Raw genomic sequence first — 55,024 nt, forward strand, 5'->3', positions numbered from 1 at the left:
CGCGCGTCAGATGAGGGCGGTGGCCTCTTCCAAGGAGAGGCCGCCCCCCTCGGCGTACGCGCGGGCATACCCCGCGTCGCCCAGCAGCGTCCGCGCCGTGGCCTCGGTGCGGGCCCGGTCCACGCGCACGCTCCTCGTCTGGACGTGCGAACGCGCCCGCAGGGCGTCGTACGCACCCAGCAGCCGGGCCGCGTCCGCCCCTCCACGCTCGCCCCGCGCGGCCATCAACACGCGTGCCGCGGTGAGGAGTTGGATCACCGGGAGCTCCGGCGCGACGATCTTCGTCAGCGAGTCCTGCACCAGTTCCATGGCCGACCGGAACTCCGGCAGCAGCGCCTCGCCGGTCCGCCCGTCGTCGATGTCCAGCGAGAGCAACGCGGCTTCCAGGATCCCGACGAACAGGTCGGGGGCCTTCGGGCCCAGCAGCTCGCGCACCGCGCGCAGTTCACCGCGCGCCTCCGCGGTACGCCCCGACATCCCCAGCCGCATGGCGAGCGTCATCCGCGCGAAGGGGACGGTGTCGCGTCCGCTGTGCCGGCCCTCGGCCAGCTCCAGTACCTCGCGCAGCATCCGCTCGCCGACCTCTTCCTGGCCTTCCTCGATCAGCACGGCGCCCAGCCGGGTGCGCAGCAGCAGGGTCTGGCCGTGCGCCCCCAGCTCCTCGGCGTGGACCATCGCGGCGCGGTAGTCCTGCGCGGCGAGCGCGTACTCGCCCCGCCTCTCACGGGCCTCGCCACGGCCCGAGAGCGCCTCGGCCGCGCCCCACGCGTCACCGATCCGCAGGAAGATCCGCAGGGCCTCGTCGGCGTCCGCGGTCGCCGTCTCCAGTCCGCCGGGGTGGTCGTTGAGGACCTTGGAGCGCAGTTGCAGGACGAAGGCGAGCTCCCAGTCGTAGCCGAGGTCGCGGCAGGCGTCCACGGTGGTGTCGACCAGATGCGTCAGCTGGTCGTACTGCCCGTTGATCAGCACCGCGTAGTGCCACATGACGCCCGGCACCTTGCAGGTCTGCGGCATCCCGCCGCGGTAGGTGGCGAGGATGCCCGCCAGCTCCTCCTTCATCCTGGGCTCCCGCAGCCTCTCGATATCGCTGTCGGAGCTGGCGAGGACGACCAACCGGACCTCGCGGCGGGCTTCCTGGAGGTGTTCGGGGTCCATCGGCGGCGGCTTGTCGATCGGCCGCTCGGGCAGATCGGGAGCGGGGGCGGCGGGCGCCGCGAACGGGTTGGGGCCCAGCGCGGCGACCGCCGTCGCCCAGGCGTATGCGTCGCTGCGATGGTCGCGCAGGAACCAGAACCACTGCAGGGACAGCACCAGGCACAGCGCCTCCTGCTCGTCGCCGGCGGCGACGGCACGGCGCAGCGCCGTCCGCAGGTTGTCGTGCTCCAGCTCCAGCCGCTCCATGCAGGGACCCTGGCGGGGGCCGCGCAGCAACGGGTCCGTGGTGCGGGCCAGTTCGCGGTAGGCGATGAGGTGACGCCGTTCGGCGCCGGCCCGCTCCCCCGCCTCGTCCAGCCGCTCGCCTGCGTACTCCCCGACGGTCTCCAGCAGCCGGTAGCGCATCTGCCCCCCTTGCGCGGGCGTCGCCACCACCAGCGACTTGTCGATCAGCGAGCCGAGCAGCGACGCCACATCGCGGGCGTCGACGCCGCCACCCGCGCAGACCTCCTCCGCGGCGGCCAGGTCGCAGCCACCGGCGAAGACGGACAGCCGGCGCAGCACGGCGCGCTCGGACTCGTCGGTCAGGTCCCAGGACCAGTCCACCACCGCGCGCAGCGTCTGCTGCCGGGGCAGCAGGGTGCGGCTGCCGCTCGTCAGCAGCCGGAAACGGTCGTCCAGCCGGTCGGCCAGCTGCCGCGGGGAGAGCATCCTCAGGCGCGCCGCGGCGAGTTCGACGGCGAGCGGCAGGCCGTCCAGCCGTCGGCAGATCTCGGCGCAGGCCGCCGGGTCGTCGTCGACGCGGAAGCCGGGGCGGGCGGCGGCCCCGCGGTCGGCGAGCAGGCGCAGCGCGACCGGGTCGGGCAGCGGTTCGACGGGCCGCAGCACCTCGCCCGGTACGGCCAGCGGCTCGCGGCTCGTCGCCAGCACCGTCACGCCGGGGCATTCGGCGAGCAGCCGCTCGGCGAGGGCCGCGGCGGCCCCGATCACGTGCTCGCAGTTGTCGAGCACCAGCAGCATCCGGCGGCCGGCGCAGTGCTCGGCGAGCCGGGCGAGCGGATCCAGGGCGGTCGGGTCGGTGGCGGCCCGCAGGCCCTCGGCAGTGGTGCCGCGGACGACGGTCTCCCGGGCACCGAGGGCGGTGAGCACCGCTTCCGCCACGGTCTGCGGATCGTCCACCGGCGCGAGCTCGGCGAGCCATACGCCGTGCGGCCAGGCGTCCGGGGCGACGGCCGCGGCGGCTTCCGCGCCCTCCTGCGACAGCCGGGTCTTCCCCGCCCCGCCGGGACCCAGCAGGGTCACCAGCCGGTGTGCGGCGAGGTCGGCGCGGATCGCGGCGAGGTCGGCTTCCCGGCCGACGAAGGAGGTCGGCCGGGCCCGGAGGTTGCCGGGGCGGAAGGGGGCGCGGGGGCTGATGGGGCGAGTCGGGCGGGGCGCGCCGGCGGCGGCCGGGTCCGGGCCTGCCGGATCCGCGACCGGGTCGTACGCGGTGGCGTTGTGCGCGGTGGCGTTGTGCGCGGCCGGGTCGTATGCGGCGGGGTCGTACGCGGACAGGTGGGCGGGGGTGCCCGTCCGGCCCGGTGCGTCCGCGCCCGCCCCGGCGCCGTTCCCCGGGGCGCCTGTCACGGCCTGCCTCGGAGCGTTCCGACGGCCCGGCGGCGGTCCCAGCAGCTCGGCGTGCAGGGCGCGCAGCTCCGGGCCGGGGTCGGCGCCCAGGCGGCCGGCGAGGTCGCTGCGTATGTCCTCGTAGGCGGCCAGCGCCTCGGCGGTGCGGCCCGCGTCACGCAAGGCGCGCAGCCGCAGGGCCTGGAGCGGCTCGTCCAGTGGATGGTCCTGGCACAGGGCGGCGAGGGTGGGCAGGGCGTGGCCGGCCCGGCCGAGGGCCAGGTCGGCGGCGAGCCGGGTGCGCCGGGCGTCGAGCCGGCGGCTCTCGGCGCGAGACGCCTCGACGCTCGCGTCGGGGAGGTCGGCGAGGGCCGGGCCGCGCCAGAGCGCGAGCGCCTCGTCGAGGAGGGCGGCGGCACGGGCCGGGTCGGCGGCCAGGGCCCGGCCGCCCTCCGCCGCGAGCCGTTCGAAACGGTGCAGGTCCACGGCCTCAGGCTCGGCGCACAGGCGGTAGCCGCCGTCGACCGAGACGACCGCGGCGTGACCGAGGACACGGCGGAGCCTGCCGATCAGGGCCTGCAACGCGCCGGCCGCGTCGGCGGGCGGGTCCATGCCCCAGACGTCGGCGATCAGGACGCTCGTGGTCAGCGCCCGCCCCGGCCGCAGCGCGAGGGCGGCGAGCAGGGCGCGCAGGCGTGCGCCGCCGAGGGCGACGGGGGTGCCGTCGGCCCGGCCGGCCTGGGTGGTGCCGAGAATTCCGTAGCGCACCGAGCCATTGTCGTTCACCGCCGCGCCGCTCACGCTGCGCTCACACCCTTTACGTCCCTGAGAAACCCCGTACATGGCCACCGCCCCCGGAAATCGGCCTGAGGTCCACCTTGCCCGGAACTCGGCAGGTACCGCGCTTCGTTTTCCACGGGAGTTGGCCGAAGAGGAACGATGCGCCGGTCGCCACCGCGCGGATACGGTCATGGCTGTCCACCCCGAGAACCCCAGGAGCTTTTGCCCCATGACCACTGCAATCGAGCGCGCCGACCGCCGCGTCAGCCCGGTCTTCCTGTCGCTCGTCGCCGTGATGGCGGTGTCGGGATGGGCCGTCTGGAGCCAGCAGCTCGCGGCGAGCACCGGCTTCGCCGTCTTCCTGTTCGTGGTGTCCGGCTGGGTGGTGTCGCTCTGCCTGCACGAATACGCGCACGCCCGCACCGCGCTGCACAGCGGCGACATCTCGGTGGGCGCCAAGGGCTATCTGACGCTGAACCCCTTGAAGTACACCCACGCGCTGCTGAGCATCGTGCTGCCGGTGATCTTCGTGATCATGGGCGGGATCGGCCTGCCGGGCGGTGCGGTGTTCATCGAGCACGGCCGGATCCGGGGGCGCTGGCGACACAGCCTGATCTCGGCGGCCGGCCCCCTGACGAACATCCTTTTCGCGGCCGCGGTCTCCGCCCCGTTCTGGCTGAATCAGCTCGACGGCGTCCCGGACCCCTTCCGCTACGCACTCGCGTTCCTGGCCCTGCTCCAGGTAACCGCGGCGATCTTGAACTTCGTGCCGGTCCCGGGCCTGGACGGCTACGGCGTGATCGAGCCCTGGCTCTCCCACAAGCTGCGGCGCCAGGTGGAGCCGTTCGCGCCGTTCGGGCTTCTCGCGGTCTTCGGGCTCCTGTGGGTACCGGAGATCAACAACGTGTTCTTCGACCTGGTCCACGCCGTCCTGCGCGCCCTGGGCGTGACCGACTGGGACAGCTACTGGGGCCTGGAATTCTTCCGCTTCTGGCAGGGCGAGCCGGAGATCCCCCCGGTCAGCGGCCTCGGCTGAGCGCAGGGGCGCGCGGCGCCCCCGCCCGCGTCTCAGGCGGAGGTTGCGGGCTGTTCCGCGCGGGCCGCGCGCTCCAGCTTGGCCCTGCGGAAGTAGAACCACGCCATGTTGCTGGAGATGCCGGCCATCAGGATCCAGACGACCCCGAGCCAGCTGCCCTGGACGAAGGAGACGACGGCCGCGGCGACGGCGAGGACGCACAGGACGACGGCCCAGAGGGCGAGTCGCGGGACCGGGCGGGTCGAGGGCGCGGAGGGCATGGGGGTCGGCTCCTGTCGGGAGTGGTGCGGTCCTCCCCAGTGTCCCCCATGCCCGTGCGTGCCCCGCGCGGGGCCGGACGGCGGTGGCCGCCGCGGGGCTTTTCCCGGAGCGCTCCCGGCTCAGACGTCCGTGACGCGCAGGCCCGCGTGCGCCTTGTAGCGGCGGTTGACCGAGATCAGGTTGGCGACCAGCGACTCGACCTGGTGGGCGTTGCGCAGCCGGCCCGCGAAGACGCCGCGCATCCCGGGGATACGGGCGGCCAGCGCCTGCACGACGTCGGTGTCCGCGCGGGCCTCGCCCAGCACCATCACATCGGTGTCGATCTCCGCGATCTCCGGGTCCTGGAGCAGCACCGCGGACAGGTGGTGGAAGGCGGCGGTCACCCGCGACTCCGGGAGCAGGGCCGCGGCCTGCTCGGCTGCGCTGCCCTCCTCGGGCTTGATCGCGAAGGCGCCCTTCCTGTCGAAGCCGAGCGGGTTGACGCAGTCGACGACGAGCTTGCCGGTCAGCTCCTCGCGGAGGGACTCCAGGGTCTTGGCGTGACCGTCCCAGGGCACCGCCACGATCACGACATCGCTGCGCCGGGCGCATTCGGCGTTGTCCGCGCCCTCGACACCCAGGCTGCTCAGCTGGGGGTCCGCCGCCGCGGCCTGCGCGCGCTCGGCGGCCCGGGAGCCGATGATCACCTTCTGGCCGGCCTTGGCGAACCGGTATGCCAGGCCGCGGCCCTGGTCACCGGTGCCGCCGAGGACGCCGACCACGAGGCCGGAGACGTCCGGGAGGTCCCAGGGGTCGCGCTTGAGGGCGGCCTTCGCGCGGGTGGCGGCGTTCGGGGACTGGGCATCGTCTGGAGTAGTCATGACAGCGATCCTGTCACGCCTTCACACCGCCGTCGGTGAGCCCCGTACGCCAGTAGCGCTGGAGCACCGTCATCAGCACCATCAGCGGCACCACGGACAGGAACGCGCCGCCCACCGTGTACTGGTAGAGCACCGGTTGGCGGTCGGCGTAGCCGGTCCACGACGTCAGGCCCAGCTGGATCGGGTAGAGGTCGGAGTCGGAGAGCATCACCAGCGGCAGGAAGAAGTTGTTCCAGATGTGCACGAACTGGAACAGGAAGACGGTGACCAGCGCCGGCGTCATCAGCCGCAGCCCGAGACCGGCGAAGATCCGTGCCTCGCCCGCGCCGTCGAGCCTGGCCGCTTCCAGGAGCGCGTCGGGCACCGCCGCGGTGGCGTAGATCCGGCACAGGTAGACGCCGAACGGGCTGACCACGCTCGGGATCAGCACCGCCCAGTAGGTGTTGGACAGGCCCATGCCGCTGAACAGGAAGTAGAGCGGCAGGGCGAGCGCGGTGCCGGGGATGAGGACGCCGGCGAGCACCACGTTGAAGATCGCTTCCCGGCCGGGGAAGGGGAATTTGGCCAGCGCGTAGCCGGCCGCGGCGGACAGCAGGGTCGCGCAGACCGCGCCGATCCCGGCGTACAGCAGGGAGTTGGCGAACCAGCGGGTGTAGATGCCGTCGTCGTAGGTCAGCACGTCGAGGAGGTGGTCGACGGGGTGCGGGTCGGCGAACCAGAAGCCGAAGGTGCCGAAGAGGTCGGCGCTGCTCTTGGTGGCCGAGACGATCAGCCAGTAGACCGGCATCAGGAAGTAGAGCGCCGCGACGGTCAGCAGCGAGGTGGTGAGGATGCGGTAGCGCAGCGGGGTGCGCGTCATCGCCGCTCCTTGGCGCGCCCGCCGGCCAGCCGCAGGAAGCCGAAGGACAGTGCGCACGCCACGAGCGCGAGCAGCACCGCCTCGGCCGCCGCCACATGCTGGTTGTTGCCGACGAACGCCTCGCTGTAGGCGTGCAGGTTGGGCGTGAAGCCGGAGTCGATGGCGGAGGCGAGGGGCCGCAGCACCATCGGTTCGGCGAACAGCTGGAGGGTGCCGATGATGCTGAAGACACCGGTCAGGACGAGCGCGGGCCGGATCAGCGGGATCTTGATGTGCCGGGCGACCTGCCAGGCGTTGGCGCCGTCGATCCGCGCGGCCTCGTACAGCTCCGTGGGCACGGCCTTGAGCTGGGCGATCAGGACCAGCATGTTGTAGCCGGTGAACTGCCAGGTGACGATGTTGGCGATGGACCACAGGACGGTGCCGGAGGAGAGGAAGTCGACGTCCCAGCCGGCGGATCGGGCGATCTCGACCAGCGGGCTGATGCCGGGCACGTAGAGGAAGCCCCACAGGATCGAGGCGATCACTCCGGGCACGCCGTACGGCAGGAAGAACGCGCTGCGGAAGAAGGTGACGCCGCGGGCGCCGGCGCTCTCCAGGAGCAGGGCCAGCACGGTGGCGAGGACGATCATCAACGGGATCTGCACGGCGCCGAAGAGCAGCACCCGGCCGAAGCCGGCGAGGAAACGGTCGTCGGCCAGGGCGTGGGCGTAGTGATCGAGGCCGGTGAACACCTCGCGTTCCCGGCCCAGGCCGAGCGGCCCGGTCCGCTCGGTGCGGTACAGGCTCTGGTGGACGGCGTAGACGATGGGCGCGACGAAGCAGAGGGCGAAGAGGGCCAGGAAGGGCAGCACGAACCCGGCGGCCACACGGGCGTTGCGGGCCTCGGTGCGGCGGCGCGGGCGCCGGCGGGCGGGCCGGTGGGGAGGGCGGGCGCCCGCCTCGCGCGGGGCCGGCGGGCCGGTGTCCGCCCGGCTCAGGGTGTCCCGGTCGGACCCGCTCATCCGCCGCTCTCCACCTTCAGGCCCTTGCCCTTGAGGTCGGAGACGGTCTGGCCCTGGACCTTCTTCAGTACGGCGCGGAAGGAGCCCCCTTCGGCGAGCGCGTCGGTGAAGGCGTCGCCGAGCCGCTGGTAGAGGGTGTCCACGCCGGGCCCCCACCGCCAGCTGGTGTCGACGTGTGCGCCCGCGTCCGCGAAGACCTTGCTGTAGTTCTGGCCGCCGAAGAACTCCTTGTGGACGTCGAGATCGGCGGTGGTGTAGCCCTTCTTGGCGCTGGGGAAGCCGTAGCCGCCGTCGATCAGCAGCGCGATGGACTCGGGGGCGGTGTTGAGCCAGACGGCGAAGTCGAGGGCGTCCTTGGGGTACCGCGACTTCGCGAAGACGGCGGTCGTGGAGCCGCCCCAGTTGGCGTGCGTGTCGTCACCGGCCCGCCACTGCGGGAGCGGCGCGGCCCGCCAGGCGCCCTTGGTGCCCGGCGCGTTGCCGGCCAGCAGCGCGTCGCCCCAACTCGCGCCGATCCACGCGGGGATGGCTCCGGTCTGCACGTCCTTGTACCAGGCGTTCTGCCGGTCCGGGATGGTCTTGACGAGCTTTCGCCGGACCAGCGCCTCCCAGTAGTCGGCGACCTTCCGGGTGGGTTCGTCGTCGAGGTGCACGATCCAGGTGTCGCCGTCGGTGGCGTACCACTTGGCGCCCGCCTGCCAGGCCAGGCCGGCGAAGCGGTTGCCGTTGGTGGGGGCGAACGTCTCGATCCAGGCGCCCTTCCTGCGGATGGCCCCGGCCGCCGTCTCGTAGTCGTCCCAGGTCTTCGGGACCGGCACGTCCCACTTGTCGAACAGGTCCTGGCGGACGAACAGGCCCATCGGCCCGGATGCCTGGGGGATGGCGTAGACGCCCTTGCCGAAGACGGACTGCTGCCACTGCCAGCCGGAGAACCGGCTCTTGTGGCGGGCTACGCCGAGCGGGCCGAGGTCCAGCAGCCCGTCGTCGAGCAGAAAGCTGGGGACGACGGGGTATTCGATCTGCCCCAGGTCCGGCGGGTTGCCCGCCTTGATGGCGGCGTGCATCTTCGCGTACTGCTGGCCGTTGACCGCGGACACCTTCTCCACCGCGACCTGGACCTCGGGGTTCTCGCGGTTCCACAGGTCCACGGGCTTGTCGATGCCCGGGACCCAGGACCAGAAGGTCAGGGTGATCTTCTGGCCCTTCTTGCGCTCCCGGGGCGCGTCGCCGTCGCCGCCCCCGCTGTCGCCGCAGCCGGCGAGCGCGAACCCGGCGGCGGCAGCGGCAGCCCCGCCCAGGACCGTTCTGCGGTGCATGTCGTTGCTGGTCATGCAGGCTCCTCCACGGGAATGCGGCGGAAGGTGATCGTCGAGTAGGCGCTGAAGTCGCCGGTCTCGTGGAGCAGCCCGACGGTCGTGTGGTCGAGAGGGACGAGGTCGCAGTACGCGGCGGGGAGACCGGAGACGGTGTGCGCGGTCCGCCAGGTCAGGCCGCGGTCCCGGCTGGCGCGGACGGTCATCAGGGCGCGGGCGTCCGGCTCGGCGGGCCCGCAGTAGAGCAGTTCGTCGCGCTCGGCGAGGTACAGCACGCTGCCGTGGACGACCGGCCCGGTGAGACCCGCCTGCGGCCGGAACGGCGTACGGAGGTGTTCGCCGCCGTCGGCGGACACGGCATCGGCGCGGCGCCAGGCCGCGCCGGACTGGTTGCGGGTGTTCAGATAGAGGCTGCCGTCGGGGAGTTCGGCCGCGGTGGTCTCGTTGGGGGCGACGGAGGGGTGGCTGTCACTGTCGGTGTAGCCGATCCTCCAGGTGGCGCCGTCGTCGTCGCTGAGCAGCGCGTGGCCGCCGTTGTAGCGGGGTTCGGTACCGGTGTGGGCGGGGTCCAGGGGCGGGTTGGAGTGATTGGCGGGAACCACCAACCGGCCGGCGTACGGGCCCCGGCGCAGCCGCACCGCATGGCCGGGCCCGGTGGCGTACCACCGCCATTCCGGCCGCTTGGCCATGTCGGTGAGGTCACGGGGCGCGCTCCAGCTCATGCCGTCGTCGTCGCTGTGCTGGAGCCACACACGGCGACCGTCGGCCGCGGGGACCTGCCCGCGGCGGATGCGGTCCTCGGTGGCATCGGCGGCGTTGCGGACCTGGAGCAGCAGCACCCGCCCACCGGCCAGGACCAGGGGCGCCGGATTGCCCGCGGTGCCGCCGCCGTTGCGGGCGACGACCTGGAGCGGGCCCCAGGTGCGGCCGCCGTCGGCGGAGCGTTTGAGGACGATGTCGATGTCGCCGGAGTCGGCGGCCGAGGAGACCCGCCCCTCCGCGAAGGCGAGGACGGCCCCGGAGCGGGCCCGCACGGCGGCCGGGATGCGGAAGCTCGCATACCCCTCGGTCCCGGCCCGGTACGGCACTGAACTCTCGTACGCCACGGGTCACCCCCAACGGCCGGACGTAGGACGTCCCTTGTCCTGTTTCGTGACCATAGAGAGCGCCCAACTGGCCGTCAAGACACCCGACATGGCCCGCTTTCGGGCCGGTGAACGGCGGCTCTCATCGGGATGAAGACCCGGTGTCCGAGGGGCTTGCGCGAGGAGCGCGCCGTACGCATGGAGCGGTGCCGGGCCGCCCGACCCGAGGATGTGGCGCCGAACGGGTGACGTGCCCCCGGACCGGTGACGTACCGCCGCCGAAGCGGTGCACCGTTGACCGGCGGACCGCGCCCGCGTCTAATGTGGCGTCGACACCGGACATCCCATGTCCCACGTCTCGCGGTGGCTTCCCGCCCGGCCGCCGCACGGCCGCTGGAGCGCCCATGCCACTGCCCGCACCGCTGCACGGCGTCATCCCGCCGGTCTGCACCCCGCTCGACGCCCGGGGCGAGGTGGACACCGCCTCCCTGACCCGTCTGGTGCATCACCTCCTGGACGGCGGGGTGCACGGGCTGTTCGCCCTCGGCTCCACCAGCGAGGTCGCCTACCTCACCGATGCCCGGCGCGCCCTCGCGCTGGAGACCGTGGTGAAGGCCGCCGCCGGCCGGGTGCCGGTGCTCGCCGGGGCCATCGACACCACCACGTCGCGGGCCGTGGCCCAGGCCGGCACCGCCGCGGCCCTGGGCGCCGACGCCCTGGTGGTCACCGCGCCGTTCTACACCCGCACCCACCCACGGGAGATCGCCGCGCACTTCCGCCACATCCGCGCGACGGTGGACCTGCCGCTGTTCGCCTACGACATTCCCGTCGCGGTGCACAGCAAGCTGTCCACCGAGCTGGTGCGCGAACTCGCCGCGGACGGCACGCTCGCCGGGGTCAAGGACAGCAGCGGGGACGAGGGCGCGCTGCGCCGCCTGATCGTCGCCCTCGGTGGCCGCACCGGCCGCCGCACCGGCCCGGCGCCCGGCTTCGCTGTCCTCACCGGTTCCGAACTGACCGTGGACGCGGCGCTGTTGGCGGGCGCCGACGGCGTCGTCCCGGGCATCGGCAATGTCGACCCGGCGGGCTACGTGCGGCTCTACGACGCCGCGCGGGCCGGCGACTGGGAGCGGGCCGCCACCGAACAGGAGCGACTGGTCGCCCTGTTCGCCATGGTCGAGGCCGCTCCGGAGTCGGAGATGGGCCGCAGTTCCTCGGCGCTGGGTGCCTTCAAGGCGGCACTTCGGCTCCTCGGCGTGATCGAGCGGGGGGACACCGCCTTCCCGCAGCTCCCGCTGAGCGAGCGGTCCGTCGCCGAGGTCGCGCGCAGGCTCACCGCCGCCGGTCTGCCACCGGTGCGGTGACGCGGGCGGGCACGCGGGTGTCTCAGGCCGCCCGCGTCGCGGGGCCCGCACCGCCCCCGCTTCGCGCTCCGGCGCGTGCCGCACGGTTGCCCCGGTCACCGCTCAGGTGCCGCCGGCCAAGTCCCGTACGGGTGACAACGCTGGAAACTCCCCCTGTGGGGCAGCCGGTTGGGGCAGGATGCCGGGCCATGGATGCCGTACGCGTCGCCCTGCTGCGCGAGGTCCTCGCCGGAACCGAGTGGGTCCAGGCCACCCGCCACTTCGCGGGGTCGCTGCGCGCCTCCGTCGCGCCGCACGGCGGCGGATTGCTGCTGGTCGGCAGCGCCGCGTACGAGCCCTGGCACCTGGCCGCCCATCTGGACGACGAGGCCGCCTGGTCGGGCCTGCCGGAGCTGTCACCGACGCTCGTCAGGCACCGCGTCACCGGCGGACAGCCGGCCCACCTGTCGGTGGGGCTGGGCCGGCTGGAGGCGGCGGGACGCGGCGAGACACTGCTGGTGGTCACCCCGGAGCAGCCGGGGGCCGAACTGCTGGAGCGGGTGCACGACGCCCGGCGCAACGGCGCGACGGTGCTCGCCCTGGACTCCGGCGACCGCGATCTGCACGCCCTCGCCCATGACGCCCTCGCCGCACCCCCGGCCGCGACCGGTGACGGCACGGACGCCGAGGGGACGCAGGACCTCGACCTCGACACCCTCCAGCATCTGGTGAGCGCGGCCGCCGGGGAGAACGGGGTGCCCGCGCCACGCCGGCACCGCCGCTTCCGCGACCGGCTCACCCGGCTCGCCGAGGAGCTGACCTCGCCCCCGCCACCACGCTGGTGAGCGCCCGGGGCCGACGCCCCGGCCCGCACGTCCGCCCGCCGCAAAATCCTTTGCGCCGCCCGGCACCCGCGCGGACGATGGTGCGTCGTGACCTCGGCTCCTCCCCCACCGTCCCGCCGCCGCGCGGCCGCCCTGCTGCCCGACCTGGCGCCGTGGCGCTCCTCGCGCGACTTCCGGCTGATGTGGTGGGCGGGCGCGATCACGGTCTTCGGCAGTTTCCTGACCTTCGTCGCGGTGCCGTTGCAGCTCAAGGAGCTGACCGGCTCCACGCTCGCGGTCGGGGCGCTGGGCGCCGTCGAGATCGTCCCGCTCACCGTCTGCGGACTCTACGGCGGCGCGCTCGCCGACTCCGTGGACCGTCGCCTGCTCATCGTCCGGACCGAGATCGCGCTCGGCGCACTGGCGGTCCTGCTGCTGCTCAACAGCCTGCTGGCGGACCCGATGGTGTGGCCGCTCTACGTGATCACCGCGGCGTCCAGCGCGCTGACCGGACTGCAGCGGCCGGCGCTGGACGCGATCGTGCCCCGCATCGTCGCGCCCGACCAGCTCGCCGCGGCCGCCGCCCTCAACGCGCTCCGCCGGCAGGTCGGCGCCATCGCGGGACCGGCGCTGGCGGGCGGGCTGGTCGCCTACGCCGGGGTGCGCTGGGCATACGGGATCGATGTGGTGACGTACGCGGCGTCGGTGCTGCTCGGACTGAGGCTGCGGCCGTCGCCCGCCTCGCACGACGCCAGGAAACCGTCGCTGCGCGGGATCGCCGAGGGCGCGCGCTACGCCTGGAGCCGCAAGGAACTGCTGGGCACCTACGCCGTCGATCTCACGGCGATGGTGTTCGCCTTCCCGCTCGCGATCTTCCCGTTCCTCGCGGACGACCTGGACGCCCCGTGGGCCCTCGGGCTGATGTACGCGGCGCTGCCCGCGGGGTCCCTCCTGGTGAGCCTGACCAGCGGCTGGACGTCGCGCGTCCAGCGGCAGGGCCGGGCGGTCGCGTTGGCGGCCGCGGGGTGGGGGCTGGCGATCACCGCCGCCGGGCAGATGCACGACGTCCGGCTGGTGCTGCTGTTCCTGGTGCTGGCCGGCTCCTTCGACATGATCAGCGGCATCTTCCGCTCGGCGATGTGGAACCAGACGATCCCCGACGAACTACGGGGCCGGCTGGCGGGCATCGAGCTGCTGTCGTACTCCGTGGGCCCGCAGCTGGGCCAGGTCCGGGTCGGCGGGATGGCGGCCCTGACGACCGTACGGACGTCGGTCTGGGCGGGCGGTGTGCTGTGCTTCGTGGCCGTCGGGCTGCTGGCGCTCGCCCTGCCGACGCTGATGGCGTACGACGCCAGGACCGATGTGCACGCGCGGCGGATGCGTGAGCGCCGGGCGGCCGGGGACGGCGCCCCCGCGCGGGCCGGAGCCCAGGACCCCGATCCGGACCCGGCGCCGTCCTGACACCGGAGGACCGGGGGGCGGGGGCGGGGCAGTACGGGCCAGGGGCCGTGGGGCCGGGCGGGGGCTCGGCGGATGCCGCCGCCCCCTGGGCCCGGGGACCTAGGGGGTCCCGTCCCCCTCGGCGCCCTTGGTCTTGTCATGCCACTTGGGGTCGTTCTCCCACTCCAGGTTGCGTTCCCGCGCCGTCTCCATGGCGTGCGCGGCCTCCTCGCGGCTCTCGTAGGGCCCGAAGCGGTCGGCGGCCCGGCATTCGGGGCCCTCCTCGACCGTTCCGTGCTTGAGGCAGTAGTACCACTCGCCGGTTTTGCCGACCGTACGCCTCTTGAACAGCGCCATTGCCGCCTCCTCTGGGTAACTCCCGTGCCGCCATCCTGCCCGAAGCCCCGCGGATACACTCGTTGTCATGTCTGGCCAGTCGCTTCTTGTCCCGGGGACCATCTCCCCCACCCGCCCCGTGCCCTCCTCGATCCCGCGCCCCGAGTACGTCGGGAAGGCCGCGCCGACCCCTTATAAGGGGCCCGAGGTGCAGGACGCCGAGACGCTCGAGCGGATGCGGATCGCCGGCCGGATCGCCGCGCAGGCGATGGAGGAGGCCGCCAAGCTCATCGAGCCGGGCGTGACCACCGATGAACTGGACCGGGTGGCCCATGAGTTCATGTGCGATCACGGCGCCTACCCCTCGACGCTCGGCTACCGCGGCTTCCCCAAGTCCCTGTGCTCCTCGCTCAACGAGGTCATCTGCCACGGCATCCCGGACTCGACGGTCCTCCAGGACGGCGACATCGTGAACCTGGACGTCACCGCCTACATCAACGGTGTGCACGGCGACAACAACGCCACCTACCTGTGCGGCAACGTGGACGAGGAGTCCAAGCTGCTGGTCGAGCGCACCCGCGAGGCACTCCACCGCGCGATCAAGGCCGTCAAGCCGGGCCGGCAGATCAACATCATCGGCCGGGTCATCGAGTCCTACGCCAAGCGGTTCGACTACGGGGTGGTCCGGGACTTCACCGGCCACGGCATCAACTCGTCGTTCCACTCCGGTCTGATCGTTCCGCACTACGACAGCCCGCACCACACCACCGACATCCAGCCCGGCATGACCTTCACCATCGAGCCGATGCTGACGCTGGGGTCCTACGACTACGACATGTGGGACGACGGCTGGACGGTCGTGACCAAGGACCGCAAGCGCACCGCGCAGTTCGAGCACACCCTGGTGGTGACGGAGTCCGGGGCGGAGATTCTCACGCTTCCCTGATCTCCCGCGGGGGTAGGCTTTTACCGACAGGGCGTCGGGAACAGGGTTGACTTAGGTAAGCCTAAGTAGTTGGCTGGGTCCCAGCGGCGACGATCCGTTCCCGTCCGCCCCCCTCGGTTCCCGGAGGTCCGCCTTGGAAGCCCTCAGCCCGACCCCGCCCGCTCCGTTCTCGACGGTCATCCGCACCGCCTCGCACGAGCAGCACACCGAGGCCGAGAACTCCTCCTTCATGAGCGACCTCCTCGGCGGCAAACTCGGCGTTCACGCCTACCGCCGCTACACCGAACAGCTGTGGTTCGTCTACCGCGCCCTGGAGGACGCCTCCGAGGCGCTCACCGACGACCCCGTCGCCGGCCCCTTCATCCACCCGGAGCTGGCCCGCACCGCCCAGCTGGAGCGCGACCTCGCCCACCTGGGCGGGCCGTCCTGGCGCGCGGGCCTGGAGCCGCTGCAGGCCACCGCCGCGTATGCGGAGCGGGTCTCGCACTGCGCCCGCGACTGGCCCGCGGGCTATGTCGCGCACCACTACACCCGCTACCTCGGCGACCTCTCCGGCGGCCAGATCATCCGCGGCACGGCCGAGAAGACCTGGGGCTTCGCGCGCAAGGGCGACGGCGTGCGGTTCTACGTCTTCGAGGACATCGCCAACCCGGCCGCCTTCAAGCGCCACTACCGCGAGCTGCTGGACGCCCTGCCCGTCGACGACCTGGAGAAGCAGCGCGTGGTCGACGAGTGCAAGCGGGCCTTCGCGCTGAACAGCGCGGTCTTCCGGGAGCTGGGCGAGGAGTTCCCGCTGAGCGCCTGACGGACGCGGGCACGGGCGGGTGCCCGCGCCGGCGCGCTACGGCGTATCGACGCGCACCCGCCCACCGACGTCGATCGTGCCGTCCGGGTACGGGCGGGTGAGGATCTGCGATCCGGCGCCCTGGCGCACGTCCAGCGCGCGTCCCAGCTCATGTGTCAGCAGCAGCGCGGCCGCGCCGGTGGCCTCGTCCTCGACGATGCCGTCGCCACGGCGCGGGAACGCCCGCGCGCGCACCACTCCCGCCGCCTCGTCCTGCCAGGCCCAGGCGTAGAGCCAGCCCTCCCCCGGCGGCGGCGCCGGCAGCGCGTCGACCTCGGCCACCGACGCGTACCGCTCGGTCCTGCGGTCGGGCACCCACTCCGCACGGCCGCGCACCCAGGTCAGCTCCTCGTCGAAGGTCACCGCGACCTCGCCGGCCGGGGGACGCAGCGTGCGAGGCGGTCGGCCAAGGCCGCGCAGCAGCCAGGCCAGCCCGACGAGCGGGTGGCCGGCGAAGGAAAGCCGGACGCTCGGCGTGTGGATGTCGACCGTGCCGCGCGCCGCGTCGTCCAGGAACACGGTTTCGCTGAAGCCGAGTTCGGCGGCCAGCGCGGCGCGCGCCGCACGGTCGGGGACGGCCGAGCCGTCGCGCACCACTCCCAGCGCGTTACCGCCCGTCCCGCCGGGCCCACAGAACACGTGCAACACGTCGAATTCGATCATCCACCCATCCAACAGCACGGCACGGCAAGGGAATCCGGGTGCGGGCACCCGTCGGCGGTTGCGATCATCGGGGGTTATGGACTCCTGCGACGGCCGAGACGCCCGGGCCGGCCGGCATGACGCGGGGGCGGCACCGACCCTGCGGCGACTGACGGCGGACGACTCGGTGCCGGAGATCACCGCGCTGCTGCACCGCGCCTACGCCGACCACGCGGCCGCGGGACGCGTCTTCTTCGCCTCGTACCAGAGCGACCGCGACACCCGCTACCGGCTGGACCGCGGCGAGTCCTGGGTGGCCGTCGAGGACGGCCGCATCGTCGGCACCGTCACCCTCACCGGCAACCACCACTCCCCGCCCGGCTACCCGGTGCCCCACGGACACGGCTCGCTGTGGCAGCTTGCCGTGGAGCCGGACCGCCGCGGCACGGGGCTGGGCGACCGCCTGCTCGCGCATGCCGAGCGCCGGATCGCCGCGCTCGGCGCGTCCCGCGTCGTCTTCGACACCTCCTCCCTGGCCACCGAACTGATCGCCTGGTACGAGCGCAGGGGGTACCGGCCGGCGGGGACCTATGACCGGTCGGTCACCAACTACCGGAGCGTCGTACTCGCCAAAGCCCTCTAAGGGCCCCGCGCACGGACCGCCCCTTACCTTGACCAGCCCTTGAAGGTCCCTTGGCGGGACGCGTGTCGGACCGTGACCGAGTCGTAGCTCATGAGAGCCGAATCACTGGACACGAGGGGAAGTATTCAGGTAAGCCTCGGATAAGTTAGGGCCGCCTTAGTGGGCAGTCCCCCGTTCCCGCACCGACAGACACGCCTGGAGCCCCTTCATGCGAGCCCTCCGCTCCTCCGCCGTTGCCGCCATCGCCGTGGCCACGACCCTCACCGCCGTCGCCGGCTGCGCCGAGAAGAGCGACGCCAAGGCCGGCGGCAAGGGCGTGATCGAGGTGACGGCGACCGACACCGGCTGCGAGGTCTCCGCGAAGGAGTTCCCCGCCGGTCACGTCCGGTTCGCGGTGCAGAACAAGGGCTCCAAGGTCACCGAGGTCTACGTCTACGCCCCCGGCGACCGGATCGTCACCGAGCGGGAGAACATCGGCCCCGGCACCCGGGCGGAGATCACCGCCGAGATCAAGGCCGGTTCCTACCAGATCGCCTGCAAGCCCGGCATGAAGGGCGACGGCATCCGCCAGAAGGTCACGGCCAGCGGCAAGGGCGAGACCGTCAAGCGCGACCCCCGGCTGGACGCCGCGGTCGCCACGTACCGCAAGTACGTCCAGGAGCAGGCCGACGAGACGCTGCCCAAGGCGAAGGAGTTCGCGGACGCCGTGAAGGCGGGCGACATCGACGCCGCGAAGAAGGCGTACGCCGTCTCCCGCATCGGCTGGGAGCGCACCGAGCCGGTCGCCGAGTCCTTCGGCGACATCGACCCCAAGGTCGACGTCCGCGAGGACGGCCTGGAGGACGGCCAGAAGTGGACCGGCTGGCACAAGCTGGAGAAGTCGCTGTGGGAGACCAAGAAGCTCTCCGACGCCGACTCCGAGCTCGCCGACCGGCTGATCAGCGACCTCAAGGACTGGCAGAAGCGGGTCGGCAAGGCCGAGATCACCCCGACCAGCATGGCCAACGGCGCCAAGGAGCTGCTCGACGAGGTCTACACCGGCAAGGTGACCGGTGAGGAGGAGCGCTACAGCCACACCGACCTGGTCGACTTCCAGGCCAACGTGGACGGCGCGCGCAAGGCGTACGAGCTGCTCAAGCCGGTCGCGGCGAAGAACGACGCGGCGCTGGCCAAGGAGCTGGACAAGCAGTTCGCGGCGATCGACAAGCAGTTGGACGCCTACCGCGAGGGTGACGGCTTCGTCTCGTACGACACCGTCGACAAGGGCGAGAAGAAGGAACTGTCCGACGGCGTCAGCGCGCTGGCCGAGCCGCTGTCGAAGCTGGCCGCCGCCGTGGCGACCGCCAAGTAGTCCATCGCGAAGCAGGGAGTCACGATGACGACCGACGGTCAGCAGCCGGAGACGGGCGACGTCCCGGCGACGGGCACAACCGGCACCGACACCGGCACGAAGGACGACCCGACCGGCGCTCCGGGCGGCCGCACGCCGTCCCGGCGCTCGCTGCTGGGCTGGGGCGGCGCGGGGCTGGCGCTCGGCGCGGTCGCGGCCGGCGGCACGGCCGCGGCGCTGCGCACCGGCAGCGACGCCCAGCCGGCCGCGGCGGACGCGACCGCGGGCGCCGCGGTGCCCTTCCACGGCGCGCACCAGGCCGGGATCGCCACCGCCGTCCAGGACCGGCTGCACTTCGCCGCGTTCGATGTCACCACCGACGACCGTGACGAGCTGATCGCGCTGCTCAAGGAGTGGACGAAGGCGGCGGCGCGGATGACCGCGGGGGACGCGGTCGGGGACGGCGCGGTCGGCGGGCTCGCCGAGGCACCGCCGGACGACACCGGTGAGGCGCTCGGCCTGCCGCCGTCCCGGCTCACCCTGACGTTCGGCGTCGGCCCCTCCCTCTTCGAGAAGGACGGCAAGGACCGGTTCGGCCTCTCGGCCCGGCGGCCCGAAGCGCTGATCGAGCTCCCGAAGTTCCCCGGCGACAACCTCGACCGGACCCGCAGCGGCGGTGATCTGTGCGTCCAGGCATGCGCCGACGACCCGCAGGTCGCGGTGCACGCGATCCGCAACCTGGCCCGGATCGGCTTCGGCAAGGTCGCGATCCGCTGGTCGCAGCTGGGCTTCGGCAAGACCTCCTCGACCACGCCGGACGCGCACACGCCGCGCAACATGTTCGGCTTCAAGGACGGCACCCGCAACATCGCGGGCACCGATGACGCGGCCCTCGCCAAGCACGTATGGGTGGGCGAGACGCCCGACGCGGGCGACGCGGGCTGGATGAACGGCGGTTCGTACCTGGTCGCCCGCCGGATCCGGATGCTCATCGAGACCTGGGACCGCACTCCGCTCAAAGAGCAGGAGGACATCTTCGGCCGGGACAAGGGCGAGGGCGCGGCGGTCGGCAAGAAGCACGAGCGGGACGAGCCGCATCTGAAGTCGATGCTGCCGACCGCGCATGTGCGGCTCGCGCACCCGGACTCCAACGGCGGGGCGCGCATCCTGCGGCGCGGCTACTCCTTCACCGACGGCACCGACGGTCTGGGACGGCTGGACGCGGGGCTGTTCTTCCTCGCCTACCAGCGCGACGTCCGTGCCGGCTTCGTGCCGCTGCAACGCAATCTGGCGCGCAACGACGCGCTCAACGAGTACATCCAGCACGTGGGTTCAGCGGTCTTCGCGATGCCGCCGGGCGTCCGAAACGCGGACGACTGGTGGGGCCGGGCACTGTTCGCCTGAGGTTGTCGACACCGTGGACGACCGCATGAAGGAAGGAAAGGGACCGACGTGTTCGGCAACTACCTGATCGGGCTGCGCGAGGGGCTGGAGGCCAGCCTCGTCGTGTGCATCCTCATCGCCTATCTGGTCAAGACCGGCCGGCGCGAGGCGCTGCGGCCGGTCTGGATCGGCATCTCGCTGGCCGTGGTGCTGTCGTTCGCCTTCGGCGCGGCGCTCCAATTCGGCTCGCAGACGCTGACGTTCACCGCGCAGGAGGCGCTCGGCGGCTCCCTGTCGATCATCGCGGTGTGCCTGGTGACGTGGATGGTCTTCTGGATGCGGCGCACCGCGCGGCATCTGAAGAAGGAACTGCACGGCAGGCTGGACGCGGCGCTGTCCGTGGGCACCACGGCGCTGGTGGTCACCGCGTTCTTGTCGGTGGGCCGCGAGGGGCTGGAGACGGCCCTGTTCGTGTGGACCGCCGCGCAGTCCGCGCAGGACGGCGTGCGGCCGCTGATCGGCGCGCTGCTGGGCCTGCTGACGGCCGTCGTGCTGGGCTGGCTGTTCTACCGCGGTGCGGTACGGATCAACCTGGCGAAGTTCTTCACCTGGACCGGCGGGATGCTGGTGGTCGTCGCGGCGGGCGTGCTGGCGTACGGCTTCCACGATCTCCAGGAGGCCGAGTTCCTGCCGGGCCTGCACCAGCGGGCGTTCGACATCAGCGAGCAGTTCCCGGCCGACAGCTGGTACGGCACGCTCCTGAAGGGCATTTTCAATTTCCAGCCGGATCCGACCGTCCTTCAGGTCACGGTGTGGGCTCTGTATCTGATCCCCACGCTCGCCCTCTTCCTCGCCCCCGGTAGGGTTGCGCCGAATCGTGCCACCCCGGCGGCCTCCCCGTCCGCCCCGGTCGCCCCGAAGGAGCCCGAGCCCCATGACACGCAGGTCGCCGTTCCGGGTGCCCGCAACATTGACGTCGGCAGCCGCGGCGCTGGTGATACTGAGCGGGTGCATGACGGTGCACGGCGAAAGGGAGATGCTGCCGGCGGTGACGAAGGCTGAGGGCGCCAAGGCGCTCCAGCAGTTCGCCGACGGCTTCAACAAGGCCAACCGCAAGCTCGATCCCTCGGTGAACGCCTCGTACGAGTCGGGGGCACTGCTGGCCATCGACCAGGCGGGCGTCAAGGCCGCGCGGGGCGTCCGGCCGCAGGGCAACCCGAACTTCACCCCGCTGACGTTCAAGGACGCGCACTTCACGGTGCCCAAGCAGGCGGGCTGGCCGAAGTACTTCGTCGCGGACGCCGTCAGCAACCGCAAGAACAGCCGCTGGTACCTGGTGTTCAGCCGGGACGGCATCGACGCGAAGTGGCGTGCGGTGTATCTGGCGACGTTCGCCGGCAACGCGGCACCGCAGTTCAAGACGGACAAGGACGGCTTCGCCGAGGCGGTGCCGGCCGATGCCGCGTCCGGTCTGACGGTGGCCCCGGGCAAGCTGAGCCGGCGGTACGCCGACTACCTCAACACCGGCAAGGGCGACCTGTTCGCGCCCGGCCGGAACACCGACGGCTGGCGCGCGACCCGCGCCAGGGACGCCGACCAGCTGGGCGCCCGGATCCAGTGGGAGGACCGGCCCGCGGCCTTCCCGCCGGCGGCCCTGCGGCTGAAGGACGGCGGGGCGCTGGTGTTCTTCTCGACCCTCTACCACCAGCAGAAGACGGTCTCCGAGGGTCTGACGATCAAGGTGCCGCCGAGCCTTCAGGGGATCGTGCAGGGCTCCGCGAAGAACACCAACAAGATGACCTTCACCACCGTGTCGGGCCAGGCGGTCGAGGTGCCGGCCAAGGACGCCGGAGGCAAGGTCGTCGTGCTGAACCGCATCGAGGCGAAGACATCGGCGAAGGCGCTGTGACGGGCGTGGCGGACGGTCGCCGCCGGTAGGCGGTCCGCCGTGTCATGGGGTCGCCGGGTGTCCGGCGGCCCCTTCGGCGTCTTCCGCGGGGTCCCTGGGGAGTTGCCGTACGGCCCCGGCAAGGCCGGCGAGGCCCGTAGGTCCAGGGGGCCGTTCAGCGGCCGATCGGCCAGGCCGCCGACTCGTGGTGGGGCACGCGGTCGAGGAACTCGGCGCAGGCGTCGGTGAGCGACTCCAGCAGCGTCAGCGGGTCGGGCAGCGGCAGTTCGGGGCCGCGCAGCCAGCTCACCGCCGGCTGGTCACCGGGCAGGCGGGAGGGCGGCAGCAGCACGTAGCTGCCGCGGCAGTGCCAGCGCAGACCGGGGTGTTCGTCCAGGGTCTCGGGGTGGCAGTCCAGTTCGCAGGGCCACCACTCGTCCTCGTCGTCCGGGGTGCCGCGGGTGGCGGTGAAGAACAGCATCCGGCCGTCGCGGGTTCCGCTGCCGCTGAGGGTGATCGGTCCGACGTCGATGCCGGCCGCGTCCAGCCGGCCCAGCGCGCTGCGGCCCGCTTCGACGGGGACGTCGAGCACGTCGTGGATGATGCCGGTGGCGGTGATGAAGTTGGCGTGCGGGAGGGTGCGCAGCCAGGCGGCGACCTTGTCGCGGTCGGTGGTGGCGACGGTCTGCCAGCCGAAGGAGATCGGGTGCCGGCCGGGGGTGGGACACCCGATGCGTTCACAGGAACAGCCGTAGCCGGAGGGGTGCGCCGCCGGGGCGATGGGGAGACCCGCGTCGGCCGCCGCCAGCAGCAGGTCCTCACGGCCGCGCGCGGCCGTCGATCCCGTGTCCGTATCGCCGCCGTCCGATCCGCTCTTCGGCCGGCGCAGCCACTGGGAGAACCTGCTCTTGCGTTCCATCTATCCCCTCACTTCGAGCGGTGGTCTGGGATCAATGCTGCCACCATCCTGCGCCTCGGGTGACCGGTGTGCGGATCCGGGGTGAACGGAGAACCGACGAATGGGGGCATTCACCCCCATCTTCACCGGGCCGGCCGGAACTTTCAGGGACGCGCCCGCAGACCGCGCAGCGCCAGGTCCACCAGGGTGTCGACGAACTCGTGGGTCAGTTCACCGGTCCGCATCAGCCACCGCTGTGAGAAGGGACTCAGGACCATCTCCGCGGCGATCCGGGGATCGATGTCGGCGGCCACCTCGCCCGCCTCCTGGGCCGCACGGATCCGGTCGACGTAGACACCGATGCCGGGCTCAAGCAGCCGGGAGACGAAGGTGCGGGACAGCTCCTCGTCGTTGGCGCCGGCCGCCGCGAGGGCGCGGTAGGGGGCCTGGAACGCCGGGTTGTTGAACTCGTCCGCCGTGGCCCGTAGTACGGCCTTCAGGTCCGTCGCCAGGTCGCCGGTGTTCGGCATGCCCTCCTCGTAGCCGTCCACGTCGACGGTGAAGGCGTCCAGCAGGACGGCGGCCTTCGAGGGCCACCAGCGGTAGATCGTCTGCTTGCCGACCCCGGCCCGGGAGGCGATGCCTTCGATCGTGAGCTTGTCGTAGCCGACCTCGCCGACGAGCGCGAGGGCGGCGTCGAAGATCGCGCGACGGGAGCGCTCGCTGCGGCGCGAGGCATCGGGGGGTGTCTTGTTGGCCATGGGTGAAGTCTAGCCAAGTGAGGCGAGACGTATCGTCTTGACAAGACGCACCGTCTCGCTCACTCTGAACGGGAAGCGAGACGATGCGTCTCGCTCAGCTCCCCGTCCGTCACGGCCGGCCGGAGCCGACGGTGAAGCCGGTCACCAACGGGACCGTGGGACCGGCCCTGACGAAAGGACCACCTCATGAGCAAGGGAAAAGCGGGCGGCATGCTCGGCGTCGGCGGCACCCGCAACAAGCTCTCCCGCGGCGCGCTGCGCGGCGGCGCGGGCGGCGGCCCGCACGGCGGCGGCCGGCCCGATCCGCAGGCACAGCGCCGCGAACTGCTGCGCAAGCTCCAGGAAGCGCGGACGGAACGGTCCGGGCGGTCTACCGACGGCGACTCGTGAGGACCGAGGTCAAGAACGCGGCCAGTCGTCACCCCAGGAGGCGTCGCGAGCCGCCCGGTAGAGGTCGCCGTGGCGCTTGGTGACCGTGGCGCGCTGCAGCCCCTCCTCCGCGGTGCACAGGTCCAACAGCACCTGTCCCTTGCGGAGTTGGGGCTTGCGGACGATGCGGGAGTGGGCCGGTGAGGCGTCGAGGGCGGTGGCGGCGACGTAGCTGTACTTCTCGTCCTCGTACGGGAGGGAGCCGCCCTTGACCTGGCGGTGGAGGGAGGAGCGGCTGACCCGGGCGGCGAAGTGGCACCAGTCTCCGGCGGCTCCTGCCGGCGGGGGGTTCCCCGCACCGGAGATGATCGGGCAGGTGTCGCTGTGCGGGCAGGGCGCGACGATCCGCAGGCCGGCCTCGATGAGCTGCTCGCGGGCGGCGATGATGCGGCGATAGCCCTCGGGGGTGCCCGGTTCGATCAGTACGACGGTCCGTGCGGTGGCCGCGGCGGCCACCACGGCCCGGCGGGCCTCCGGCCGCAGCTCGCCCAGCACGTAGGACACGGTCACCAGGTCCGTGTCCGCCGGGACCGCCAGCGATTCGTCGATGATCTGCCGCTGCCACCGGACGTCCGGCAGCACGCCGTCCGCCAGCTCACGGCCGAGGTCGAGCGCGGGCTGCGCCCAGTCCAGCACGGTGCTCCGGTGGCCCTTCCAGGTGGCCGCGGCGGCCCAGGTGGCGGCTCCGGTGCCGCCACCGATGTCCACATGGGTGGCCGGCGACCACTGCGGCAGCCGGTCGGCGAAGGCGCCCAGCGCGGCCCGTACCGCCTCGAAGGTCGCCGGCATCCGGTAGGCGGCGTACGCGGCGACATCGGCGCGGTCCCGGAGCACCGGCGCGTCGGTGGGCGTACGGCCCCGGTAGTTGGCGATCAGCCGCTCGACGGCCTGCACGGCCTGCTTGGGCGGCAGGCCGTCGAGCAGGACGGCCAGTGCGGCCCGCAGTTCCTCGTGCATTCGGAAAAGTCTACGGGGCCGGGACGCGCACCTTCCGCGCGGCGGGCAAGGAGGCAGGGGCGGCCGGGAGGGGTGGTGCCGGGCGGTCAGCCGGCGCGGGCGACGGCGCGGGCCAGGCAGTCCGCGGCGGCCGCGCGGGGCGCGCTGCCACCGTTGCGGCGGCACGGGTGGACGGTGTTGGCGAGGAGCACCAGGAAGGTGTCCGTGGCCCGGTCCAGGACCAGGCTGGTACCGGTGAAACCGGTGTGGCCCGCCGCGCCGCGCCCCGCCAACTCGCCCATGAAGTACGGCTGGTCGACGCCGAAGCCGAGTCCTGGCGGGTCGAGCAGGGCGGCGACGGCGTCCGGGCCCAGGATGCGGGCGGTGCCGTACGCGCCGCCGTTGAGCAGCGTCCGGCAGAGCACGGCCAGATCCTGGGCGGTGGAGAAAAGACCCGCGTGCCCGGCGACCCCGCCCAGCGCCCAGGCGTTCTCGTCATGGACCTCACCCCGCACCATGCCGCGGTCCGCCTTGGCCCACGGACGCCGCTGGTCCTCCGTCGCCGCCACGCCCTGCGGCGCCAGTGGCCCGTAGGAGGTGCTGAGCATGCCCAGCGGGGCGGTGATGCCCTCCCGGACGAGGATGTCCAGGCGCCGCCCGGTGAGCTGCTCCAGCACCAGCTGGAGGGCGATGAGGTTGAGATCGGAGTAGAGGTACCGGCCGGCCGGACCGCCGGCGGGGGCCGCCACCTCCCGCCACAGCAGCGCCAGCTGGGCGGCACGCCCCTGATGGTCGTGGAACGGCAGCTCCGGGCGGAGGCCCGAGGTGTGGTCGAGCAGCTGCCGCACGGTGATCCCGGGGGCGAAGGCGGGCAGGTGGCCGCGGACCTCGTCGTCGAGGGCCAGGAAGCCGCGCTCGACCTGCTGGAGCGCGGCGACGGCCGTGAAGAGCTTGCTGAGGGAGGCGAGGTCGAAGACGGTGCCGACCCGCATCGGCTCCCAGCGGTCCCGCGGCAGGTCCACGCCCCGCTGCCGCTCCGGGTCGTAGGCGCGGTAGCGCAGCGCCCAGCCGGCGGCGTCCTCGGCGGCGACGACCGGGCCGCGCCCGGCGAGGACGACGGCTCCCGCACACCAGGCGGGCCGCCCTCCGGGCAACGCCCGCACGCCCTGGACCAGCCGTTCCATCCAGGTCGGGTCGAGGCCGGCCCGGGCCGGAGTGCCGTATCGGAGCCTGGGTGCGTTCAGAGCCTGTTCCCCTCGCCGGCGGTGCTCCCGGTGGTCTCCCCCCTACGCTGCCACGGGCGGCACATCCCCAGGAAGCTCACGAGCGCCAATACGGCGCAGGAAAGCTGTACGACGGCCATCGGCACGGCGGTCCGCTCCCCCGCGATGCCCACCAGCGGGGACGCCACCGAGCCGAGGAGGAAGGTCGAGGTGCCCAGCAGCGCGGAGGCGGAGCCGGCCGCGTGCGGGGTGCGCAGCAGCGCCTGGGTGTTGGTGCTGGGCATGACCAGGCCCATGGACGCCATCAGGACGAAGAGACCGGCCGCCATCGGCACCAGGCCGACGGCGCCGAACACCCCGGAGGACATCAGCAGCAGGCCCGTCGCGGCGACCGCGATCAGCGCCAGGCCGGTGCCGAGCACCATGTCGAGGCTGACCCGGCCCACCAGCACCTTGCCGTTGATCTGGCCGACCAGCACCAGGCCGACGGAGTTGATGCCGAAGAGCAGGCTGAAGGTCTGCGGGGAGGCGCCGTAGATCTCCTGGACGACGAACGGCGAGGCGGAGATGTAGGCGAAGAGGGCGGCGAAGGCGAAGGCGCTGACGAGGAGGTAGCCGGAGAAGGCCCGGTCGGCGAGCAGATCGCGCATGGTGCGCAGGGTCTGCCCGAGGCCGCCGGAGTGCCGGCGTTCGGGCGGCAGGGTCTCCGCCAGCTTGCGCCAGACCAGCAGGGTCAGCAGGACCCCGACGACGGTCAGTACGACGAAGACGCCGCGCCAGTCGGTGACCTGCAGGATCTGGCCGCCGATCAGCGGCGCGACGACCGGCGCGACCCCGGAGATGAGCATCAGGGTGGAGAAGAACCGGGCCATCGCCACACCGTCGTACAGGTCACGCACCACCGCCCGTGCGATGACGATGCCGGCCGCGCCTGCCAGGCCCTGCAACAGGCGGAAGGCGATGAGGAGTTCGGCGTTGGTGGCGACCGCGCACAGGGCGGTGGCCAGGATGTAGATCACCATGCCGGCGAGCAGCGGGCGGCGGCGCCCCCACTTGTCGCTCATCGGGCCGACGATCATCTGGCCGAGGGCCATGCCCGCCAGGCAGGTGGTGAGCGTCAGCTGGACGGTGGCGGCCGGGCTGTGCAGGGAGGCGGTGACCTCCGGCAGGGCCGGGAGGTACATGTCCATGGAGAGCGGCGGGACCGCCGTGAGGCCGCCGAGGACAAGGGTGACGAGGAGGCTGGTGCGGCGGGACGCGGCCGGTGCTGCTGCCGCGCCCCGCTCGGCTATCGGGGGAAGATCCTTGGTCTCGGCCGTGCTGGGGCCGGGCTCCGTCATGAGCGTCTCCATGGTTTGTTGATGGCCGCACCATGGTGTCATGCACGGACCTGCCGCAAGGCCGGTTGCGCCTGGGCCGTTGGACCTAGGCCGGGGCGTAGGTCCAGGCCCCGACCCTCGGGTCCGGAGCCCTGGGAACCGGCGGAATGCGAGCCTCCGCGTACTCCGCCGATCGGGTGAGTGCGGCCCGCGCGCCGGGCGGCCCGGGGGCGCCCCGCCCGGGGTCAGGCCGGCTTCAACCCCGGGTCCCCGGCCTCCGAGACGAAGGACGCCGCGGTGGTGATCGGCGCCCCCTGCGTGGTGACGGCGGACACCGTCCGGTAGTCGCCGCGGGCGGTGTCCTGGTCCAGGGTGACGGTCACGTAGCCGCGCCGGCCGTTGTAGAACTTCATGTGCGGGTTGGCCGCCATGAAGGTGTCCCAGTTGGCGGGCTTGTCGGCGCCGTTCTTGCCGCTGGCGACGGAGGTCGTGACGAACTCCACGCCCGCGGTGCGCGACCCCGGGTCCTTGACGTCCCGCTTGATGTCGAGGGCGTAGTGGACGTGCACATCGCCGGTGAGCACGACGAGGTTGTCCACGCCCGCCGACTCCGCGCCCGCCAGGACCCGCTCGCGAGAGGCCGGGTAGCCGTCCCAGGCGTCCATGCTGACCTGGTAGGCGTCGCCGGTGGCGTCCCGCCGCTCGGAGAAGGTGACCTGCTGCGGCAGTACGTTCCACCGCGCGGTGGACTCGCGCCAGCCGTCGATCAGCCAGCGCTCCTGGGCGGCGCCGGTCAGGGTGCGGCGGGGGTCCGCGGACTCGGGACCCGGCGCGTGCCAGCCGTCGCCGTACGCCTGGTCCGAGCGGTACTGGCGGGTGTCGAGGATGTCGAACTGCGCCAGCTGTCCGTACTGGACGCGGCGGTAGAGGCGGGCGTCGGAGCCCTGCGGCCGCTGCGGGCGGCGCAGCGGCTGGTTCTCCCAGTACGCGCGGTAGGCGGCGGCCCGGCGGACGAGGAACTCGGCGGGCGGGAGGTTGCCCTCGCTGATGTCGGAGGCGTAGTTGTTCTCCACCTCGTGGTCGTCCCACGTCACGATGAAGGGGTGCGCGGCGTGCGCGGCCTGCAGGTCCGGGTCGGACTTGTACAGGGCGTAGCGCAGCCGGTAGTCCTCCAGGGTGACCGTCTCGCGGTTGAACAGCGAGGGCAGGGTCCGGTCGGTGTAGGCGCGGGCGCCGCCCGCCGCCGTCACCGGGTACTCGTACAGGTAGTCGCCGAGGTGGAAGACGACGTCGAGGTCTTCCTGGGCGAGGTGCCGGTAGGCCGTGAAGTAGCCGTCGTGGTAGGCCTGGCAGGAGACCGCACCGAGCTTGAGGTCGTTGATGCGGGCGCTGCGGGCGGGCGCGGTGCGGGTGCGGCCGACGGGGCTTATCCAGTCCCCGGCGCGGAAGCGGTAGTAGTAGACGCGGTCGGGCGCCAGGCCGGTGGGCTCGATGTGCACGGAGTGGTTGAACTCCGGGTGGGCGTCGGCGCGGCCCTGGCCCGCGAGCCTCGTGAAGTGCTCGTCATAGGCGACTTCCCAGCGGACCGGGACCCTGGCGTCCGGCATGCCGTTGCCCGGCTCGTAGGGGCGCGGGGCGAGCCGGGTCCACAGCACCACGGAGCCGGGCAGCGGGTCACCGGAGGCGACACCGAGGGTGAAGGGGTTGTCCTTGATCTTCCGCGCGTCGGCCTCCGCGGCATACGCGGCACCGCCACCCGGCAGATTGGTCGCGAAAGCGAGCGCGGCGGCGGCTCCGGTGACGGTGAGAAAGCGACGGCGGCCGACGTGCGCGGCGGCGGCCCGGATCTCCTGATCGTGCGCGGCGTGCTGGGTCATCTGCCCCTCCCCTGACGGTGGTTGTCACCGGTGATTGGACGGGCGGAGGACGGCGCGACGCTGTCCCGTGTACGACTCATGCATGGCCGCTGGATGAGGACTGGCCCCGCAACGGGCGCTGCCGGACAATCGCGGCACGTTCGCGGCACCTTCGCGGCCGGGTGGCGCTGCCCCCGGAGGCCGAGCCCGGCGCGGCACGGCCCGCCGTGCAGGCCGTACGCCCCCTACGCCGCCGTCGTGACCGCTCCCCTTACGCTGCCGCCATGGCACAGAACACTCGGGTGGCACGGGCAACGCCGACGGCACGCGCAGGACAGGTAGCGGGGACGACGCCGGCGGCCCGGACCGCCCCTTCGGCACCCGGCGTACCGAGCGGGCGGGAAGCGGACACCGCGCCCGCGGCACGGGAAGCGCGGCAGGACGGGGCGGCGGGGCCGCGGAAGGTGGCCGTGGTCACCGGCGCGGGCTCCGGTATCGGCCGGGCGGTCGCCCAGGCGCTGGCCGCCGCCGACTGGACGGTGGTGCTGGCCGGCCGGCGTGCGGCGGCCCTGGAGGAGACGGCCCGGCAGCTGGGCCACCGCGACGCCGACAGCCCCGCGGTCGTGCCGGTACCGACCGACGTCACGCGTCCCAACGAGGTCGACGCCCTGTTCACCGCCGTCCGCGACCGCTTCGGCCGGCTGGACCTGCTCTTCAACAACGCGGGCACCTTCGGCCGGGCCGTGCCCCTGGAGGAGCTGACCCACGACGACTGGCGGTCGGTCGTCGACGTCAACCTCACCGGATCCTTCCTGTGCGCGCAGGCCGCGTTCCGCGCGATGAAGGAGCAGGACCCCCAGGGCGGCCGGATCATCAACAACGGTTCGATCTCCGCCCATGTGCCACGGCCGAATTCCGTCGCGTACACCGCCACCAAGCACGCGATGACCGGCCTGACCAAGTCGCTCTCCCTGGACGGCCGGCCGTACCGGATCGCCTGCGGCCAGATCGACATCGGCAACGCGGCGACCGAGATGACCGGCCGGATGCAGACCGGCATCCTGCAGGCCGACGGCAGCACGGCGGTCGAACCGGTGATGGACGCGGCCGACGTCGCCCGCACGGTCGTCCACATGGCCGCACTGCCACTGGAGGCGAACGTGCAGTTCGCGACGGTGATGGCGACCAACATGCCGTACATCGGGCGGGGGTGAACCGGGCCGCCGGTGCGCGTGCGCTGCCCGGCCGGGCTCGCCCGGGAATAACCGGGCACCACGGCCGGGTTCCCTCGCCATGACACACGACGCCCCCGCACCGGCAGCTCCCCGCACCACCCCCGAAGTGCTGCGCTACACCGCCTTCTCGGACGACCCGCAGGGTGGCAACCCGGCCGGCGTCGTCCTGGACGCGGCGGGCCTGACGGACGCCGAGCAGCTGGCCATCGCCGCCGAACTGGGCTACTCCGAGACGGCGTTCCTCACCCCACCACCCGCGGGCACGGGCGAACCGGGCCGGGCGTTCACCATCCGCTTCTTCAGCCCGCTGGCCGAGGTCGCCTTCTGCGGGCACGCGACGGTCGCCACCGCCATCGCGCTCGCCGAGCGGATCGGCCCCGGCGACCTGCTCTTCGCCACCCAGGCGGGCCCTGTCCCGGTCACCGTCACCCGGCGGGGCGACGCCCTGCACGCCACCTTGAGCAGCGTCGAGCCGCGCATCACCGCCGCCGAGCCGGCCGACCTGGCCGAGGCGCTGGCCGCCCTCGGCTGGGCCGCCGCCGACCTCGACCCGGCGCTGCCGCCCCGTATCGCCTACGCGGGCAACCACCATCTCGTGCTTGCCGCCGCCACCCGCGAGCGGCTGGCGAAGCTCGACTACGACTTCGAGCGGCTGGCCGCCCTGATGCGCCGACTGGACCTGACGACCCTTCAACTGGTCTGGCGGGAGTCCCCCACCGTCTTCCACGTCCGCGACCCCTTCCCGATCGGCGGCGTCGTCGAGGACCCGGCGACCGGTGCCGCGGCAGCCGCCTTCGGTGCCTACGCCCGCACCCTGGGCCTGGTCGCCGCCCCCGTCACCCTCACCCTCCACCAGGGCCACGACCTCGGCCGTCCTGGCCTGCTGACCGTCGAACTCCGCGACGGCGACCCCCGTTCCCACGTCGGCGGCACCGCCACGAACATCGCGGGAGGCGCGGGCACCACGGGCGCGGAGGGCTGAACCGGCCGTCGGGAGCCGTCGAGAGGCGGACGGCCGGCCGGGGCTGAACCGGCGGTGGGGGCGGGGCCTTGCCGTCGGGAACCGGACGGGCCGTCGCGGCCCGAACCGGGGGCCGGGGGCCGGGCGCACGTCCCGTCGCCCAGCCCCCACCGACAAAATTGAGCCGATCTCACGACGGTCGACCCAACTCCCGCTCCCCGTAACGCTCTTAGGGCGCTCCGTCACCGCGCTGCTCACAGGGCGGAGGCGCCCGCCCGCCCCCGCGCGACGGACCGTTCACCCGACGGCCGCACTCCAACCCTGCACGGCAAAGTCACACCCCGCCCCCTGCCCACTCCTCGCTTCCGGTGGCACCCTTCTTCTCGCACACCTCTTCCGTGCGCCACCGACCCGCACCACCACGAAGCCCACCCGCGCCGCACCTCGCACCCTCCACCCGCGCCGCACCTTCCACCGCACCGTTCGCTCATCTGCCGGGCCGCCCCACGCGGCCCCGTCCCGTCGGCCGCACGCCCTGCCGCGCGGCCCCCGCAGAAGGAGTTACGCGTGAGACGAACCGTTCGTGGCCACATAGCTGTCAGCAGCACCCGGACCGACGCCCGCACACCGCAACCCCACACCTCCCGGCCGCGCCGGTCGCGGGCCGCCCTCGGAGTCCTGGCGGCAGCCGGCGCGCTGCTCGCGGTCACCCTCCCCGCCGGCTCGGCAGGCGCCGCCACCCCGGACGGGGCCGCTGACCGCTCCCCCACCGCGCAGTCCTCCCTCTCCGCCTTCTGGACCGCGGACCGGATGCGCTCCGCCACGCCTCTCGATCTCACCTCGGATGCTTCCAAGTCCCGTACGGAGACTCTCCGTTCGGACGCACAGGTCCCCCGCGGCACCCCCCGCAAGGTCCTGCCCACGCTCCCCCAGCTCCCCCAGCTCCCGAAGGTGCCGAAGGTGCCGTCCGCCGCCTCCCTGCTGCCCGGCGTCCTCCCGCAGGCGGGTGGGCCGTGGACCGGCGGCGGCGCGGTCGTCAAGACCACCGGCCGGGTGTTCTTCACCTATCAGGGCCGCTCGGCCTCCTGCTCCGGCGACGCCGTGACCAGCACCAACAAGAGCACGGTGATCACCGCGGGGCACTGCGTGAAGCTGGAGGGCGCCTGGCACACCGACTGGGTCTTCGTGCCCGGCTACCACGACGGCGAGGCCCCGTACGGCAAGTGGGCGGCCACCAAGACGCTCTCCACCCCCCAGTGGACGGCGAGCGAGGACATCAACTACGACGTGGGCGCGGCGGTCGTCGCACCGCTCGACGGCAAGAAGCTCACCGACGTCGTCGGCGGCCAGGGGCTCGCCTTCAACCCCGGCTACAACAAGCAGATGTACGCCTTCGGTTACCCCGCGGCCGCACCGTACGACGGCAGCAAACTCATCTACTGCAGCGGCAACACCTTCAAGGACCCGCTGCTCTCCAACGACCACGGCCTGTCGTGCAACATGACCGGCGGCTCCAGCGGCGGCCCCTGGTTCACCTCGTTCGACGAGTCCACCGGCACCGGCCTGCAATCCTCGGTGAACAGCTTCGGCTACCAGTTCCTGCCGGACACCATGTTCGGCCCGTACTTCGGCGACGACGCCAAGAACCTCTACAACGAGGCCCAGGCGTCCTGACCCCCACGGCCGCCGGACCGGGCCCGCTCCGGGTCCCGGCCCGGCGGCTCACGACCTACGGACTTACGGGCTTACGGGCCATCAGACACGCCTGCGGGGTCGACTCCCCCGTCCCTTCCTCCGGTTCGCGCAGCATCCGGACCCGGACCTCCAGCCCGGCCCGTACCAGCAGTTCGGCGATACGGTCCGGCTGCCGCCGGTGGAAGTCGAGCGACACCGGGCGGCCGAACGGCTCCGCCAGATGCAGCGGTTCGTCGCCGACCTGGAAGGCCACCAGCAGCATGCCGCCGGGCGCCAGCACCCGGTGGAACTCTGCGAACACCTCCGGCAGCAGCTCCTGCGGCGTGTGGATGATGGAGTACCAGGCCACGACACCGGCGAGCGCACCGTCCGGCAGGTCCAAATCCGTCATCGCCGCCACGTCGAACCGCAGCCCCGGATGCGCCCGCCGAGCGAGCGCCACCATCTGCGGCGACAGATCGACCCCGGACACGGACAGCCCCAGCGAGTCCAGATACGCCGTCACCCGTCCGGGCCCGCACCCCACGTCGGCGACCGGCCCGTCACCGCCCGCCCGCACCAGCTCGGCGAACCCGCGCAGCGCCATCATGTGGAGGGGGTGGGCCGTCAGCACGTCACGGAAATGCTCGTCGTAATCGACGGCCACGGCGTCGTAGAAGGTCCGAGTGGTCCGGAGGAAGTCAGGTTCGGTCACGGTCGGGCACGTTACCCGGCACCCACCGGCGACGGGGTGCGTTCACCGGGCCCGCCACCGCCACCACAAAGCCGTGGGCCGTCCCAGCAGCACCGCCGGTCACAGCGCACCATCAGGCTCATTGGCGCCACACAAGACGAGCAGGTTCGAGGCAGGATCGAGCAGGATGCGGCGACAGCGATCCTCAGGCATCTGCCAGTTGCATGAACTCACCGAACCGCAAGTGCGCGAACATGCGGGCAAGGGTGGACGCAATTAACTTACAAGTATGAACACATCTGGCTTCGTCCCCTTCCCAGGGCCCGAGTGGTTCAAGAGTGAGCCGAACAGCCCGATCATCAGCATGATGGCAACGCGCCTGGGCGAAGAGGGATGCACCGAATTCGGTCCGGCCGGCCCTCCCTCGGCCCACGCCCTCAGTGGAAATTACTGGACGACATACCACCGCGACTCCTACGCCAAGTGGCAGCAAAAGCTCGGGTACCGGGGCGCGGACGCGGACGGCTGGCCAGGAGCAACGTCCTGGGCCAAGCTCCGGGTTCCCTACGCGAACTGAGTCACGGGGGGGGACCACCCATCGGCGTGCTGATCCCCCACATGCCGGCGCCGGTATCCGCCCGCCTCTCGGCGTTGAGTTCCCTGGCATCCCCCGCGCTCCCCGGATTCCCCCCAGGCCCACATGTGAGGGTCCGGAGAAGAGGGAGAGCCCAGCTCAGAGAGCTGGGCGGCGGACGAGTCGGCCTGTACGCCGGGTTCTGTCTCCTCCGGTCCTTGCGGGCCGAGGGGAGGCGGCCATCCATCTAGGGCTGCCGTTGCCGACAGCCTCGTGCGGTCTACCCGCGGACTCGGGCGGGCAGCCCTCGATCGTCCGCGCAGGGCCGTCATCCCAGCCGGGATGGCAGCCCCTCTTGACCTTGCTCCGGGTGGGGTTTACCTAGCCCTCCGAGTCACCTCGGAGGCTGGTGGTCTCTTACACCACCGTTTCACCCTTACCGGGACCTCGCGGTCCCGGCGGTTTGCTTTCTGTGGCACTGTCCCGCGGGTCACCCCGGGTGGGCGTTACCCACCACCCTGCCGTGTGGAGCCCGGACGTTCCTCGGGAGGATCTCTCGATCCTCACGCGGCCGCCCGGCCGGCTCGTCCGCCGTGCCGACCATGCTACCCGTAGGGAAGGGACGGCACGGACCGGCGGCTCCCCCCGGGGCCTCCCCCGCGACGGGCCCCGCGGAGGCTTGACCTTGTCGCGACGACAACGTTTCTACTGACGGCATGAGGATCGGAGAACTCGCCGCGCTGGCCGGCGTCAGCACGCGTGCGGTGCGGCATTACCACCAGGTGGGCTTGTTGCCTGAGCCGGTCAGGCGGGCGAACGGCTATCGCGACTACGGGCTGCGCGACGCGGTGGCGCTGGCTCGGGTGCGGCGGCTGACGGAGCTGGGGCTGGCGCTCGAAGAGGTCAGGGATGTGCTGGCCGACGACGCCGGGCGGGAGCTGCGGGACGTGCTCGTCGAGCTGGACGCGGATCTGGCGCGGCAGGAGGAGGCGATCCGGGCCCGCCGTACCCGGCTCGCGGCGCTGTTGCGACGGGCGGAGGAACACGGCGGGCTGCCGGACGAGGGGCCGGTGTCGGAGCAACTCGCCGAGCTGTTCGCGGAGATGGCGCGGGCCTCGGCGGCGATGCCCGGGCCCGAGCCGGTGATGGCCGCGAAGGACCGGGAGATTCTGGCCTTGCTGGAGACCGCCGGCGGCGCCGCCGAGCAACCGGAGGTGCTGTCGGCGTTGCGGGAGACGTTCACCGCTCCGGGCGGGATGGAGCGGGCGTACGAGGTCTACGGGCTGTTCGACGGGCTGGCGGCGGCGGAGCCCGGCGATCCGGAGGTGGCGGAGGCGGCCGTGGCGCTGGCGGACTGTCTGCCGCAGCGGGTGGTGGCGAGAAACGTCCTGGCGGCCGGGTGGCCGGTCGGGCGCGGGGCGGATGCCGGGAGCGACGCGGGCGGGGCGGGCGACGGCGGTGACGGCGCCGGGTTCGCCGAAGCGGTGTTCGCCGATCTCGCCCCCGCGCAGGCGGAAGCGGTGCGGCGCGCGATCCGGCTGCTCGTGGAGCGGGAACAGAACGCAGAGCGGGAGCGCAGCGCGGAGCGGGAACAGAACGCAGGGCGGGAGCTGGGGCGGGGCTTGGGGCGCGAGGGGGAGCGGTGAGCGGCGTGACCGTGTGGGAGCGGGTGCGGCGGGTGGCCGGGCACGAGGGGCGGTGGCTGGTCAGCCTGGGGTGGTGGGTGGCGCGGCGGCGGATCGGGGTGGGGGCGGGCGACCGGCCGTTCGGGTACGGGGCGGCGCAGGCCGCGATCGTCTACGGGCTGACGTTCGTCTGCGCGGTGGAGACCGCCGCGCTCGTGGTGTTGCTGGTCGACCATCCGGTGGCGCACCTGGTGATGCTGGTCATCAATGTCTACACGGTGCTGACGATGCTGGGGCTCCAGGCCGCGGCCGTCACCCGGCCGCACGTCCTGGGAGCGGATTCGTTGCGGCTGCGCGACGGAGCGCGGATGGAGGTGGACATTCCGCTGGAGCGGATCGCCTCGGTCCGCTACGACCTGCGGTTCACCAAGGCGGGGAAGCAGCAGAAGGGTGCGGGGCGGGACGGTCTGCTGGAGCTGGCGGTGGCCGGGCAGACCTCGGTGACGCTCGCCTTGCGGGAACCGGTCATGGCGGTGCGGCTGTTGGGGCGACGGACGGAGGTGCGTACGGTGCGGTTCCACGCGGACGACGCGCGGGGTGCGGTGGCGGCCGTGCGGGCGGCGGTGGCGGCGGTGGCGGCGGCGGCAGCCGCGACCGCGTCGGAGTCCAGTGGGGCGGCCGCGGGAGCCGAGGACCGGGAGGCCGTGGAGGGTGCCGGGCGGTGACGTCACCGAGGGGGCGGCGGTCTCCCTACCCGCCAGGCGCACCCGGGTTGACCTGCCTCAGCAGGCCCGCGTCCGCCCCCGACACTCACGCAGGCTCGAAGCGCACCGGGGCGGTGCCCGGTTCGGCGTCGGTGAGACGGACCCGAAGGGGTTCACCCAGGGGCAGGGAGGCGGTGTCCTTGGTGGCCTCGACCCGGCCGATGACCGCCGGGGCGACGAGGTGGACGGTGCCCTGGGTGGGGTTCTGCTCCTCGATGTCGACGACCACCGCGTCGAAGGTCTCGCCGATGCGGTCGCGCAGCAGGGCCGCCTCGACGAGATCGACGCAGGCGCGCTCGATCTCGTTGGCGCGCCGGGTGCCGGCCTCCATCGTGCCGGGCAGGGCGTCCAGTTCGCGGCGGACCCAGTCGGGCGGTGCGACACCGGCGGAGGCCGCCAGGCACAGCTCGGAGGTGTAGCGGTCGACGAGCCGCCGCAGGGGCGCCGTGGCGTGGGCGTACGGGGCGGCGACGGCGGCGTGCTGGGCGTGCGAGGCGTCCGGCACGGTGCCGTCGAAGGTGGTGTAGCCGGCGCCGCGCAGCAGGGTGGTGCATTCCTGGAGGAACGCCGCGTGATGGGGGCTGCGCGGGTCGAGGGTGCGTACGAGCGCGGCGTAGGACGTGTGGTGGGGCCAGTCGACGCCGAGGGCGCGGGCGGTGCGGCGCAGCCGGGCGACCGAGCCGTCGGGGGCGGTGGGCAGCGTGCGCAGGATGCCGATGCCGGCGGTGAGCATCAAGTCGGCGGCGGCCATGCCGGTGAGCAGGGAGATCTGGGCGTTCCAGCCCTCGGCGGGCAGCGGCGCGCGGTAGGCGAGGCGGTAGCGGCCGCCCTGCTCGACGATCTCCTGCTCGGGGACATGGAGGGAGATCGCGCCCCGCTGGACTTCCTGTTCCTCCCGGAGGAGGCCGATCTCGCGCAGCAGGGCGAGCGGCTCCTCGGCCGTGCCGTCGTCGATGACCCGCTGGACGCCCACGTAGTCGAGCTTGGCGCGGGAGCGCACCAGGGCGCGCCGCACGGAGGCCGCGGTCAGCGCGCCCTGCGGGTCGAGGTCGAGCTGCCACAGGACGGCGGGGCGGTCCTTGTCCGGCAGCAGGCTGGCGGCGCCCTCGCTCAGCACGGGCGGGTGCAGCGGGACCCGTTCGTCGGGGAAGTACAGCGTCGTCACGCGGTGGTGCGCCTCGGCGTCCAGGGCGCCGCCCGGCGTCACGAAGGAGGCGGCGTCGGCGATGGCGTAGTGCACGCGGAAGCCGCCGCCGGCCCGCCGGGACAGGAACATGGCCTGGTCGAGGTCGAGGGAGCCGGGCGGGTCGATGGTGAAGAGGGGGAGATCGGTGGCGTCGGCGAGGGTGTGCTCGGTCACCACGTTGCCGCAGGCGGTGGGGATGCGCGGGGCGAGGGCGGCGCTGTCCGCCTCGGCCTGCGCGGTGGCCGTGAAATGGTCCGGGATCTCCCTCTCCGCGCGCAGCTCGCGCAGCGCTTGGCGCAGCGGGGCCTCGGCGGCCTCGGTCACGTGCATATGGCGACGGGGCATGAAACCGAGCGTATGGCGGGCGGAGCCTCCCGGCGCGGCATGCGGGCCGGTGGGCGGTGCGCGTCGCGGGGCGGGCCGGTGAGCGGGTTCCCGGCTCCCCCGCCGCAGGCCATACGCTTTCCCGGGGCCGCACCCCCGCCCGTACCGCCGTGAAGGAGAACACCGTGCTCGTGCTGTTGCCGCCGTCCGAAGGGAAGTCCGCCGGAGGGGCCGGGGCACCGCTGGAGCCGGCCGCGCTGTCCCTGCCGGGGCTGACCGCCGCGCGGGCGGCCGTGCTGGAGGAGCTCGTCGAGCTGTGCGCGGCGGACGAGACCAAGGCGCAGGAGGTGCTCGGGCTCAGCGAGGGCCTCAAGGGCGAGGTCGGCAAGAACGCGGGGCTGCGCACCGCGGGGACGCGGCCTGCCGGGGAGATCTACACCGGGGTGCTCTACGACGCTCTGGGGCTCGCGTCCCTGGACGCGGCGGCGCGGGAGCGCGCCGAGCGGTCGCTGCTGGTGTTCTCGGGCCTGTGGGGCGCCGTGCGGATCGGTGACCGGATCCCGTCCTACCGCTGCTCGATGGGCGTGAAGCTGCCGGGGCTGGGTGCGCTGGGCGCGTTCTGGCGGGCGCCGATGGCGGAGGTGATGCCGGCGGCGGCCGGGGACGGGCTGGTGCTCGATCTGCGGTCGGCGGCGTACGCGACGGCGTGGAAGCCCAAGGGAGAGATCGCCGGGCGTACGGCGACGGTGCGGGTACTCCAGTCGAAGGTCGTGAACGGGGTCGAGAAGCGGTCGGTGGTCAGCCACTTCAACAAGGCGACCAAGGGCCGGCTGGTGCGGGATCTGCTGACGGCGGGGCTCGATCCGGCCGGCCCCGCGGAGCTGGTGGACGCGCTGCGTGGGCTGGGCCATGCGGTGGAGGCGCAGGCCCCGGCGAAGGCGGGCAAGGCGTGGTCGGTGGATGTGATCGTGACGGAGCTGTGAGCCGCCGCCGTCCCTGACGTTGCCGACACACGGGGATGCGTTGCAACATGTGCAACGCTCGTTGCGTAGAGTGGATCGGTGGCGCACTATAGGCGGCGTGACTAGCGCCGCCTCCTCCGTGCCCGCCGCCCCCTCGGTCCTCGGGCTCGCCCCCGTCGTACCGGTTGTCGTCCTGCACGACGCCGCGGACGCCGTTCCGCTCGCCCGGGCACTCGTCGCGGGCGGACTGCCCGCGATCGAGGTGACCCTGCGCACGCCCGCCGCGCTGGACGCGATCCGCGCCGTCGCCGAGGAGGTCCCGGACGCGGTGATCGGCGCCGGCACCCTGCTCACCCCCGCCGATGTCGACGCGGCCCGCGCGGCCGGCTCCCGCTTCCTGGTCAGCCCCGGCTGGTCGCCGCGGCTGCTGGGCGCGATGCGGGACAGCGGAGTGCCGTTCCTGCCGGGCGTCTCAACCGCCTCGGAGGTGGTGACGCTGCTCGACGAGGGCGTCACCGAGATGAAGTTCTTCCCGGCCGAGGCGGCGGGCGGCACCGCTTACCTCAAGTCGCTGTCCGCGCCGCTGCCCCAGGCCCGCTTCTGCCCGACCGGCGGGATCTCCCTGGCGTCGGCGCCGTCGTACCTCGCGCTGCCCAACGTGGGCTGCGTCGGCGGCACATGGATGCTCCCCGCCGACGCGCTGGCCGCGAAGGACTGGGACCGGGTACGTGAACTCGCCCGCGAGGCCGCGGCGTTGGCCATCTGAGCCACCCCCGAACCGTCCAGCTTTCCCCCGGAGCTGGACATGGCAGGGCCCGGCACACCTCGGTGTGCCGGGCCCTTCCGCTGCTCGCTCCCCCGCTACCGCAGGTGCGACGTGTCGTTCAGCAGCCGCAGCGAGGCATTGCCGTCGGCGTAGTAGGCGACCGCCGACAGGGACGCCGCGGACAGCTCCATACGGAACAGCGACTCCGGCGGCGCGCCCAGCGCGAGCCGGACCAGCGTCTTGATCGGCGTCACATGGGTGACGACCAGGACGGTCTTGCCCGCGTACCGGGCGATGAGCTTGTCGCGGGCCACCGCGACCCGGCGGGCGACCGAGGCGAAGGACTCGCCGCCGGGGGGCGCGGCCTTGGCGGAGGCCAGCCAGGTGTCGAGCTCGTCGGGGAACCGCTCGCGCACCTCGGCGAAGGTCAGCCCCTCCCAGGCGCCGAAGTCCGTCTCGCGCAGCCCCTCGTCGATCCGGACCTCCAGGCCCAGCCGGGCCGCGACCGTCCCGGCCGTCTCCCGGCAGCGCCGCAGCGGTGAGCTGACGACGGCCTGGACGGTGCCGCGGGCGGCCAGTGCGACGGCGGCCGCCTCGGCCTGCCGGCGGCCGGCGGCCGACAGCTCCGGGTCGGTGCCGCCGCTGCCGGAGAACCGCTTCTCGGGCGTCAGGGCGGTCTCGCCGTGCCGCAGCAGGACGAATGTCGCGGGTGCCCCGAGGTCGGCGGGAGCCCAGCCGACCGGCGGGGCGCTCGCGGTGGCCGCATCGGCGGCCTCATCGGCCTCGGCGGCCGCGTCGGCGGCGAGCGCGGCGGCGCTGCGGGCGGGCCCTGCGTCCAGTGCCGCCCGGGAGTTGCCCGGCTCCCACTGCTTGCCGAGCTTGCCGGCGTCCATCGCCTCGTTGGCGAGCCGGTCGGCGTGCTTGTTGTTCGCCCGCGGGATCCACTCGTAAGTGACCTGCGACGGCGGGAGGATGCGCTGAGCCTCGGCGGCGAGCGGCTTCATGTCCGGGTGCTTGATCTTCCAGCGGCCCGACATCTGCTCGACGACGAGCTTGGAGTCCATCCGCACCCGCACCTGCGCCTGCGGGTCGAGGGCGTGGGCGGCCCGGAGGCCGGCCAGCAGCCCTTTGTACTCGGCGACGTTGTTGGTCGCGGTGCCGATGAACTCGGCGGCCTCGGCCAGCGTCTCGCCCGTCGCCGGGTCGATGACGACCGCGCCGTAGCCGGCGGGCCCCGGGTTACCCCGGGACCCGCCGTCCGCTTCGACGATGAAGCTGCGCGGCATGGCCTACAGGCCCGAGTCCGGCGTGCGGACCAGGATGCGGTGGCAGTTCTCGCACCGCAGGACCTCGTCGGCGGGGGCCGCCCGCACGTCGTTGACCTCGGTGATGTTCAGCTCCAGCCGGCAGCCCTCGCAGCGGCGCTGGAAGAGGCGGGCCGCACCGACGCCGCCCTCCTTCGCGCGGATCTTGTCGTACAGCTTGAGGAGGTCGGCCGGGATGTCGGCGACGGTCAGCTCGCGCTCCTTGGTGACCGTGCCGCGCTCGGCGTCGATCTCGGCGTACGCGGCGTCCCGGCGCGTGCCGGCGTCGTCGGCCTTGGCCTGGATGGACGCGACCCGGTCGGTGAGCTCGGCGGCCCGCTCCTGGGCGGCCTCGCGGCGCTCCATGACCTCAAGGACGACGTCCTCCAGGTCACCCTGGCGCTTGGCGAGGGAGACCAGTTCGCGCTGGAGGTTCTCCAGGTCCTTCGGGGAGGTCACGGCGCCGGAGTCCAGGCGCTTCTGGTCGCGGGCGGCGCGCTGGCGCACCTGGTCCACGTCCTGCTCCGCCTTGGTCTGCTCGCGGGCGGTGTCGCTCTCCTCGGTCTGGGCGGCGACGAGCAGGTCGCGCTGCTGGACGAGGTCGGCCTCCAGGGCCTGCAGCTCGGCGAGCTCGGGCAGGTTCTTGCGCTTGTGCGCGAGCTGGGACAGACGGACGTCCAGGGCCTGTACCTCGAGGAGGCGGATCTGGTCGGCGGGCGCGGCGTTCAGCGTGGGGCTCCTGTTGTGTTCGTCGGGGCGGTAATGGGGGCGGACGCCGCGTGGGCGGTCCAGGGGTCGGTGACCGTACGGGAGACATGCGTGCGCAGGCCCCAGCCGTGCCGGTCGGAGACCGCGTCGAGCTGGGCCGCGGCCTGCTCGCACCACGGCCATTCGGTGGCCCAGTGGGCGGCGTCGAGCAGCGCCGGCGGGGTGCTCCCGGTGGTCTGGGTGGCCTCGGAGGCCGGGTGGTGGCGCAGGTCGGCGGTGAGGAACGCGTCCACGCCCGCCGCCCGTACCGCGCCGAAGAGGCTGTCGCCGGAGCCGCCGGAGACGGCGACGGTCCGGATCTCGCGGTCCGGGTCGCCGGCCGCCCGGATGCCCTGGGCGGTGGCCGGCAGCCGCGCCGCGGCGTACGCCGTGAAGTCGGCCAGCGTCAGCGGGTGCGCCAGTTCGCAGACCCGGCCCAGGCCACGGTGACCCGCCGGGTCGCTCGGGTCCGGCACCAGCGGGCCGAGGACGCGCAGGTCCAGGGCGCCGGCCAGCGCGTCGGAGACACCGGGGTCGGCGGTGTCGGCGTTGGTGTGCGCGACATGCAGCGCGATGTCGTGCTTGATCAGGGTGTGGACGACCTTGCCCTTGAAGGTCGACGCGGCGACCGTGGTCGTGCCGCGCAGGTAGAGCGGGTGGTGGGTGACGAGGAGGTCGGCGCCGAGCTGCACGGCCTCGTCGGCGATCTCCTGGAGCGGGTCGACGGCGAAGAGCACACGTCGGACCTCGGAGTCGGGGTCTCCGCAGACCGTGCCGACGGCGTCCCACTCCTCGGCCCGCTCCGGGGGCCAGAGGGCATCGAGCGCGGTGAGGACTTCAGACAGTGCGGGCACGGGGGAAGGTTACCTCCCACCCGTGCCCCGACGACGAGTCGCGGTCACCACCGGCCGCACCGCCGGTCCGGTCCCCTCCCCGGGCCCTGCGGGCGGCCTCGCTCCGTCCTCGCTCCCCGCTCGTTGAAAGGCGAAGCACAACCGCCCCGCCCGACACGGGAGAACGGGACAATCGCCACCCTTATGCGTGAAGTGCGGCAACTCGCGTTGATCGGCCGTAACTGTAAAAACTAGCTTCGGTTCCTGACTGGAGGTGACCACTCGATGACGATCTGTGCAACTGAGGGTGCGTGGACGCGCGAAAGCCCGTATCGCGCGGCACTGACGATCGCCGCCGACGGCTCGTACGGCGCCCGGCTCGCCCGTCACGACGATGCCGCCGGGAGCTGGTTTCCGGAGCGCTGGACGATCAACGGCCCCGAGCCGTACGCCGTTCCGCTCCCGGGTCGCCAGCCGGAGGAGCCGGACAGCGAACTGCTGCCGCTCGCGGACGGCAGGGTGCTGATCCTGCGCCGGGTCGCCGCGTACTTCGCCCTCTCGCTGCTCTACCCGACGGGGCCGGGGACCGGTGAACTCCCGCTCGGCACCATCGAGGCGCCGGAGCTGACCCTGCTGCCACCGGCCCCGGGCGGCGTGCTCGCCTACGCCCTGGCGCCCGGCACGCACAGCACCACGCTGTGGCTGGTGCACGGCGGCGGCCGCGGCCCGGAGCCGATCACCGAACTGCCGGGCCGCTGCACGGGCGGCGCCTGGCTGGACCGGGGCGGCCGGCTGCTGGCCCTTGACCGGGAGTGGGACGGCCGGACGAAGACCATCGTGGTCGATCCGGTTCAGGGCGGTGAGGCCGGCCTGCTGCTGCAGATCACCGAGGACAGCAACGACCGGCTGCTGCTTGCCGATCCGGACAGCGGCCTGCTGATCGTGCGGTCGGACGCTCCGGGCCACGACCGGCTGGGCTGGGGCGTGCTCGGCAGCAGCCTGCCGGTGCGCTTCCCGGAGTGCCTGCGGCCCGCCGACACGGCGGTGCGGCCGTTCGCGGTCCAGCCGGGGCAGCAGCTGACGCCGGAGAGCTGCGCGGTGGCGTTCCGGCTCGATGCGGCGAGCGGCACCCGGCTGGGCGTGTGGCGGCCCGACGGCCGGCAGCTGCGGCAGTTCCCGGCGCCGGAGGGGTGGCTGGCGGGGACCGGCCTGTGGACGACGGGCGGCGAACTGCTGCTGCCGTACGCGACGGACGCGGTGCCGTGCGGCGTGGCGCGGATGGCCATACCGCTTGAGCCCACTCCGGAACCGGTCCCGCGGCGGAGCGCGCGGGCGGCCGTCGCGGTGACCTCGACGCCGGTCGACGGGTGCGACCCCCGGGTGAGCGCGGGGATTGTCCCGGATGCTGTGGATCCTGACAACGGCTCCACATCATCCGCACATCCCGACGCCACCGGACGGGAACCGTACGACGACCCCGCGCATCCCCATATGTGCAGGCCAGTGCCCTTGCAACAGGCACCACTGGCGACCCGGGAGGCCCCATGAAGCACCGTCACCCACCCCGTTAGAATTTTTGACGGGGGCTACGCAGCCGGTTGACCGGCCACCGACGGTGCTGCCCGGGAGGAGAGCCCGCCTCTCCTCTTGGCCCGGCAGTAGCTGGGGGAGGTCCCGACGCGTACAGCTGTAAGCGATCCGACGGAGTCTTTTCATGTCCGAAGCCCGAACCGATACGACCGAGGCGCGCCCGCAGGAGGCGTCCGCCCAGGCCGCCGCGGCGGCGAACTCCGGCAGGCACCGTGGCCCGGCCGCCACGGAAGAGGCCAGGGACGCCGCCAACGGACGGCACCGCAGGGTCAAGCAGACCCAGGACGCGTAGGGCCCGTCCGGCGGGGTTTTGCCGGCGCCCGACGCGCACGGCCGTGGCCGCCGCACCGCTCACCCGCGGTGCGGCGGCCACGGCCGTTTGTGTGGCGACGCCCGGCCCGCACGCCGGGCCGGGGCATCAGCCGTGCCGCAGCCCCAGCACCTCCGCCGCCGCGAAGGTCTCGCCGGGTGGGCGCTCGGCGTAGTAGGGCGTGAGCAGGTCGTCGAGCTCCTGGTAACTGAAGGTGTCCTTCGCGGTGTCGAACTTCGCGGCGATCCGCGGCCGTTCGGCGACCGCGACCATTCCGCCGTGCACCACCAGCAACTGCCCGTTGACCTCGGCCGCGGCAGGCGAGGCCAGGTAGCCGACGAGCGGCGAGACATGCTCGGGCGCGAGGGGGTCCGGCTTTGCCCCCGCGGCGGTCTCGCCCGCCCCGTGTGCGGGGATGCCGGCGAAGACGTCCTCGGTCATCCGGGTGCGGGCGCGCGGGCAGATGACGTTGGCGGTGACACCGTATTTGGCCAGTGCCAGGGCCGTGGAGGTGGTGAGGCCGACGATGCCGCCCTTGGCCGCGGCGTAGTTGGGCTGGCCGGCCGAGCCCGCGAGGAACGCCTCGGAGGAGGTGTTGACGATCCGGCCGTAGACCGGGCCGCCGGCCGCCTTGGAGCGCGCGCGCCAGTGCGCGGCCGCGAAGTGGGTGGTATTGAAGTGGCCCTTGAGGTGGACACGGATCACCGAGTCCCACTCGTCCTCGGTCATGGAGAAGATCATCCGGTCCCGCAGGATGCCCGCGTTGTTCACCAGGATGTCGAGCTGCCCGTAGGTGTCGACGGCCAGTTGCACCAGGGCGCCGGCCTGCTCGAAGTCGGCGACGTCGCCGAGGTGGGCGACGGCCCGGCCGCCCGCCGCGCGGATTTCCTCGGCGGTCTCCTCGGCGGGGGCCGCGGACGCCTCACCGGAGCCGTCTCGGCCCGGCTGCCCGAAGTCGTTCACGACGACATCGGCGCCCAGGCGGGCGAGTTCCAGCGCCTCGGCGCGGCCCAGGCCCCGCCCGGCACCGGTGACGATCGCGGTCAGGCCGTCAAGTGGCTGTGCCATTGCTGTCCCCTCGGCTCTCGATACGGCAGGCGTGCGTGCGGATCGGCTCTCGGCGCGGCGCCTGTCCGTGCGGGTCGTACCGGTCGGTTCTCGACTCGTACGGTCAGATTTCGATGCAGGTGCGCAGCGAGGTGCCGGTGCGCATCTGGTCGAGGGCGTCGTTGATCTCGGCGAGCCGGACGCGGTGAGTGATCAGCCCTTCCAGATCGATCCGGCCGGCCCGCCACAGGGCGATGGCGCGCTCGTAGGAGCGCAGCACGTCCCCGCCGCCGTAGAGCGACGGCAGGATCCGCTTCTCGTCGAAGAACAGCTCGAACATATTGACCTGGAAGGTGTCGTCCATGGCTCCCGCGCCCACCACGCACAGGGTGCCGCCGCGGCGCGTCGTCTCGTAGGCGGTACGGGCGGTGGCGGACTTGCCGACGACCTCGAAGACGTAGTCGAAGCCCTCCCCGGCGGTGATCCGGGCCTTGGCGTCGGCGAGTTCCTCCGGGGTGACGGCCTCGGTGGCGCCGAAGCGCAGGGCCGCCTCGCGGCGGGCGGCCACCGGGTCGACGGCGATGATCTGGGCGGCGCCGCAGGCGCGGGCGCCCTGGATGGTGGAGATGCCGACGCCGCCGCAGCCGATGACGGCGACGGAGGAACCGGCCGTCACCTTGGCGGTGTTGATCGCCGCCCCGAGGCCCGTGGTGACGCCGCAGCCGATCAGCGCGGCGATGTCGTAGGGCACATCGTCGGGGATGGGGACCGCGCAGTTCGCCCCGACGACGACCTCCTCCGCGAAGGTGCCGGTCCCCGCGAATCCGAAGACGTCGGTGGAACTGCCGTTTGCGCGACGGAAGTTGGGGGTCCCCGCGTTCATGAAACCGGCCAGACAGAGGTGGGTCTGGCCGCGCTTGCAGGACGGACAGCTGCCGCAGGCCGGCAGCCAGCACATCAGCACCCGGTCGCCCTGCTGGAGGCCGGTGACGCCGTCGCCCACATCGAGGATCTCGCCGGCGCCCTCGTGTCCGGGGACGAAGGGTGCGGGCTGCGGCAGTACGCCGTTCATCGCGGAGAGGTCCGAATGGCACAGGCCGGTCGCCCGTATCCGTATCTTGACCTTGCCGGGACCGAACCCCACCGCCTCGATGTCGTCGAGGACTTCGAGCTTGTCCTGTCCTGTCTCATGCTGTACGGCTGCGCGCACGGCGCGGCTCCTCTCGTACGTACGGACGGTGCGGTGGCCGGTGACGCCGGTGACGCCGGTGCGGGCGGTGCGCCGGTCGGTCGATGTGTCGGTGCGGGTCAGTTGTGGGCGATGACGGTGTCGGCGAGGACGGGGGCGTCGTCGCGGTCGACGGCGGTGACCGACACCTGGATGCGGCCCGGCCCGGGAGCGTCGCGCCACATGCGGATCCGCAGGGTCTCGCCCGGGAAGACGACGCCGGCGAAGCGCGTGCTGTACGAGCCGACGCGGGAGACGTCGCCGCCCAGCGCCGTGTCGACCACGGCCTTGAGCGTGACGCCGTAGGAGCACAGACCGTGCAGGATCGGCCGGTCGAAGCCGGCGAGTTTCGCGAACTCCGGATCGGCGTGCAGCGGATTCCAGTCACCGGAGAGGCGGTAGAGCAGCGCCTGGTCCTCGCGGATGAGCCGCTCGGTGGTGAGGTCGGGGGCGCGGTCGGGGAGTTCGAGGCGGGCGGAGGGGCCGCGGTCGCCACCGAATCCGCCCTCACCGCGCACGAAGATCTGGGTGTCGCAGGTCCACAGCGGTCCATCCGCGTCGGCCACTTCGGAGCGCAGCACGATGACGGCTGCCTTGGTCTTGTCGTGGACGGCCGGGACGGTGGAGGTCTGAGTGGCGCTGCCGCGCACCGGTAGCGCGCGGTGCACGGTGACGGTCTGGCCACCGTGGAGCACGGCGGCGAGGTCGACCTCGATGCCGGGCGCGGAGAGGCCGCCGGCGAGCGCCATACCTCCCCCCGCGACGGTCGCGAAACTGGGCAGCACGTGCAGTGCGCTCTCCAGGGTGTAGCGCAGCTCGTCGGGGTCGGTGGCCGGGTGCGGCTTCTCCGGTGTGGGCGCGCCGGCTCCGATACCGAGGTGGTAGAGCTGGACGTCCTTGTGGTCCCAGGCGAGTTCGGTGGTCCGCGGCTCGGCGGAGGTGGCCTTGGCGGCGTCGATGGGCATGGGGCTGTTGCTCCTTCACCACGGTGTGAAGACCCCGGCCCGGCCGTCCGCACCGTCGGCCGGGCCGGGGTCGTATCCGGTCGGCCCGGCGGCGCCCTGTCAGCGCGGTTCAGCGCGGTCCGCTCAACCGGCGCAGCCGGCGCGGTCCACACGGTCAGCGCACTTCTAGAACGCGTTCTAGCCGATGGGTCTCATGTATAGCCGATCCGTCCGGCAGCCGAAAGACCCCTGACGCATTGTCAGATACGGTGCCGGGCGCGCCGGGGCGGCCGACCCATGACATTTGTCAGGGGAGATCGCACACATTCGCCTCTGCCGCAGGGTGGATACGCTCCGTAACGTCGTCGACATGATGAAGACGGGCAGAGCGAGCGGGGCGGACGGAAACGGCACGTCCCACGCGGCGGTGAGGTTCTCCGGAGTCACCCGGAGTTACGGCGCGGTCCGGGCCGTGGACGGACTGGATCTGGACATCGCGGCCGGCGAGACGGTGGCGCTGCTGGGCCGCAACGGCGCCGGCAAGTCCACCACCCTCAGCATGCTGCTGGGGCTGCTGCCGCCCGACTCGGGAGCGGTGCGGCTGTTCGGCGGGGAGCCGGAGCAGGCGGTGCGGGCGGGCAGAGTGGGCGCGATGCTGCAGGACGGCAAACCGATACCCCGGGTCACGGTCCGCGAGCTGATCAGCTTCGTGGCGGCCACCTACCCGCGGCCGATGGATGTCACCGAGACCCTGGAGCTGGCCGGGCTCGGCGAGTTCGGCGGGCGCCGGGTGGACAAGCTGTCCGGCGGGCAGGCCCAGCGGGTCCGCTTCGCGGTGGCGCTGGCCGGCAACCCCGAACTGCTGGTGCTGGACGAGCCGACCGCGGCGCTGGACGTCGAGGCGCGCCGGGCCTTCTGGCGCTCCATGCGGGCGTACGCACGGCGCGGAAACACCATCCTGTTCTCCACCCACTACCTGGAGGAGGCCGACGACCACGCCGACCGGATCGTGGTGATCGACCGCGGGCGGGTCGTCGCGGACGGCAGCGGTGAGGCGATCAAGCGGCGGGCCGGCAGATCGCTGGTCGCCTTCGACCTCGCCGGAGCGCCGACCGGGCCACTGCCGGAGCTGCCCGGGGTGACCGCCCTCGAAGTGCGCGGCGACCGCGCGATGCTGCGCACCTCGGACTCGGACGCGACGGTGCTGGCGCTGGCCGGGCTGGGCCTCGTCCGCGGCCTGGAGGTGGCTCCCGCAAGCCTGGAGGACGCGTTCCTGGCACTGACCTCGTCGGCCGGCGCCCCGGCCACCGGCACGGGCGCGGGTACCGGCGGCGGCACCGCCCCGCCGTCCCCCGCATCGGCTTCGTCCGCCCCGTCCGCCCCGTCCGCCCCGTCCGCCCCGTCCGCCAAGGAGCTTGCGTGATGTTCGACTACATCCGGCTCGAAGTCCGGCGCACGCTGCGCGACAAGGGCTTTGTGATCTTCGGTATCGGCATGCCGGTGCTCATGTATCTGCTGTTCACCAACATCGGCACGGGCCCCGGCGGCGCCTCGATGGAGTGGAAGATCTCCGCGATGGTCGGGATGGCCGCGTACGGCGCGCTCGGCGCGGCGATCGGCACCGGCACCGGCGTCGCCGAGGACAAGAGCCTGGGCTGGTTGCGGCAACTGCGGATCACCCCGCTGAGCCCGGCGCGGGTGGTCGTCGGCCGCGGGCTGACGGGTTCGGTGACGGTGCTGCCGGCCATCGCCGTGGTGTTGCTGGTGGGCGCGCTGGTCAACGGCGTCCGGATGCCCGCCTGGCAGTGGGCGGCGCTGGTCCTCGTCCTCTGGGCGGGCACCGCCCCCTTCACCCTGCTCGGCCTCGGCAACGGCTACCGCCTCTCCTCGCAGGCCACCGGACTGATCAACACCGGCTGTCTGCTGCTGCTCTCGATCATCGGCGGACTGTGGTTCCCGGTCGAGGCGTTCCCCGGCTGGCTGCGCTCGCTCTCCGTCTGGACTCCCGCCCACCGCTTCGCCGACCTCGGTGTGAGCATCACGCACGGCAGCGCACCAGGGATCACCACAGTGGCGGTGCTGGCGGCGTGGCTGGCACTCTTCGGCGGATATGCGGTGTACGCGTACCGTCGGGCCGCACGCACGGTGTGATCGGCGGTGGCCATGACGACCGAGGAAGTCACAGTGCAGGAGAGCAGGAAGCCGCAGGACAGCGGCGCCGGCCCGGGTGGCGGGACGCGCGCCTGGTCGTGCAAGCCGAAGAAATCCGGCAAGGACACGGACGACCAGGGGCCGGGGCGGTACGCCTTCCTGCCCTGGCTGCTGATGGGCCTGGGAGCGTTTTCCAACATCATCCAGGGCAAGACGGGCAACCCATGGCTGGCCGGCGCCGGACTCCTCACCTTCAACTCCCTCTACATCGGCGTCGTCTTCGCCTCCTTCGACCCGAGGCGGCGCGACTCCCGCTACCCCCTCTACGCCCTGGCGGCGCTGACGGCGCTCACGTACGCGATCGCGCTCGGCTTCGGCGGCAACTGGTTCCTGTTCTTCCCGCTGCTCTCGCTGGCCTCCGGCACGGTGCGGGCGTTGCGCGGCAAGAAGCTCGCCTTCTGGCTGGTCACGCTCAGCGGCTCGGCCGGGTTCCTGGCGGGGTGGCACGACGACGACCCCTGGGGCTCCTTCGGCATCGGGTACGGCACATTCCTCTCCGGCATGGTGACCGCCACGGTCCTGAGCCTGTTCGACACCATCCAGGAGCTGCGGACCACACGTCAGGAGCTGGCCCGCAGCGCCGTGGAGAAGGAGCGGCTGCGGTTCTCCCGCGATCTGCACGATCTGCTGGGACACACCCTGTCCGTGGTGGTGGTCAAGGCGGAGGCGGTGCGCCGGCTGGCGCCGCGCGATCTGGACGCGGCGCTCGGCCAGGCCGCCGACATCGAGGCGGTCGGACGGCAGGCGCTGACCGAGATCCGTGAGGCGGTCACCGGCTATCGCGAGGGCAGCCTGAGCACGGAGCTGGACAAGGCCCGCTCGGTGCTGGAGGCGGCCGGGATCGAGTCCGTCGTACGGCGCTCCGGGCCGCCGCTGCCACCGCAGACCGGGGCGCTGCTCGGCTGGGTGATCCGCGAGGGCGTCACCAACACCGTCCGGCACAGCCGTGCCACCCACTGCGAGATCGAGGTGCGCGCCGACACCGACCGCGTACGGCTGACGATCACGGACGACGGGCGCGGTCCCGTATGCTCCGGTGCTGCCGAGGATCCGGCCGGGCCTCGCGGCCACGGGCGCGACTCCGGTGACGGCTCCGGCTCCGGCTCCGGCTCCGGCTCCGGCTCCGGGGAGAACGCCCGCGGGGACGGCCCGGTGGGCGGCACCGGCCTGAAGGGGCTGGCGGAGCGGCTGGCTGTGGCGGGCGGCACGCTGCACAGCGGGGCCGACGGCCGGCGCGGCTTCCGGGTCAGCGCCGAACTGCCCCTGGGAGCGGATGAGTTGACGGACGCGGAGGAGTTGACCAGGTGATCAGGGTCCTGCTGGCCGAGGACCAGGGAATGATGCGGGGCGCGCTGGCGCTGCTGCTCGACCTGGAGGCGGACATGGAGGTCGTCGCGCAGGTCGCGGCGGGTGACGCGGTGCTCCCCGCCGCCCTCGACGCCCGTCCCGACATCGCGCTGCTGGACATCGAACTCCCCGGCCGCAGCGGCCTGGACGCCGCCGCCGAGCTGCGCGAGCGGCTGCCGTCCTGCAAGGTGCTGATCGTGACGACCTTCGGCCGGCCCGGCTATCTGCGCCGCGCGATGGAGGCCGGAGCGTCCGGCTTCCTGGTGAAGGACGGCCCGGTCGAGGAGCTGGCGGCGGCGATCCGGCGGGTGCTCGCCGGGGAGCGGGTGATCGACCCGGGGCTGGCCGCAGCGGCGTTGAGCGCCGGGCCGAATCCGCTCACCCAGCGCGAGCGCGATGTGCTGACCGCGGCCGTGGACGGCGCGACCGTCGCCGATATCGCCGGCAAGCTGCATCTGTCCCAGGCCACCGTCCGCAACTACCTCTCGGCTGCCATCGGCAAGACCGGCACCCGCAACCGCATGGAGGCCGTGCGGGCCGCCCGCCGGAATGGCTGGTTGTAGCAGGCGGGGCCCGCGACCGCACGGGCCGACGGGGGACCGTGCCCGGCGCGCGCACCGGGTGAGCCGGGCCTGAGCCTCGTCCCGCTCCCCGCTCCCCGCTCATTGGGGTGCGACGTCCGCCCGCCGCCGGGGCAGGGCGACCACCATCAGCAGGATGGCGGCGACGAGCAGCAGCCCCCCAACGTGGAACGCCAGGCCGTAGCCGCCGGCCAACGCCGACCGGCCGTGGCCGCTCTCCATCCGGGAGGCGGCGACGGTGGACAGCACCGACAGGCCCAGTGCGCCGCCCATCTGGCGCGAGGTGTTGATCAGACCGGAGACCAGGCCCTGGTCGTCCGCGTCGGCGCCGGACGTGGCGATGGAGGCGACGGGGGTCGCGGTCAGGCCCGCGCCGAGCGCCATCAGGATGCCGGGGCCCAGGATGGTGCCGAGGTAGGTCCCGTCGGCGCCCATCGTGCCCTGCCATGCCATGCCGGACGCCGAGACCAGCGCCCCGAGAACGGCCAGCGTCTTGGCGCCCACGCGGCTCATCAGCCGCGGGGCGATCTTCGAGCCCAGCACGATGCTCAGGGAGTGCGGGATGAACGACAGGCCGGCCTGCAGCGGCGTATAGGCGAGCACGTTCTGCATGTAGAGCGACAGGAAGTACCACATGGAGAACATCGCGGCGCCGGTCAGCACCATCGCCGCGTTGGCCGAGGAGACCGAACGCAGCCGGAAGAGCCCCAGCGGCATCAACGGCGCCTTGGCGCGCGCCTCGACGGCGATGAAGGCGGCCACGACGACCAGCCCGGAGATCAGCGGCAGCAGCGTGGGAGCCGAGGTCCAGCCGTCGGACTCGGTGTGCACGATGCCGTAGGCCACCAGCCCCAGGCCGCCGGTCACCAGCAGCGCGCCGGGGATGTCCAACCGCCGGCCGGCGTCCCGCCGGCTCTCGGTGAGCCAGCGGACCGCGCCGGCCAGGACGAGCGCGCCGACCGGCACATTGATCAGCAGCACCCACCGCCAGGACAGGAACTCGGTGAGCAGCCCGCCGACCAGCCCGCCCACCGCGCCGCCGCCCGCGCCGACCGCCGTCCAGGTCGCGATCGCCCGGGTGCGGGCCGGGCCCGCCGGGAACGACGTGGTCAAGATCGTGAGGGTCGCCGGGGAGAGCACCGCGGCGCCGACGCCCTGCACGGTGCGGGCCGCGATCAACTGCCAGGGCTCCCGGGCGAGCCCGCCGCCCAGGCTCGCGAGGGTGAAGAGGGCGAGCCCGAGGACGAAGACCCGCTTGCGTCCGAAGATGTCGGCGACCCGGCCGCCGAGCAGCATGAACCCCGCGAAGGTGATGACGTAGGCGTTGACGACCCACTGCAGGCCCAGTTCGCTCAGGCCCAGACCGGACCGCACGGCGGGCATGGCGACGTTCACCACGGAGACGTCGAGGACGACGAGGAACTGCCCCGCGCAGACCAGCAGCGTCACCAGCCAGGCGGGTGCGGGCGCCCTCCGCGAGGTTTCGGACAGGGTGGTGGAGGTGGCTATCGGGGGCATGCGGGCCATGCTCGCATCCGTCACGTATCCACCGCATCGGCATATCGGTGCACCCGCCACGTGACCGAAGACCTAGGGCTTGAGCCGGGGGCGGAGACGGGATCAGGCACGGACGGTACGGAAGCGGAGCCGGTACTCGGTCGGTGTGGTGTTGAGAGTGCGGCGGAACGCCCGGATCAGGGTGTCGGTCGTTCCGAACCCGCAGAGGGACGCCAGACGTTCGAGGGTGACGTCGGTGGATTCGAGCTCATGGCGCGCCCTCTCGACGCGGGCCGACTCGATGTAGACGGCGGGGGTCATGCCGAGTTCGGCCTTGAAGATGCGGGCGAGTTGCCGTTCGCTGACGTGCGCGTGGGCGGCGAGGTCCGCCGTGGTCAGCCGCTCGCCGAGGTTGCGCATGATGTGGTGGCGCAGGTCTTCGATGCGCCGCGTCGTGGAGACGGGCTCCAGGGGGACGCTGAACTGGCTCTGCCCACCGGACCTCTTGAGGTACATCACGAGCTGGCGGGCCACGCGCAGCGCGACCACCTCACCGAAGTCCTCGGCGACCAGGGCGAGGGACAGATCCAGGCAGGAGCTGATGCCCGCGCCGGTCCACACGTTGCCGTCGCGGATGAAGATCGGTTCGGCGTCGACCTCGACCTCCGGATGGTCGGCGGCGAGCCGGGGTGCCGTCGACCAGTGCGTGGTGGCGCGCTTTCCGTCGAGGAGCCCGGCCGCGGCGAGGAGATGCGCGCCGACACACACGGAGGCGATACGGCGCGAGCGGCCCGCGAGGATCCCCACCCGGCGGACGATGCCGGGGTCGGTGACCGGGTGGATCCGGCGCTCGTCGTCGACTTCCACCGAGCCGGGGATCAGCAGTGTGTCGATGCTCATCGCCGCTGCCTCGCCGAAGGTGATGTCGGGCAGGACGCGCACACCGGCCGATGTGGTGACCGGGAGCATGCTTTCGGCGGCCAGGTGGACGCGGTAGCCGCTGCTGTCGTCGCTCTCGCGCCGCACGAGGGAGAACACCTCCGGCGGCCCGGTGACGTCGAGCAGATCCACGCCGTCGAACACGACGATGACGACGGAGCGTTCCGGGCTGGTCATGGGACCTCCTCGACGGCCATGTCCGGATCTGCATCCTAGATGACATTGCCGACACTCCGCGGGGTCCGTAGCGTTCCAGACGGCCCACCGCACGGGTGGGCCGCCCCCCAACTACCCCTGAAGACGGGACTCTTGTGACCACGACGACCCTGCGCACCCTCAACGGTTTCGACGAGACGCCCGCGAAGCTCTCCGACTCGACACTGATCCTGATCGACTACCAGAACACCTACACCCAGGGCGTGATGGAGCTGGAGGGCTGGCAAAGCGCGCTCGACGCCGCCGCCCTGCTGCTCGGCCGGGCCCGCGGAGCCGGTGCGAAGGTCGTCCACGTCCTCCACGACGGTGGCGAGGGCACCCCCTACGACATCAAGGCCGAGATCGGCCGCATCCACCCGCGCGTGGCCCCCGTCGACGGTGAGACCGTCGTCGTCAAGCAGGCCCCCGACGCCTTCCACGGCACCGACCTCGCCGAGCACATCGAGGCCGCGGGCAGGACGGATGT

52 protein-coding genes and 1 other RNA gene (1 of these 53 only partly in view) are annotated in these 55,024 nt (G+C 72.8%); 27 read left to right on the forward strand and 26 right to left on the reverse strand.

Features of this window, described 5'->3' with window-relative positions; genetic code table 11:
• Positions 1 to 6: 6 nt before the first annotated feature.
• Positions 7 to 3,603 carry an AfsR/SARP family transcriptional regulator gene (locus tag ACH4FH_RS28205; protein ID WP_398558731.1) on the reverse strand — a complete coding sequence of 1,199 codons (3,597 nt, stop codon included), beginning with the start codon at positions 3,601 to 3,603 and terminating at the stop codon, positions 7 to 9.
• 166 nt (positions 3,604 to 3,769) lie between these two features.
• Between ACH4FH_RS28205 and ACH4FH_RS28210 the strand changes: the two genes are divergently transcribed.
• Positions 3,770 to 4,576 carry a site-2 protease family protein gene (locus tag ACH4FH_RS28210; protein WP_398558732.1) on the forward strand — a complete coding sequence of 269 codons (807 nt, stop codon included), beginning with the start codon at positions 3,770 to 3,772 and terminating at the stop codon, positions 4,574 to 4,576.
• A gap of 32 nt (positions 4,577 to 4,608) precedes the next feature.
• On the opposite strand, the gene ACH4FH_RS28215 is transcribed toward ACH4FH_RS28210, so the two are convergent.
• The 6 genes from ACH4FH_RS28215 to ACH4FH_RS28240 all read right to left on the reverse strand — a co-directional run bounded on the left by ACH4FH_RS28215 (position 4,609) and on the right by ACH4FH_RS28240 (position 9,979).
• Positions 4,609 to 4,836 (reverse strand): hypothetical protein, encoded by a 228-nt coding sequence (locus ACH4FH_RS28215; protein ID WP_398558733.1) that lies wholly within the window; start codon positions 4,834 to 4,836, stop codon positions 4,609 to 4,611.
• Between the two features lie 120 nt (positions 4,837 to 4,956).
• Positions 4,957 to 5,697, reverse strand: a complete 741-nt coding sequence (gene npdG, locus ACH4FH_RS28220) for an NADPH-dependent F420 reductase (RefSeq protein ID WP_398558734.1) — start codon at positions 5,695 to 5,697, stop codon at positions 4,957 to 4,959.
• A 13-nt stretch (positions 5,698 to 5,710) separates the two neighbouring features.
• Complete coding sequence (locus ACH4FH_RS28225) at positions 5,711 to 6,556, reverse strand: carbohydrate ABC transporter permease (RefSeq protein ID WP_398558735.1); 846 nt, start codon at positions 6,554 to 6,556, stop codon at positions 5,711 to 5,713.
• Positions 6,553 to 7,560, reverse strand: coding sequence for a carbohydrate ABC transporter permease (locus ACH4FH_RS28230; RefSeq protein ID WP_398558736.1), 1,008 nt, complete (start codon positions 7,558 to 7,560; stop codon positions 6,553 to 6,555). The genes ACH4FH_RS28225 and ACH4FH_RS28230 overlap by 4 nt, the downstream gene beginning before the upstream one ends.
• Positions 7,557 to 8,891, reverse strand: coding sequence for an ABC transporter substrate-binding protein (locus ACH4FH_RS28235; RefSeq protein ID WP_398558737.1), 1,335 nt, complete (start codon positions 8,889 to 8,891; stop codon positions 7,557 to 7,559). The genes ACH4FH_RS28230 and ACH4FH_RS28235 overlap by 4 nt, the downstream gene beginning before the upstream one ends.
• Complete coding sequence (locus ACH4FH_RS28240) at positions 8,888 to 9,979, reverse strand: exo-alpha-sialidase (RefSeq protein ID WP_398558738.1); 1,092 nt, start codon at positions 9,977 to 9,979, stop codon at positions 8,888 to 8,890. Before ACH4FH_RS28240 ends, ACH4FH_RS28235 begins: the two co-directional genes overlap by 4 nt.
• 383 nt (positions 9,980 to 10,362) lie before the next feature.
• Between ACH4FH_RS28240 and ACH4FH_RS28245 the strand changes: the two genes are divergently transcribed.
• The 3 genes from ACH4FH_RS28245 (at position 10,363) to ACH4FH_RS28255 (ending at position 13,586) form a co-directional block, all read left to right on the forward strand.
• Positions 10,363 to 11,322: a dihydrodipicolinate synthase family protein gene (locus ACH4FH_RS28245; RefSeq protein WP_398558739.1), complete on the forward strand. Its 960-nt coding sequence runs from the start codon at positions 10,363 to 10,365 to the stop codon at positions 11,320 to 11,322.
• Between the two features lie 188 nt (positions 11,323 to 11,510).
• Complete coding sequence (locus tag ACH4FH_RS28250; RefSeq protein ID WP_398558740.1) at positions 11,511 to 12,146, forward strand: hypothetical protein; 636 nt, start codon at positions 11,511 to 11,513, stop codon at positions 12,144 to 12,146.
• A 180-nt stretch (positions 12,147 to 12,326) separates the two neighbouring features.
• Entirely contained in the window at positions 12,327 to 13,586 is a 1,260-nt protein-coding gene (locus ACH4FH_RS28255) for an MFS transporter (protein WP_398558803.1), read from the forward strand.
• A gap of 99 nt (positions 13,587 to 13,685) precedes the next feature.
• Here the strand turns inward: ACH4FH_RS28255 and ACH4FH_RS28260 are convergent, their stop codons facing one another.
• A complete protein-coding gene (locus ACH4FH_RS28260) occupies positions 13,686 to 13,922 on the reverse strand; it encodes a hypothetical protein (RefSeq protein ID WP_398558741.1) in 237 nt (78 codons plus the stop codon).
• Between the two features lie 67 nt (positions 13,923 to 13,989).
• Between ACH4FH_RS28260 and map the strand changes: the two genes are divergently transcribed.
• Together map and ACH4FH_RS28270 are read left to right on the forward strand one after the other, a co-directional pair.
• The gene (map, locus tag ACH4FH_RS28265) at positions 13,990 to 14,847 is read left to right on the forward strand and encodes a type I methionyl aminopeptidase (RefSeq protein ID WP_398558742.1); all 858 of its coding nucleotides are present in this window, start codon (positions 13,990 to 13,992) and stop codon (positions 14,845 to 14,847) included.
• Between the two features lie 133 nt (positions 14,848 to 14,980).
• Complete coding sequence (locus ACH4FH_RS28270) at positions 14,981 to 15,652, forward strand: heme oxygenase (biliverdin-producing) (RefSeq protein WP_398558743.1); 672 nt, start codon at positions 14,981 to 14,983, stop codon at positions 15,650 to 15,652.
• Positions 15,653 to 15,688: 36 nt separating this feature from the next.
• Here ACH4FH_RS28270 and ACH4FH_RS28275 read toward each other — a convergent pair whose 3' ends face one another.
• Positions 15,689 to 16,354 (reverse strand): PhzF family phenazine biosynthesis protein, encoded by a 666-nt coding sequence (locus ACH4FH_RS28275; protein ID WP_398558744.1) that lies wholly within the window; start codon positions 16,352 to 16,354, stop codon positions 15,689 to 15,691.
• Between the two features lie 76 nt (positions 16,355 to 16,430).
• Between ACH4FH_RS28275 and ACH4FH_RS28280 the strand changes: the two genes are divergently transcribed.
• The 5 genes from ACH4FH_RS28280 to ACH4FH_RS28300 all read left to right on the forward strand — a co-directional run bounded on the left by ACH4FH_RS28280 (position 16,431) and on the right by ACH4FH_RS28300 (position 21,598).
• Positions 16,431 to 16,976, forward strand: coding sequence for a GNAT family N-acetyltransferase (locus ACH4FH_RS28280; RefSeq protein WP_398558745.1), 546 nt, complete (start codon positions 16,431 to 16,433; stop codon positions 16,974 to 16,976).
• 208 nt (positions 16,977 to 17,184) lie between these two features.
• Entirely contained in the window at positions 17,185 to 18,327 is a 1,143-nt protein-coding gene (gene efeO / locus ACH4FH_RS28285; protein ID WP_398558746.1) for an iron uptake system protein EfeO, read from the forward strand.
• Positions 18,328 to 18,351: 24 nt separating this feature from the next.
• Positions 18,352 to 19,710 carry an iron uptake transporter deferrochelatase/peroxidase subunit gene (gene efeB / locus ACH4FH_RS28290; protein WP_398558747.1) on the forward strand — a complete coding sequence of 453 codons (1,359 nt, stop codon included), beginning with the start codon at positions 18,352 to 18,354 and terminating at the stop codon, positions 19,708 to 19,710.
• 48 nt (positions 19,711 to 19,758) lie between these two features.
• Positions 19,759 to 20,751: an iron uptake transporter permease EfeU gene (gene efeU, locus ACH4FH_RS28295; RefSeq protein WP_398558748.1), complete on the forward strand. Its 993-nt coding sequence runs from the start codon at positions 19,759 to 19,761 to the stop codon at positions 20,749 to 20,751.
• Complete coding sequence (locus ACH4FH_RS28300; protein WP_398558749.1) at positions 20,738 to 21,598, forward strand: hypothetical protein; 861 nt, start codon at positions 20,738 to 20,740, stop codon at positions 21,596 to 21,598. The genes efeU and ACH4FH_RS28300 overlap by 14 nt, the downstream gene beginning before the upstream one ends.
• A 154-nt stretch (positions 21,599 to 21,752) precedes the next feature.
• Here the strand turns inward: ACH4FH_RS28300 and ACH4FH_RS28305 are convergent, their stop codons facing one another.
• Positions 21,753 to 22,496 (reverse strand): bifunctional DNA primase/polymerase, encoded by a 744-nt coding sequence (locus tag ACH4FH_RS28305; protein ID WP_398558750.1) that lies wholly within the window; start codon positions 22,494 to 22,496, stop codon positions 21,753 to 21,755.
• Between the two features lie 143 nt (positions 22,497 to 22,639).
• On the reverse strand, positions 22,640 to 23,236 hold the full coding sequence (locus ACH4FH_RS28310; protein WP_398558751.1) for a TetR/AcrR family transcriptional regulator: 597 nt from the start codon (positions 23,234 to 23,236) through the stop codon (positions 22,640 to 22,642).
• A 186-nt stretch (positions 23,237 to 23,422) separates the two neighbouring features.
• Here ACH4FH_RS28310 and ACH4FH_RS28315 point away from each other — a divergent pair, with 186 nt between their 5' ends.
• Positions 23,423 to 23,626 carry a DUF6243 family protein gene (locus tag ACH4FH_RS28315; RefSeq protein WP_398558752.1) on the forward strand — a complete coding sequence of 68 codons (204 nt, stop codon included), beginning with the start codon at positions 23,423 to 23,425 and terminating at the stop codon, positions 23,624 to 23,626.
• A gap of 9 nt (positions 23,627 to 23,635) precedes the next feature.
• Here ACH4FH_RS28315 and ACH4FH_RS28320 read toward each other — a convergent pair whose 3' ends face one another.
• The 4 genes from ACH4FH_RS28320 to ACH4FH_RS28335 all read right to left on the reverse strand — a co-directional run bounded on the left by ACH4FH_RS28320 (position 23,636) and on the right by ACH4FH_RS28335 (position 29,020).
• A complete protein-coding gene (locus tag ACH4FH_RS28320) occupies positions 23,636 to 24,622 on the reverse strand; it encodes a small ribosomal subunit Rsm22 family protein (protein ID WP_398558753.1) in 987 nt (328 codons plus the stop codon).
• A gap of 86 nt (positions 24,623 to 24,708) precedes the next feature.
• On the reverse strand, positions 24,709 to 25,785 hold the full coding sequence (locus ACH4FH_RS28325) for a serine hydrolase domain-containing protein (protein ID WP_398558754.1): 1,077 nt from the start codon (positions 25,783 to 25,785) through the stop codon (positions 24,709 to 24,711).
• A gap of 56 nt (positions 25,786 to 25,841) precedes the next feature.
• Positions 25,842 to 27,164 (reverse strand): multidrug effflux MFS transporter, encoded by a 1,323-nt coding sequence (locus tag ACH4FH_RS28330; protein ID WP_398558755.1) that lies wholly within the window; start codon positions 27,162 to 27,164, stop codon positions 25,842 to 25,844.
• Between the two features lie 224 nt (positions 27,165 to 27,388).
• Complete coding sequence (locus ACH4FH_RS28335) at positions 27,389 to 29,020, reverse strand: alkaline phosphatase D family protein (protein WP_398558756.1); 1,632 nt, start codon at positions 29,018 to 29,020, stop codon at positions 27,389 to 27,391.
• Positions 29,021 to 29,283: 263 nt separating this feature from the next.
• Between ACH4FH_RS28335 and ACH4FH_RS28340 the strand changes: the two genes are divergently transcribed.
• The 3 genes from ACH4FH_RS28340 (at position 29,284) to ACH4FH_RS28350 (ending at position 32,869) form a co-directional block, all read left to right on the forward strand.
• Complete coding sequence (locus ACH4FH_RS28340; protein WP_398558757.1) at positions 29,284 to 30,213, forward strand: SDR family oxidoreductase; 930 nt, start codon at positions 29,284 to 29,286, stop codon at positions 30,211 to 30,213.
• Positions 30,214 to 30,292: 79 nt separating this feature from the next.
• Entirely contained in the window at positions 30,293 to 31,216 is a 924-nt protein-coding gene (locus tag ACH4FH_RS28345) for a PhzF family phenazine biosynthesis protein (protein ID WP_398558758.1), read from the forward strand.
• A gap of 657 nt (positions 31,217 to 31,873) precedes the next feature.
• On the forward strand, positions 31,874 to 32,869 hold the full coding sequence (locus ACH4FH_RS28350; RefSeq protein ID WP_398558804.1) for a trypsin-like serine peptidase: 996 nt from the start codon (positions 31,874 to 31,876) through the stop codon (positions 32,867 to 32,869).
• A gap of 55 nt (positions 32,870 to 32,924) precedes the next feature.
• Here ACH4FH_RS28350 and ACH4FH_RS28355 read toward each other — a convergent pair whose 3' ends face one another.
• Positions 32,925 to 33,584, reverse strand: coding sequence for a class I SAM-dependent DNA methyltransferase (locus ACH4FH_RS28355; protein WP_398558759.1), 660 nt, complete (start codon positions 33,582 to 33,584; stop codon positions 32,925 to 32,927).
• Between the two features lie 268 nt (positions 33,585 to 33,852).
• On the opposite strand from ACH4FH_RS28355, the gene ACH4FH_RS28360 reads away from it, so the two are divergent.
• Entirely contained in the window at positions 33,853 to 34,140 is a 288-nt protein-coding gene (locus ACH4FH_RS28360; RefSeq protein ID WP_398558760.1) for a peptidoglycan-binding protein, read from the forward strand.
• A gap of 172 nt (positions 34,141 to 34,312) precedes the next feature.
• Here ACH4FH_RS28360 and rnpB read toward each other — a convergent pair.
• Positions 34,313 to 34,724: RNase P RNA component class A (gene rnpB / locus ACH4FH_RS28365), an RNA gene on the reverse strand.
• Between the two features lie 129 nt (positions 34,725 to 34,853).
• Here rnpB and ACH4FH_RS28370 point away from each other — a divergent pair.
• Positions 34,854 to 35,783, forward strand: a complete 930-nt coding sequence (locus ACH4FH_RS28370) for a MerR family transcriptional regulator (RefSeq protein ID WP_398558761.1) — start codon at positions 34,854 to 34,856, stop codon at positions 35,781 to 35,783.
• Positions 35,780 to 36,487 (forward strand): hypothetical protein, encoded by a 708-nt coding sequence (locus ACH4FH_RS28375; protein WP_398558762.1) that lies wholly within the window; start codon positions 35,780 to 35,782, stop codon positions 36,485 to 36,487. Before ACH4FH_RS28370 ends, ACH4FH_RS28375 begins: the two co-directional genes overlap by 4 nt.
• An 85-nt stretch (positions 36,488 to 36,572) precedes the next feature.
• Here ACH4FH_RS28375 and ACH4FH_RS28380 read toward each other — a convergent pair whose 3' ends face one another.
• The gene (locus tag ACH4FH_RS28380) at positions 36,573 to 38,057 is read right to left on the reverse strand and encodes an RNB domain-containing ribonuclease (protein WP_398558763.1); all 1,485 of its coding nucleotides are present in this window, start codon (positions 38,055 to 38,057) and stop codon (positions 36,573 to 36,575) included.
• A 164-nt stretch (positions 38,058 to 38,221) separates the two neighbouring features.
• Between ACH4FH_RS28380 and yaaA the strand changes: the two genes are divergently transcribed.
• Both yaaA and eda read left to right on the forward strand, forming a co-directional pair.
• Positions 38,222 to 39,019 carry a peroxide stress protein YaaA gene (yaaA, locus tag ACH4FH_RS28385; protein ID WP_398558764.1) on the forward strand — a complete coding sequence of 266 codons (798 nt, stop codon included), beginning with the start codon at positions 38,222 to 38,224 and terminating at the stop codon, positions 39,017 to 39,019.
• 88 nt (positions 39,020 to 39,107) lie between these two features.
• Positions 39,108 to 39,764, forward strand: coding sequence for a bifunctional 4-hydroxy-2-oxoglutarate aldolase/2-dehydro-3-deoxy-phosphogluconate aldolase (eda, locus tag ACH4FH_RS28390; RefSeq protein WP_398558805.1), 657 nt, complete (start codon positions 39,108 to 39,110; stop codon positions 39,762 to 39,764).
• Positions 39,765 to 39,859: 95 nt separating this feature from the next.
• Here the strand turns inward: eda and ACH4FH_RS28395 are convergent, their stop codons facing one another.
• The 3 genes from ACH4FH_RS28395 to ACH4FH_RS28405 are packed head-to-tail and all read right to left on the reverse strand — an operon-like array spanning position 39,860 to position 42,669.
• Positions 39,860 to 41,050 (reverse strand): bifunctional RNase H/acid phosphatase, encoded by a 1,191-nt coding sequence (locus ACH4FH_RS28395; RefSeq protein ID WP_398558765.1) that lies wholly within the window; start codon positions 41,048 to 41,050, stop codon positions 39,860 to 39,862.
• A gap of 3 nt (positions 41,051 to 41,053) precedes the next feature.
• Entirely contained in the window at positions 41,054 to 41,797 is a 744-nt protein-coding gene (locus tag ACH4FH_RS28400; RefSeq protein ID WP_398558806.1) for a zinc ribbon domain-containing protein, read from the reverse strand.
• Positions 41,794 to 42,669, reverse strand: a complete 876-nt coding sequence (locus ACH4FH_RS28405; protein WP_398558766.1) for a Nif3-like dinuclear metal center hexameric protein — start codon at positions 42,667 to 42,669, stop codon at positions 41,794 to 41,796. The genes ACH4FH_RS28400 and ACH4FH_RS28405 overlap by 4 nt, the downstream gene beginning before the upstream one ends.
• Positions 42,670 to 42,933: 264 nt before the next feature.
• Between ACH4FH_RS28405 and ACH4FH_RS28410 the strand changes: the two genes are divergently transcribed.
• Both ACH4FH_RS28410 and ACH4FH_RS28415 read left to right on the forward strand, forming a co-directional pair.
• Positions 42,934 to 44,196, forward strand: a complete 1,263-nt coding sequence (locus tag ACH4FH_RS28410) for a hypothetical protein (protein WP_398558767.1) — start codon at positions 42,934 to 42,936, stop codon at positions 44,194 to 44,196.
• Between the two features lie 166 nt (positions 44,197 to 44,362).
• Positions 44,363 to 44,530: a hypothetical protein gene (locus ACH4FH_RS28415; RefSeq protein ID WP_398558768.1), complete on the forward strand. Its 168-nt coding sequence runs from the start codon at positions 44,363 to 44,365 to the stop codon at positions 44,528 to 44,530.
• Positions 44,531 to 44,656: 126 nt separating this feature from the next.
• On the opposite strand, the gene ACH4FH_RS28420 is transcribed toward ACH4FH_RS28415, so the two are convergent.
• From ACH4FH_RS28420 to ACH4FH_RS28430, 3 genes are all read right to left on the reverse strand, one after another.
• Positions 44,657 to 45,616 carry a 3-oxoacyl-ACP reductase gene (locus tag ACH4FH_RS28420; RefSeq protein ID WP_398558769.1) on the reverse strand — a complete coding sequence of 320 codons (960 nt, stop codon included), beginning with the start codon at positions 45,614 to 45,616 and terminating at the stop codon, positions 44,657 to 44,659.
• Positions 45,617 to 45,719: 103 nt separating this feature from the next.
• Complete coding sequence (locus ACH4FH_RS28425) at positions 45,720 to 46,805, reverse strand: Zn-dependent alcohol dehydrogenase (RefSeq protein WP_398558770.1); 1,086 nt, start codon at positions 46,803 to 46,805, stop codon at positions 45,720 to 45,722.
• Between the two features lie 98 nt (positions 46,806 to 46,903).
• A complete protein-coding gene (locus ACH4FH_RS28430; protein WP_398558771.1) occupies positions 46,904 to 47,788 on the reverse strand; it encodes a MaoC/PaaZ C-terminal domain-containing protein in 885 nt (294 codons plus the stop codon).
• 352 nt (positions 47,789 to 48,140) lie between these two features.
• On the opposite strand from ACH4FH_RS28430, the gene ACH4FH_RS28435 reads away from it, so the two are divergent.
• From ACH4FH_RS28435 to ACH4FH_RS28450, 4 genes are all read left to right on the forward strand, one after another.
• A complete protein-coding gene (locus ACH4FH_RS28435) occupies positions 48,141 to 49,190 on the forward strand; it encodes an ABC transporter ATP-binding protein (protein WP_398558807.1) in 1,050 nt (349 codons plus the stop codon).
• Positions 49,190 to 49,918, forward strand: a complete 729-nt coding sequence (locus ACH4FH_RS28440) for an ABC transporter permease (RefSeq protein WP_398558772.1) — start codon at positions 49,190 to 49,192, stop codon at positions 49,916 to 49,918. The genes ACH4FH_RS28435 and ACH4FH_RS28440 overlap by 1 nt, the downstream gene beginning before the upstream one ends.
• Before the next feature lie 174 nt (positions 49,919 to 50,092).
• Positions 50,093 to 51,286 carry a sensor histidine kinase gene (locus ACH4FH_RS28445; RefSeq protein WP_398558808.1) on the forward strand — a complete coding sequence of 398 codons (1,194 nt, stop codon included), beginning with the start codon at positions 50,093 to 50,095 and terminating at the stop codon, positions 51,284 to 51,286.
• The gene (locus tag ACH4FH_RS28450) at positions 51,283 to 51,888 is read left to right on the forward strand and encodes a response regulator (RefSeq protein WP_398558773.1); all 606 of its coding nucleotides are present in this window, start codon (positions 51,283 to 51,285) and stop codon (positions 51,886 to 51,888) included. Before ACH4FH_RS28445 ends, ACH4FH_RS28450 begins: the two co-directional genes overlap by 4 nt.
• A gap of 99 nt (positions 51,889 to 51,987) precedes the next feature.
• Here the strand turns inward: ACH4FH_RS28450 and ACH4FH_RS28455 are convergent, their stop codons facing one another.
• Positions 51,988 to 53,433, reverse strand: a complete 1,446-nt coding sequence (locus ACH4FH_RS28455) for an MFS transporter (protein WP_398558774.1) — start codon at positions 53,431 to 53,433, stop codon at positions 51,988 to 51,990.
• A gap of 93 nt (positions 53,434 to 53,526) precedes the next feature.
• Complete coding sequence (locus ACH4FH_RS28460) at positions 53,527 to 54,519, reverse strand: GlxA family transcriptional regulator (protein WP_398558775.1); 993 nt, start codon at positions 54,517 to 54,519, stop codon at positions 53,527 to 53,529.
• Positions 54,520 to 54,653: 134 nt separating this feature from the next.
• Between ACH4FH_RS28460 and ACH4FH_RS28465 the strand changes: the two genes are divergently transcribed.
• Positions 54,654 to 55,024, forward strand: the 5' portion of a protein-coding gene (locus tag ACH4FH_RS28465) for a cysteine hydrolase family protein (RefSeq protein ID WP_398558776.1). The gene runs 220 nt beyond the window's last position; the window shows 371 of its 591 coding nt (coding positions 1-371); its start codon is at positions 54,654 to 54,656; the stop codon falls past the right edge of the window.

It is taken from the genome of Streptomyces sp. NPDC017993 (assembly GCF_044328065.1).
Classification (GTDB): domain Bacteria; phylum Actinomycetota; class Actinomycetes; order Streptomycetales; family Streptomycetaceae; genus Streptomyces.

Coding starts and splice junctions, on each gene's coding strand:
- ACH4FH_RS28325 (WP_398558754.1), bottom strand. CDS start 25,785: ATGGAACGGCTGGTCCAGGGCGTGCGGGCGTTGCCCGGAGGGCGGCCC.
- ACH4FH_RS28215 (WP_398558733.1), bottom strand. CDS start 4,836: ATGCCCTCCGCGCCCTCGACCCGCCCGGTCCCGCGACTCGCCCTCTGG.
- ACH4FH_RS28370 (WP_398558761.1), top strand. CDS start 34,854: ATGAGGATCGGAGAACTCGCCGCGCTGGCCGGCGTCAGCACGCGTGCG.
- efeO (WP_398558746.1), top strand. CDS start 17,185: ATGCGAGCCCTCCGCTCCTCCGCCGTTGCCGCCATCGCCGTGGCCACG.
- ACH4FH_RS28230 (WP_398558736.1), bottom strand. CDS start 7,560: ATGAGCGGGTCCGACCGGGACACCCTGAGCCGGGCGGACACCGGCCCG.
- map (WP_398558742.1), top strand. CDS start 13,990: ATGTCTGGCCAGTCGCTTCTTGTCCCGGGGACCATCTCCCCCACCCGC.
- ACH4FH_RS28460 (WP_398558775.1), bottom strand. CDS start 54,519: ATGACCAGCCCGGAACGCTCCGTCGTCATCGTCGTGTTCGACGGCGTG.
- ACH4FH_RS28210 (WP_398558732.1), top strand. CDS start 3,770: ATGACCACTGCAATCGAGCGCGCCGACCGCCGCGTCAGCCCGGTCTTC.
- ACH4FH_RS28330 (WP_398558755.1), bottom strand. CDS start 27,164: ATGACGGAGCCCGGCCCCAGCACGGCCGAGACCAAGGATCTTCCCCCG.
- ACH4FH_RS28335 (WP_398558756.1), bottom strand. CDS start 29,020: ATGACCCAGCACGCCGCGCACGATCAGGAGATCCGGGCCGCCGCCGCG.
- ACH4FH_RS28245 (WP_398558739.1), top strand. CDS start 10,363: ATGCCACTGCCCGCACCGCTGCACGGCGTCATCCCGCCGGTCTGCACC.
- ACH4FH_RS28340 (WP_398558757.1), top strand. CDS start 29,284: ATGGCACAGAACACTCGGGTGGCACGGGCAACGCCGACGGCACGCGCA.
- npdG (WP_398558734.1), bottom strand. CDS start 5,697: ATGACTACTCCAGACGATGCCCAGTCCCCGAACGCCGCCACCCGCGCG.
- ACH4FH_RS28280 (WP_398558745.1), top strand. CDS start 16,431: ATGGACTCCTGCGACGGCCGAGACGCCCGGGCCGGCCGGCATGACGCG.
- ACH4FH_RS28315 (WP_398558752.1), top strand. CDS start 23,423: ATGAGCAAGGGAAAAGCGGGCGGCATGCTCGGCGTCGGCGGCACCCGC.
- ACH4FH_RS28205 (WP_398558731.1), bottom strand. CDS start 3,603: ATGTACGGGGTTTCTCAGGGACGTAAAGGGTGTGAGCGCAGCGTGAGC.
- ACH4FH_RS28360 (WP_398558760.1), top strand. CDS start 33,853: ATGAACACATCTGGCTTCGTCCCCTTCCCAGGGCCCGAGTGGTTCAAG.
- ACH4FH_RS28435 (WP_398558807.1), top strand. CDS start 48,141: ATGAAGACGGGCAGAGCGAGCGGGGCGGACGGAAACGGCACGTCCCAC.
- ACH4FH_RS28430 (WP_398558771.1), bottom strand. CDS start 47,788: ATGCCCATCGACGCCGCCAAGGCCACCTCCGCCGAGCCGCGGACCACC.
- ACH4FH_RS28235 (WP_398558737.1), bottom strand. CDS start 8,891: ATGACCAGCAACGACATGCACCGCAGAACGGTCCTGGGCGGGGCTGCC.
- ACH4FH_RS28320 (WP_398558753.1), bottom strand. CDS start 24,622: ATGCACGAGGAACTGCGGGCCGCACTGGCCGTCCTGCTCGACGGCCTG.
- ACH4FH_RS28275 (WP_398558744.1), bottom strand. CDS start 16,354: ATGATCGAATTCGACGTGTTGCACGTGTTCTGTGGGCCCGGCGGGACG.
- ACH4FH_RS28410 (WP_398558767.1), top strand. CDS start 42,934: ATGACGATCTGTGCAACTGAGGGTGCGTGGACGCGCGAAAGCCCGTAT.
- ACH4FH_RS28260 (WP_398558741.1), bottom strand. CDS start 13,922: ATGGCGCTGTTCAAGAGGCGTACGGTCGGCAAAACCGGCGAGTGGTAC.
- ACH4FH_RS28440 (WP_398558772.1), top strand. CDS start 49,190: ATGTTCGACTACATCCGGCTCGAAGTCCGGCGCACGCTGCGCGACAAG.
- ACH4FH_RS28420 (WP_398558769.1), bottom strand. CDS start 45,616: ATGGCACAGCCACTTGACGGCCTGACCGCGATCGTCACCGGTGCCGGG.
- ACH4FH_RS28305 (WP_398558750.1), bottom strand. CDS start 22,496: ATGGAACGCAAGAGCAGGTTCTCCCAGTGGCTGCGCCGGCCGAAGAGC.
- ACH4FH_RS28445 (WP_398558808.1), top strand. CDS start 50,093: ATGGGCCTGGGAGCGTTTTCCAACATCATCCAGGGCAAGACGGGCAAC.
- ACH4FH_RS28250 (WP_398558740.1), top strand. CDS start 11,511: ATGGATGCCGTACGCGTCGCCCTGCTGCGCGAGGTCCTCGCCGGAACC.
- ACH4FH_RS28310 (WP_398558751.1), bottom strand. CDS start 23,236: ATGGCCAACAAGACACCCCCCGATGCCTCGCGCCGCAGCGAGCGCTCC.
- ACH4FH_RS28255 (WP_398558803.1), top strand. CDS start 12,327: ATGTGGTGGGCGGGCGCGATCACGGTCTTCGGCAGTTTCCTGACCTTC.
- ACH4FH_RS28345 (WP_398558758.1), top strand. CDS start 30,293: ATGACACACGACGCCCCCGCACCGGCAGCTCCCCGCACCACCCCCGAA.
- ACH4FH_RS28395 (WP_398558765.1), bottom strand. CDS start 41,050: ATGCCGCGCAGCTTCATCGTCGAAGCGGACGGCGGGTCCCGGGGTAAC.
- ACH4FH_RS28225 (WP_398558735.1), bottom strand. CDS start 6,556: ATGACGCGCACCCCGCTGCGCTACCGCATCCTCACCACCTCGCTGCTG.
- ACH4FH_RS28380 (WP_398558763.1), bottom strand. CDS start 38,057: ATGCCCCGTCGCCATATGCACGTGACCGAGGCCGCCGAGGCCCCGCTG.
- ACH4FH_RS28455 (WP_398558774.1), bottom strand. CDS start 53,433: ATGGCCCGCATGCCCCCGATAGCCACCTCCACCACCCTGTCCGAAACC.
- efeB (WP_398558747.1), top strand. CDS start 18,352: ATGACGACCGACGGTCAGCAGCCGGAGACGGGCGACGTCCCGGCGACG.
- ACH4FH_RS28415 (WP_398558768.1), top strand. CDS start 44,363: ATGTCCGAAGCCCGAACCGATACGACCGAGGCGCGCCCGCAGGAGGCG.